Annotated in this window: 38 protein-coding genes (2 of these 38 only partly in view); 12 read left to right on the top strand and 26 right to left on the bottom strand. The window is 43.2% G+C overall.

Annotated features, from left to right (window positions below):
- From G9Q97_RS09405 to G9Q97_RS09395, 3 genes are all read right to left on the bottom strand, one after another.
- A protein-coding gene (locus tag G9Q97_RS09405; protein ID WP_166146074.1) for an efflux RND transporter permease subunit crosses the window boundary here: on the bottom strand, nt 1–2,072 show its 5' portion. The gene continues 991 nt to the left of window position 1, outside the view; only the first 2,072 of its 3,063 coding nucleotides appear in the window; it begins with the start codon at nt 2,070–2,072; its stop codon lies off the left edge, out of view.
- 6 nt (nt 2,073–2,078) lie between these two features.
- Nucleotides 2,079–3,155: an efflux RND transporter periplasmic adaptor subunit gene (locus G9Q97_RS09400; protein WP_166146071.1), complete on the bottom strand. Its 1,077-nt coding sequence runs from the start codon at nt 3,153–3,155 to the stop codon at nt 2,079–2,081.
- A 380-nt stretch (nt 3,156–3,535) separates the two neighbouring features.
- Nucleotides 3,536–6,907: a TonB-dependent receptor gene (locus G9Q97_RS09395; RefSeq protein WP_166146068.1), complete on the bottom strand. Its 3,372-nt coding sequence runs from the start codon at nt 6,905–6,907 to the stop codon at nt 3,536–3,538.
- 421 nt (nt 6,908–7,328) lie between these two features.
- On the opposite strand from G9Q97_RS09395, the gene G9Q97_RS09390 reads away from it, so the two are divergent.
- Entirely contained in the window at nt 7,329–8,018 is a 690-nt protein-coding gene (locus tag G9Q97_RS09390) for a lysoplasmalogenase (protein ID WP_166146065.1), read from the top strand.
- A 203-nt stretch (nt 8,019–8,221) separates the two neighbouring features.
- Here G9Q97_RS09390 and aspS read toward each other — a convergent pair whose 3' ends face one another.
- Complete coding sequence (aspS, locus tag G9Q97_RS09385) at nt 8,222–9,982, bottom strand: aspartate--tRNA ligase (RefSeq protein WP_166146062.1); 1,761 nt, start codon at nt 9,980–9,982, stop codon at nt 8,222–8,224.
- A gap of 234 nt (nt 9,983–10,216) precedes the next feature.
- Between aspS and G9Q97_RS09380 the strand changes: the two genes are divergently transcribed.
- The 4 genes from G9Q97_RS09380 to G9Q97_RS09365 all read left to right on the top strand — a co-directional run bounded on the left by G9Q97_RS09380 (nt 10,217) and on the right by G9Q97_RS09365 (nt 17,586).
- Nucleotides 10,217–11,494 (top strand): M23 family metallopeptidase, encoded by a 1,278-nt coding sequence (locus G9Q97_RS09380; protein WP_166146059.1) that lies wholly within the window; start codon nt 10,217–10,219, stop codon nt 11,492–11,494.
- 565 nt (nt 11,495–12,059) lie between these two features.
- A complete protein-coding gene (locus G9Q97_RS09375; RefSeq protein ID WP_166146056.1) occupies nt 12,060–15,344 on the top strand; it encodes a SusC/RagA family TonB-linked outer membrane protein in 3,285 nt (1,094 codons plus the stop codon).
- Between the two features lie 12 nt (nt 15,345–15,356).
- Nucleotides 15,357–16,985 carry a SusD/RagB family nutrient-binding outer membrane lipoprotein gene (locus G9Q97_RS09370; protein WP_166146054.1) on the top strand — a complete coding sequence of 543 codons (1,629 nt, stop codon included), beginning with the start codon at nt 15,357–15,359 and terminating at the stop codon, nt 16,983–16,985.
- Between the two features lie 28 nt (nt 16,986–17,013).
- A complete protein-coding gene (locus tag G9Q97_RS09365; protein WP_166146051.1) occupies nt 17,014–17,586 on the top strand; it encodes a hypothetical protein in 573 nt (190 codons plus the stop codon).
- A 113-nt stretch (nt 17,587–17,699) separates the two neighbouring features.
- On the opposite strand, the gene G9Q97_RS09360 is transcribed toward G9Q97_RS09365, so the two are convergent.
- From G9Q97_RS09360 to G9Q97_RS09295, 14 genes are all read right to left on the bottom strand, one after another.
- A complete protein-coding gene (locus tag G9Q97_RS09360) occupies nt 17,700–19,268 on the bottom strand; it encodes an amidase family protein (protein ID WP_246255554.1) in 1,569 nt (522 codons plus the stop codon).
- A gap of 7 nt (nt 19,269–19,275) precedes the next feature.
- Complete coding sequence (locus tag G9Q97_RS09355; RefSeq protein ID WP_166146048.1) at nt 19,276–21,030, bottom strand: asparaginase domain-containing protein; 1,755 nt, start codon at nt 21,028–21,030, stop codon at nt 19,276–19,278.
- A gap of 14 nt (nt 21,031–21,044) precedes the next feature.
- Complete coding sequence (locus G9Q97_RS09350) at nt 21,045–22,199, bottom strand: acetamidase/formamidase family protein (protein ID WP_246255553.1); 1,155 nt, start codon at nt 22,197–22,199, stop codon at nt 21,045–21,047.
- A gap of 195 nt (nt 22,200–22,394) precedes the next feature.
- Nucleotides 22,395–23,978: an amidase gene (locus tag G9Q97_RS09345; RefSeq protein ID WP_166146045.1), complete on the bottom strand. Its 1,584-nt coding sequence runs from the start codon at nt 23,976–23,978 to the stop codon at nt 22,395–22,397.
- Nucleotides 23,979–24,218: 240 nt separating this feature from the next.
- On the bottom strand, nt 24,219–25,733 hold the full coding sequence (locus G9Q97_RS09340) for an amidase (protein ID WP_166146042.1): 1,515 nt from the start codon (nt 25,731–25,733) through the stop codon (nt 24,219–24,221).
- Between the two features lie 139 nt (nt 25,734–25,872).
- Nucleotides 25,873–27,465: an amidase gene (locus tag G9Q97_RS09335; protein WP_166146039.1), complete on the bottom strand. Its 1,593-nt coding sequence runs from the start codon at nt 27,463–27,465 to the stop codon at nt 25,873–25,875.
- A 37-nt stretch (nt 27,466–27,502) separates the two neighbouring features.
- Nucleotides 27,503–29,050, bottom strand: coding sequence for an amidase (locus G9Q97_RS09330; protein ID WP_166146036.1), 1,548 nt, complete (start codon nt 29,048–29,050; stop codon nt 27,503–27,505).
- Nucleotides 29,051–29,077: 27 nt separating this feature from the next.
- Nucleotides 29,078–30,559, bottom strand: a complete 1,482-nt coding sequence (locus G9Q97_RS09325) for a SusD/RagB family nutrient-binding outer membrane lipoprotein (RefSeq protein WP_166146033.1) — start codon at nt 30,557–30,559, stop codon at nt 29,078–29,080.
- Between the two features lie 77 nt (nt 30,560–30,636).
- Nucleotides 30,637–33,870: a SusC/RagA family TonB-linked outer membrane protein gene (locus G9Q97_RS09320; protein WP_246255552.1), complete on the bottom strand. Its 3,234-nt coding sequence runs from the start codon at nt 33,868–33,870 to the stop codon at nt 30,637–30,639.
- A gap of 1,308 nt (nt 33,871–35,178) precedes the next feature.
- Entirely contained in the window at nt 35,179–37,554 is a 2,376-nt protein-coding gene (locus G9Q97_RS09315; protein ID WP_166146030.1) for an OmpA family protein, read from the bottom strand.
- A gap of 2 nt (nt 37,555–37,556) precedes the next feature.
- The gene (locus G9Q97_RS09310) at nt 37,557–38,531 is read right to left on the bottom strand and encodes a PorP/SprF family type IX secretion system membrane protein (RefSeq protein ID WP_166146027.1); all 975 of its coding nucleotides are present in this window, start codon (nt 38,529–38,531) and stop codon (nt 37,557–37,559) included.
- Between the two features lie 39 nt (nt 38,532–38,570).
- Nucleotides 38,571–41,486, bottom strand: a complete 2,916-nt coding sequence (locus G9Q97_RS09305) for a T9SS type B sorting domain-containing protein (protein ID WP_166146025.1) — start codon at nt 41,484–41,486, stop codon at nt 38,571–38,573.
- Between the two features lie 216 nt (nt 41,487–41,702).
- On the bottom strand, nt 41,703–43,259 hold the full coding sequence (locus tag G9Q97_RS09300; RefSeq protein WP_166146022.1) for an LruC domain-containing protein: 1,557 nt from the start codon (nt 43,257–43,259) through the stop codon (nt 41,703–41,705).
- 56 nt (nt 43,260–43,315) lie between these two features.
- Entirely contained in the window at nt 43,316–43,750 is a 435-nt protein-coding gene (locus G9Q97_RS09295; RefSeq protein WP_166146019.1) for a hypothetical protein, read from the bottom strand.
- A gap of 494 nt (nt 43,751–44,244) precedes the next feature.
- Here G9Q97_RS09295 and G9Q97_RS09290 point away from each other — a divergent pair, with 494 nt between their 5' ends.
- On the top strand, nt 44,245–45,396 hold the full coding sequence (locus G9Q97_RS09290; protein ID WP_166146016.1) for a PQQ-dependent sugar dehydrogenase: 1,152 nt from the start codon (nt 44,245–44,247) through the stop codon (nt 45,394–45,396).
- A gap of 50 nt (nt 45,397–45,446) precedes the next feature.
- Here the strand turns inward: G9Q97_RS09290 and G9Q97_RS09285 are convergent, their stop codons facing one another.
- From G9Q97_RS09285 to bshC, 3 genes are read right to left on the bottom strand one after another with little or no spacing between them, the layout of a single operon-like run.
- Complete coding sequence (locus G9Q97_RS09285) at nt 45,447–45,938, bottom strand: hypothetical protein (RefSeq protein ID WP_166146013.1); 492 nt, start codon at nt 45,936–45,938, stop codon at nt 45,447–45,449.
- Between the two features lie 19 nt (nt 45,939–45,957).
- Nucleotides 45,958–46,533 carry a 5-formyltetrahydrofolate cyclo-ligase gene (locus G9Q97_RS09280; RefSeq protein WP_166146011.1) on the bottom strand — a complete coding sequence of 192 codons (576 nt, stop codon included), beginning with the start codon at nt 46,531–46,533 and terminating at the stop codon, nt 45,958–45,960.
- On the bottom strand, nt 46,499–48,088 hold the full coding sequence (gene bshC / locus G9Q97_RS09275) for a bacillithiol biosynthesis cysteine-adding enzyme BshC (protein ID WP_166146008.1): 1,590 nt from the start codon (nt 48,086–48,088) through the stop codon (nt 46,499–46,501). The genes G9Q97_RS09280 and bshC overlap by 35 nt, the downstream gene beginning before the upstream one ends.
- A 185-nt stretch (nt 48,089–48,273) precedes the next feature.
- Here bshC and G9Q97_RS09270 point away from each other — a divergent pair, with 185 nt between their 5' ends.
- Genes G9Q97_RS09270 through G9Q97_RS09245 form a run of 6 tightly spaced genes read left to right on the top strand, consistent with a single transcriptional unit; the run spans nt 48,274 to nt 53,742 of the window.
- Nucleotides 48,274–50,481, top strand: coding sequence for a heavy metal translocating P-type ATPase (locus G9Q97_RS09270; protein ID WP_166146005.1), 2,208 nt, complete (start codon nt 48,274–48,276; stop codon nt 50,479–50,481).
- A gap of 7 nt (nt 50,482–50,488) precedes the next feature.
- Complete coding sequence (locus G9Q97_RS09265) at nt 50,489–50,695, top strand: heavy-metal-associated domain-containing protein (protein ID WP_166146002.1); 207 nt, start codon at nt 50,489–50,491, stop codon at nt 50,693–50,695.
- 47 nt (nt 50,696–50,742) lie between these two features.
- Complete coding sequence (locus G9Q97_RS09260; RefSeq protein ID WP_166145999.1) at nt 50,743–51,981, top strand: M16 family metallopeptidase; 1,239 nt, start codon at nt 50,743–50,745, stop codon at nt 51,979–51,981.
- A gap of 48 nt (nt 51,982–52,029) precedes the next feature.
- Entirely contained in the window at nt 52,030–52,509 is a 480-nt protein-coding gene (gene ispF, locus G9Q97_RS09255; RefSeq protein WP_166145996.1) for a 2-C-methyl-D-erythritol 2,4-cyclodiphosphate synthase, read from the top strand.
- 10 nt (nt 52,510–52,519) lie between these two features.
- A complete protein-coding gene (gene mnmD, locus G9Q97_RS09250) occupies nt 52,520–53,209 on the top strand; it encodes a tRNA (5-methylaminomethyl-2-thiouridine)(34)-methyltransferase MnmD (protein WP_166145993.1) in 690 nt (229 codons plus the stop codon).
- Nucleotides 53,194–53,742: a hypothetical protein gene (locus tag G9Q97_RS09245; RefSeq protein ID WP_166145990.1), complete on the top strand. Its 549-nt coding sequence runs from the start codon at nt 53,194–53,196 to the stop codon at nt 53,740–53,742. The genes mnmD and G9Q97_RS09245 overlap by 16 nt, the downstream gene beginning before the upstream one ends.
- Before the next feature lie 55 nt (nt 53,743–53,797).
- On the opposite strand, the gene G9Q97_RS09240 is transcribed toward G9Q97_RS09245, so the two are convergent.
- From G9Q97_RS09240 to eboE, 5 genes are all read right to left on the bottom strand, one after another.
- Nucleotides 53,798–54,199, bottom strand: a complete 402-nt coding sequence (locus G9Q97_RS09240; protein ID WP_166145988.1) for a hypothetical protein — start codon at nt 54,197–54,199, stop codon at nt 53,798–53,800.
- A gap of 132 nt (nt 54,200–54,331) precedes the next feature.
- A complete protein-coding gene (locus tag G9Q97_RS09235; RefSeq protein ID WP_166145985.1) occupies nt 54,332–55,336 on the bottom strand; it encodes an adenosine kinase in 1,005 nt (334 codons plus the stop codon).
- 49 nt (nt 55,337–55,385) lie between these two features.
- Nucleotides 55,386–55,802: a transmembrane 220 family protein gene (locus G9Q97_RS09230; RefSeq protein WP_246255551.1), complete on the bottom strand. Its 417-nt coding sequence runs from the start codon at nt 55,800–55,802 to the stop codon at nt 55,386–55,388.
- 44 nt (nt 55,803–55,846) lie between these two features.
- Nucleotides 55,847–57,223: an alkaline phosphatase family protein gene (locus G9Q97_RS09225; RefSeq protein WP_166145982.1), complete on the bottom strand. Its 1,377-nt coding sequence runs from the start codon at nt 57,221–57,223 to the stop codon at nt 55,847–55,849.
- Nucleotides 57,220–57,671, bottom strand: partial view of a metabolite traffic protein EboE gene (gene eboE, locus G9Q97_RS09220; protein WP_166145979.1) — the 3' portion only. The gene runs 757 nt beyond the window's last position; 452 of the gene's 1,209 nt are visible here — the last part of the coding sequence; its start codon lies off the right edge, out of view — the gene reads right to left on this strand; the stop codon is at nt 57,220–57,222. The genes G9Q97_RS09225 and eboE overlap by 4 nt, the downstream gene beginning before the upstream one ends.

Genomic DNA, 57,671 nt, shown 5'->3' with positions numbered 1-57,671 from the left:
TTTTGACCTACCCTTTCCATAAAGACAGGTATTATTTCCTTCAATTTTTCCAGTGTCTGTGCCTGAATAACATATTGAATGGGTAATCCGGCTCTCCTGTCCCCTATAGAAGGTTCCTGGGCTCCAAATGCCCTGACCGCTGTTTTGGTTTTCAGGTATTCAGAAACATCATCAAAAATCATTTGCTGTGACCTCTCCCTTTCTGAAGCATCTTTGAGAATCACCCTCACGAAACCTGAATTGGTACTGGCACTGCCAAAACCAGGGGAAGTTACAGAAATCAACCCGGCTCTTTCCGCATCGGGTACCAGTTTCATCAGATCCTCGGTCATTTCGTCTATGACCCTATCCATATAACCAAAGGTTGCTCCTTCAGGTCCTGCCAGGTTTATTCTAATTTGTCCCCTGTCCTCAAGAGGTGCCAATTCGGATGGAATGTCATTGAACAGGTAATAGGTGCCCATGCCCATAATGGCCAATAGAACAAATGAAACCCATTTTACTTTCATAAAACTGGATAAGGCCCCAGCATACAGGTCATTCAACCATAAAAAGAAAGGTTCGGTTTTGGTGTAGAGCCAATTTTTCTTTTCCCTTTTTTTCAGCAATTTGGAACTGAGCATGGGAGTCATGGTAAGTGCCACAAATGAGGAAATGATTACAGCCCCGGCTACTACCACGCCAAATTCTCTGAATAACCTACCTGTGGTGCCCGTAAGGAATATTACTGGCAAGAATACCGCTGCCAATGCCACCGTGGTAGCAATCACCGCGAAAAAAATTTCTTCAGCTCCCTTTTCAGCAGCCTTGTCTGGATCTTCTCCCCCTTCTATTTTGGTATAAATGTTTTCCAATACCACAATGGCATCATCCACCACCAATCCAATGGACAAAACTATGCCCAGCAAAGTAAGTACATTGATGGAAAAGCCGGCAAAGTACATGATAAAGAAAACCCCGATCAAACTGATGGGAATGGTAAGCACAGGGATAAAAGTAGTTCTCCAATCCCGCAAAAAGAGGAAGATGATCAAGACCACCAGGACAAACGCAAGCAGAATGGTTTCCTGTACCTCACTGATGGAACTTCTGATATATTTGGTCGTATCAAAACCTATTCCCAACTCAATATCCGGCGGCAAATCCTTTTGAATAAAATCCAACCTCCGGTAAAATTCATCCATAATTTCGATGCTATTGGAGCCTGGCAGCGGAACCAGCGCCACCCCTACCATGGGGACACCATCTCTTTTCAATACCGTTTTCTCGTTTAATGGAGCAAGTTCAGCATTGCCAATGTCCTGAAACCGGACCACATTGTTGGACTCTTCCTTTATGATGAGCCTGTTGAATTCATCCGGAGTACTCATCCTGCTTCTGGTCCTGACAGAAAGTTCTATGGATTGTCCTTCAATGCTCCCTGTAGGCAGTTCTACATTTTCACTTTGCACCCTTGTAAGCACATCGAGGGGAGTAATACCATAAGATGCCATCCTCAAGGGATCCATTCTCAACCTGATGGCATACTCTTTTTCTCCCCAAATCCGGATCTCACTTACACCGTCTATGGTTTGAAGCCGCTCCTTAAAAATATTCGTGGCAATATCGGATAAATCGAGCAGACTGCGCTGTTCACTTTGAACGTTAAGAAAAACTATGGGCTGGGTATCGGCATCTTGTTTGGTAACTATGGGAGGTTCAGCATCTATGGGAAGGTTCCGCTGAGCCCTGGACACCCTGTCCCTGACATCATTGGCTGCAGCCTCCATATCAGCCCCAACTTCAAATTCCACTGTAATACTGCTACCCCCATCGTTAGAGATGGACGTCAGGGATTTGATTCCCGATATGCCGTTGATCCCTTCTTCAAGGGGTTCGGTTATCTGTGCTTCTATTACATCTGCATTCGCACCTACATAAGTGGTTCTGACATTGACCACCGGAGGGTCCACGCTTGGGAATTCCCTTATGCCCAGAAAAGATATCCCGATGATCCCGAAGATCATGATGGTCAGGGACATTACTATGGACAATACCGGCCTTCGGATACTGATGGTGGATAAACTGGACATGAATGATCAATTAATTTGGTTGACGTTTACAGGCATACCTTCCCGGGCTTGCAATACTCCGGTAGTTAAAACCAGCTCTCCCGGAGCCAGACCATCTATGATTTGAACCCTGGTGTCCGAACGTTGACCAATTGTCACCTTTCTGGATTCTATTTTTCCTTCTTTGGCTACATATACCTTGTATCCCTCTAGTTCGGGGATCAGGGATTCCGAAGGGATCAGTATGGCATTGTCTATTTCGTTTAGCACCAACCTTACCCTTACAAACATTCCTGGCAAAAATTTCTTTTCCTTATTCGGACTCATTGCCCTTATTTTAAGGGTTCTGGTGGCCGCATCCACATTGGGCTCAATCGCATAAACCTTTCCTTCTGCCTCCTCAATGCTGTTATTTGCTCTAAAATGAATGATAGAACCTTCTTTGATTTCATTTGCGTACCTTTCCGGAATAGAAAATTCGATCTTAATGGGGTCAACATTAACTATACTGGCAATAACATCAGAAGTACCGATAACACTTCCTTCGGAAACCTGCCTGAATCCCAGTTCCCCATCAAATGGCGCACGAATGACCATTTTGTCAAGTTGTGCCTCTATCAGCCTCAGGTCGGCAAGATTGGTATTGTATTGATTTAGGACTATGTCGTATTCTTCCTGACTGATGGCTTCTCTGGCCAACAATTCCTTTTGTCTGTTCTCCTGGCTCTCGTACAATTTTTTGGTAAAAGTCAGTCTTTCCCGCTGGGCATCCAATTCCTCATCATTGAGGTAGAGCAATGGTGTTCCTTTTCTCACAAACTGACCTTCATCGAAAGCAACTTTTTCCACCAATCCGGCTACTTCGGGCCTTAGGGTAACAATTTCATTTGGAATCAAAGAGCCTGTGATGTTGAGGTTATTTTCTAACTTTTCTTGTTTGAGTTCCACCACATTCACGGGCAAACTGGGTTGGGCTCCCCCATTTTGTGAAGTGGTGGCTTTTTCCTCCCCACCAGTTAAAATATCCATCCTGGGGTAAAAAAATATAACACTTATCACCAACACGATGATAAGTATCAAAATAATTTTGGTCTGTTTTTTCATTCCTGTCTCAATACGTAAATAATTCCCAAAATCCAGCAATTCCGGATCGCTATATTAAATAAGTGGCTTTCACTTGAAATGTTTTTTAATTTAATTTTAAAAAGTTCTTTTTGACTTACAAATAAACAAATACGTCCGGGTTTTAAATCCATTTGTAACAAAATAAATCATGTTTTTTAAAGAAAGGAAACAATAAAATATAAAAGGTGATACCCAGCCACCAATGGCATATTCATGATAAAAAAAAGAGATTTCTGGTTGATTTGAAACCTGATTTTTTAAAATTAAAATAAAAATCATCAATCATATGCATTTTTTTAGCGCAATAAAAAAAAGCCACCCTTCGGGAAAGGATGGCTTTAGTAGTTCGATTTCTATAATTAGAATATGTATCTCAATCCTACCTGCATGCTCCAGGTAGTACTTGTAGTGGTGATGTTTCTGAAGGGAGTGGTGGGCAGGATGGTTTCTCCATTTTCAGTAACCGTATTCATCCTAAAAGTAGAAGGACCATCTTGTTGCACATCAACAGGAACCAACAAATTCTGGGCATTATTGAGCGTCTTGGCCAGCCCCCAATCAGAATTCAATAAATTTCCCACGTTCAACACATCCAAACTGATTTGAAGGGTGTTTTTCCTATTCCCCAAATCTGTAAACAAATCCTGAAGTATACGAACGTCCATCCTGCTGAGCCAGGGAAGTAGGTTGGCATTCCTATCAGCGTAGTCTCCTCTTTTTGAGCTTAAGTGGGAATCATTATCCACGTATTGATTGAAAGCTGCCAACTGCTCTGCCGCAGTAAATTGGACAACTCCGTTATCGTCGACGATATCCGTGAAATTTATTTCGTTATTGTTGGCAGGAACATATAATAAATCAGAATTGATGCCATCGTTATTGATATCATTCAGGTACCTGTAACTAAATCTACCCTGGTGAGAACCACTGTAGAACAAGGACAAGGTAGTGGATGCATGGTTCAAGTAAGTAAACTGGTATGACAAACTACCTACAACCCTGTGTGGCACCGCGAAAAATGAAGGGTACAACAACTGCTGATTCGGATTATTGATATTTGGTCCTGCAAAGGCAGAATTTGCGGAAGACCCTGGATTACTGGACACTTCATCTGCATAGGTATAGGTATATGCAAGGGAACCAAAGAACCCATTTCCCGCATTTACATTCGCACTAAAGGTGGCGTTGAAAATATTTCCCTTTTCTTCCGTATTGGAAAGGATAAATACATTATTGGCACCTACAGCAGGGTTGAACCGGGGAGCACCATCAGGGTAAAATTCCCTGTTGTCGTTACCATTGTTCATGAACTCAGTTGCTTCAGCCCTATTGGCAAGAAACTGGTAAACCGCATTCACGTCTCTGGTATACATCAAATCTGTTGTCAGGGTAATGGGCAAGGTTGGCATTTCATAATCCAGGCCAAGACTGGTTCTCCAAACACTTGGCATTTTGAATTCGTCATCCACCAGGGCAATAGTACCAGGCACTCCGCCTTCAGCACTGGTCAGAAACACATCCTCTGCTCCGGCAGGAGGATTGTTTGGCCAATAATATTGGTCGGGATTAAAGGTGATACCATCGATCCAGCCTTCTACCTGGTCATAGCCATTGGGTTCCACATTGTTTTGGTATCCACCTGCTCCAGAAGGCATATTGGTAAACCAAACAAATGGGATGTTTCCAAAAAATATACCCGTACCACCGCGGAGCTTGAGCATGCCATCTCCTGTAATATCGTAATTGAAGCCCACTCTAGGGCTGAGGTTAAGCCTGGACTTGGGCCACTCCCCGGAAGTATAATTTTTACTCCCTCCATCTATAGACCGGAATTCCAACGCATCTATCTCGGGATTGGTAGTCAGATCGTTTAAAAATAAAGGTAGTTCTCCCCGCAATCCAACCGTCAAATCCAGTTTCTGGTTGACATTTATTTTATCCTGAATGTAAAGCCCTCCAGTTCCCAAGGTAATACCACCATAAGTGTCTGCACCTTCATAAGGGTACGTTATACCGAACATTATGGGAGAAACTTCATTGGGAGTCCCGGTACTCAAAAAATCCTCAACGGATGCATACCTATAATAAGATGCGCCGATCCTCAAAAACTGGTTGCCAAAATTTTGGGATTCAAATGCTGCACCAGCCGTAATTTCGTGTTTTCCAGCGATGTAGGTAAGGTTATTGACAAAATTGAAATTATTGTTAATAACATCATTGCCAAAGGTGAAGGGATCATAACCTGCAGTGATATAATTGCTTCCACCGTCTGGTAAGCCGGTATTCGGATTGGTCCCTACACCAGACCAGATATCAATTGTAGGAAACACCCTGTCACTGAATGAAGATCGGGTGGTCTGAATTTTTGAATAGGATCCGATAAACTGATTGGATAGCCTTGGTGAAAAGTAACTGCTCAATTCGACTGCATAGGAATCTACTATATCGTCAAATCCATACTGAGTGGATTCAAAAGCAATGGACTGGTCACTGACCCTGTTGGTAGCCGACCTGGGTCTGGGGCCAGAGGATCCATTGACCAATGAGGATCTGCTACCACGTACATTACTGAACCTGGCGGATAATTTATGTTTATCGTTGATATTCCAATCCAATCTGGCAAATAAGGAAAGGCTCTCATCTCCGGCATCATTGGCATAACCCTGGTACCTTCCCGGATCGTAACCCCATTGGTCAATCAAATGCTGTCTTACAGCAATCAAATCCGATTCCCTGGTTCTGGAAATATTTTGATCCGGAACAGCTATCCCATCTTGAGAAGGCCTCCACAAATTGACCGCATTGGGGTTGGTTCCTTCATTTCTGGTTTGCTCGGCATTTACAAAAAAGAAAAGCTTGTTTTCAATAATTGGTCCCCCAAGTCGAAAACCAAGAATGCGGGTGGAAGCCTGGTCTTGTTCATCTAATTCGAGATCACCAACTCTCCTGCCATTAAAATCCTGGTTCCTGAAAAACCCGAATGCCGAGCCTTTGAATGTATTGGTACCACTTCGGGTGATCGCATTCACCCCTGCTCCGGTAAATCCACTTTGTCTCACGTCAAACGGAGCAATATTTACCGTAATTTCTTCAATGGCATCCAGGGAAATGGGTTGGGACCTCCCACCGGGAAGCAACCCATCACTAAGACCAAATCCATTATTGAAATTCGCTCCATCTATCTGAACATTGTTATACCTGCCATCTCTACCTGCAAAACTGTTCCCATTGGATTGGGGAGTCAGCCGGGTAAAGTCAGTTAAACTTCTTTGGATGGTCGGAAGCGAGTTAACCTGTTCATTACTTATATTGGTAGCTGCACCAGTCCGGGAAGAACTGAAATCACTGGACCTTATGGCTGTAACCACCACCTCTGACAGATCTGCACTTTCGTCCATAAGGACAACATTCAGGGCATAAGGCTCACCTAATCTCAAGGTGATGTCCGTATAAGACTGAGACCTGAAACCCACAAAACTAATTTGAACGGAATAGGGTCCGCCGGTTCGTAGGTTAGGTAAAGTAAACCTGCCCTCAATATTTGTAACTGTTCCGTAGCGGGTACCTGATGGCTCATGCACCGCTACAACATTTGCTCCGGGAAGCGTTTCGCCCTCTCCGTCAGTGACGATACCCTGAAGGAAACTCGTTGTCACCTGCGATTGGACAGCTCCCACCGCAAATACGAATAACAGGGTAACCAATAGAAATTTTTGTAGTATTTGCCTCATTTTTAACAATTAATTGGTAGAATTAAATAACTTTAATTTAGGTATAAGGTTATCTGGGCAGGTACAAAGGTAAGCCTATATGGAGACTATTTTTTTGACGAATTGTTATGTTTTCAATTTATACCGTAAAAATAGTTAACAAATTCTTAATTTTAGAAATTAGAAGTAAATTTTTTAAAGGGCTACAAATACATCCTTAAAAAGTCTTTTTATACTGAGATTTAAAAAAACACGCTACAAATGTTCTAAATCCGCTTTTTTCATGATCTGTCTTCCCTTATTTGTCAAATTCATTCCCGGAAAGATTTTCTTAAAATTGGCAGGGCAAAAAAAATCATGCAACCAATCATTGATTTGAATTTTTACTGTTAAAGTCTTTATCTTATGGATTCAAAAAAAATCCCCATCGAAAACGAATAAAATGTACAAAAAAGGAATTGTCTGGTTGTATCTATTCTTACTATCTGCTTTGGCAGACATGGCTTTGATCATCCATGCAGTGCCCAATTACAGGATATTTTCCAAACCATTGATAGTGGCGGCCCTGCTGGGCTATTTCCTTTATTCTACGAAACTTATCAAAGGAAGTCTTTTAAGAATAAGTGTGGCTGTGGCCTTATTTTCATCCATTGTAGGCGATATTTTACTTTTATACCCACATTTATTCCTGTATGGTTTAGGAGCTTTTTTTATGACACACATCTGCTATATTGTTGCATTTAAGCTTACCCAAAACCATACTTTCAATCCGTTGAAAGTAAATTTCATCAAAATGTTTTTATACAACTTGCCCATCTACATTCTTGCAGCCTTTGTCTACTTTTTGATACAAAAACAACTTTTTGATTTGAAAATTCCTGTGGTGATTTATCTATTGGCCATAGTCATGATGCTTACCATTGCCAGAGAAAGATATGGCAGAACCAATAATTCCAGTTTTTGGCAAGTGTTTTTGGGGGCTTCCCTCTTTTTTATATCCAACGGCCTTCAGGCCATGGACAAGTTTTTTTTCCCTATACCTGATGGGAAAATATTGATCATGGGATCATATGTCCTCGCCCAACTATTAATTGTCATGGGCATCAGAAGCCATTTGCTACAATTTAAATGACCTTCCAGGTAGGTTAAATGAAATATGCATCGCCTAACTGCGCCACCGCGCACAGGTATTACGAAGTAAAACTGTTTTACAATCAGTCCCTAAGCTTCCCGATCTTGAAATCGGGAAGCCCAGGGACTGATTTTGCTGAAGTTTCAGCTTTTCCTGTAGTCCCGACAGGCAATTAGGATTCCTAATGCTTAATAAGTTTTTATTTACAGTTCTTTCTTCTCCCTGATGGCTATGGACAGCTCTTCCAGTTGGCTTTCGGAAACCGGGCTTGGGGAATTGATCATTACATCTCTTCCTGCATTATTTTTTGGAAAAGCGATGTAATCCCTGATAGAATCACTACCTCCAAATATGGCGCAGAGCCTGTCAAAACCAAAGGCAATACCACCATGAGGCGGTGCTCCATATTCAAAGGCCTCCATCAGAAAACCAAATTGGGACTGAGCTTCAGCTTCGGTAAAGCCCAAATGTCTGAACATTAGTTGTTGGGTTGCCTTATCGTGGATACGAATAGAGCCTCCGCCTATTTCTACTCCGTTGATTACCAGGTCGTATGCATTGGCCCTAACTTTTCCGGGATCGGCATCCAGCAAGGGAATGTCCTCCTTTTTCGGGGAGGTAAAAGGATGGTGCATGGCATGAAACCTGGCAGTTTCTTCATCCCACTCCAGCAGTGGAAAATCCAATACCCAAAGTGGCTTGTAGGTGAATCTGTCTCTCAAACCCAGGTCTTCTCCCATCTTCAGCCGGAGTTCGGAAAGTTGTTTCCTGGTAGCATTCAGCTCTCCGGACAAAACCAAAATCAAGTCCCCTGCTGCGGCCCCTGCTTTATCCGCCCAGGCTTTCAGGTCCTCCTGGGTATAAAATTTATCCACCGAGGATTTAAAAGTACCATCTTCATTGCACTTTACATATACCAAACCCCTGGCACCAATCTGAGGTCTTTTTACCCAATCCGTTAAGGCGTCAATTTGTTTTCTGGTGTATCCAGCAGCACCAGTGGCACAAATGCCCACCACCAATTCGGCATTGTCAAAAACATTGAATCCTTTTCCCTGTGCCAGATCCGTCAATTCAAAAAAGGGCATGCCGAATCTTACATCAGGTTTATCGTTGCCATACAGCCTCATCGCATCCGCATAGGTCATGCGGGGAACTTCTTCCAATTCCACTCCTTTTACTTCCCGAAACAAATGCCTGATCATTCCTTCAAAAATTTCCAAAATATCCTCCTGCTCCACAAAGGACATCTCACAATCTATCTGTGTAAATTCAGGTTGGCGGTCTGCCCTGAGATCTTCATCCCTGAAACATTTGACAATCTGAAAATAACGGTCAAAACCACTGACCATCAACAGTTGCTTGAAAGTTTGTGGTGATTGTGGCAGGGCATAAAATTCACCGGAATGAATCCTGCTGGGCACTACGAAGTCCCGGGCACCTTCAGGCGTAGATTTGATCAATACAGGTGTTTCCACCTCCATGAAGTTCTTTGCATCCATGTATTTCCGGGTTTCCTGCATCATTTTATGCCTCAGGTGCAATTTTTCGCGGATCACATTTCTCCTCAAATCCAAATACCTGTACTTCATCCGCAAATCTTCCCCACCATCTGTATCGTCTTCGATAATAAAAGGAGGCACCTTTGCCTTATTCAATACTTTCAAACCATTAACCCGTATCTCTATATCTCCTGTTGGGATCCTGTCATTCTTGGCTGTACGTTCAATTACAGTACCTTCTGCCTGCACCACAAACTCCCTGCCTAGTGAACCCGCCTCTTTGAGCAAGGGAGCAGCCACTTCCCCCTCTTCAAATATCAATTGGGTGATGCCATACCTATCTCTCAAATCTACCCAAACAAGCCCCCCTTTATTTCTTACCCTTTGGACCCATCCGGCCAGGGTTACTGTTTTATTTAAATCCTCCAGACGCAGCTCTCCACAAGTATGTGTTCTATGCATAAAATTTAATGTTTGTTTGCAATTAATCGCCAAAGATAATCATTCAAAAGAGAGATTGCTATTTTAGCTTGAAGATAAAGCAATAGACAGGACTTTTTATCCGTTGAAACATGCACATGCTTCATGTATGTTTATCCAAAAAGCGTATCTTTAGGAAGAAAAGTAAATTTCAATTGTAATTTATCTGGAAAATTGACTTATTTTGCATAACATTTATTATTTAAACTTGATTTTATGAAAAAATTTTGGACATACAGTGGAATCCTCTTGATTATCGGGATGGTATTTTGGGTAGTTGAAAGGAAAGAAAATTCACCAGTAGAAAAAGAAGAGCCCGAGCTGGCAATTGTTGAAGAGGTTATTCCCGTTGAAGAGAATTTACTTTATGGCATCAACGTGGATGAACTGGATATTACAGAAGGGATAGTCAAAAGAAATCAAACCTTGTCCGCTATATTGGCACCTTTCAATGTGCCTTATCAAATCATCGATGAAATTGCCAAAAAATCATCCGAGATTTTTGATGTGCGAAAGATTGCTTTCAACAAAAAATACACGGTGCTCACTCCTAAAGATTCTTTAAAAGCCCAGTTTTTTATTTATGAGCCCAATCAAACCGAATTCGTAGTTTTCAAACTGGATCAACCAGAAATTTACAAGGAAAGTAAGCCAATGGAGATCAAGGACAGGGAAATCGGTGGCACCATCACTTCTTCACTGTATGTCAACATGGTCGGCCTGGGCCTTACCCCTGATTTAATTGACCAGTTTGCGGATTTGTACGGTTGGGTAGTTGATTTTCAGCGACTCCAAAAAGGGGATAAATTCAAAGTAGTATTCAAGGAACAGTTGGTGGAAAACCAAACAGTAGGCATAGAGGATATTGAGGCTGCTTATTTCGAACATATGGGACAGGGATACCATGCCATACCTTTTGAGCAAAACGGGATTGTTTCATATTTTGATCAGGAAGGCAATAGTTTGAAAAAAGCATTTCTCAGGGATCCGCTGAAGTTTACCAGAATCAGTTCCAGGTATAGTTTAAGCCGTTTTCACCCGGTACAAAAAAGGTACAAGGCTCATCTGGGTACAGATTATGCTGCTCCAAGAGGTACAGAGATCCGATCCGTGGGTGATGGCACCGTGTTGGAAGCTGGCTATAGCGGAGGCAACGGCAATTATGTTAAAATCAAACACAACGGCACCTACTCTACCCAATACCTGCACATGTCAAAAATCGGCAAAGGCATCAAAAGAGGCACCCGGGTGAAACAAGGACAGGTAATCGGATATGTGGGAAGCACCGGACTGGCCACCGGACCTCACCTTTGTTTCAGATTCTGGAAGCACGGCAAACAAGTTGATTGGCTAAGAGAGGACATCCCCCCCGCCGAACCTATTGCGAAGGAAAACCTGACAGCATTTGAAAAGGTGAAAATGGAAAAATTGGCACAGCTGGATAGCGTCTCTTATTCAGAAAACGTGGAATTACTCACAAGCTTGGATGATTAATTAAAAGTGGTCTAATTTAAGACCACTTTTTTATAATAATGCTATCTTCAACCATTTTTGAGTTAATTATTGGAGAAGCCTTATTTTTAACTTTTTCATTATCATGTGACATTATTTTTACGTTTTTTATTGAATTAAATTCCATTATTGCTAATTTTTGAATTCAACCCCATTTTTTATAATTATTTCGTAAATATTGACTTAACATCTATTTTATTCTAACCATAATTTAAGCTGTTGGATGGGTTTTTCTACTTCCTAAAAAACAAAGGTTTCCCAGGCGACAACATGGGGGTGCGTACAGGATTATTCTTTTTTATTTTATTTTTTTATCATTTTCATTCTATTAATCTTCAAAAATTAATAATCATAATTTTTTATTCGGGCAGTAAAGCTGATAATGACATTTAGCATGTATTGAAAGGCTATTTAATGGCTAAATTTGTAAATACCTGTTTATCATATATTTATAACCATTATTCATTCATTTGCTTCAGATTGCATCCTAATATGATTGATATTTTTTAACATTAGGTAAATTTCAATTTCCACTAACAACTAAAACATGAGAAAGAATTTACCAATAATTTTATTATTGGGTCTTTTTGTGCAATTTTCTTTTGCACAGACCCAGGAGATTAGCGGAACGGTGGTTTCCGCAGAAGACAATGCCCCAATCCCCGGGGTTAGCATATTGGTCAAAGGTGCCAATATCGGTACCGTTACTGATTTGGACGGAAAGTACGCTTTAGACGTACCACAGGGAAACGGAACCCTGGTCTTCTCCTTTATCGGAATGGCTACCAGTGAAATCAACATCGGTGGCAGGTCTGTCATTGATTTATCAATGTCCCCAAATGTAAATGCGCTGAATGAAGTGGTCGTAACCGCCATAGGAATAGAGCGGGAAAAGAAAGCTTTAGGTTATGCGGTTTCGGAAGTGGACTCCGACGAAATTACCCAAAGATCAGAACCTGATGTAATCCGTGCACTAAGCGGAAAAGTGGCAGGTGTGTTGATCCAGGGTTCCGGCGGAGTCACCGGGGGAAATACCAATATCACCATAAGGGGTAGTTCCTCCCTGACCGGTAACAACCAACCTCTTTTTGTAGTGGATGGAATTCCTTTTGACAATTCAACTCAGGGCTATACGGACCAGGGTGGAAACAGCGTTGCCAACCGGGCATTTGATATCGACCCCAATAACGTAGCCTCCATGACCGTCTTGAAGGGTGCTGCGGCGGCAGCTTTGTATGGGTCCAGAGCTCAAAACGGAGTTGTCATTATCACTACCAAAAGCGGTAGCGGTGCTTCCAAAAAAGGCATGGAAGTAAATTACAGTACTTCTTTTGGCATAGAAGAGGTTGCCAAACTTCCTGATTACCAAAATGAGTATGGACAAGGGGGTAATGGAAATGTCTATATTGAGAATTATTTTGGTTCTTTCGGAGCACCCTACACGGCCTATGATTCGGTCCCCCACCCTTATACCAACCCTGCACTGGGACCATATTTAAACTCTCCTTCTTACCAAAACGTAGCTACCAGAGGAGACAATGTACTTTACCAGCCATTTACCGACAAATACCGTAATTTTTTCAACAACGGCAAATTACAGGAACATGCCATTTCGGTTCAATCCGGAGGAGAGAAAACAAATCTCTCCGCAGGTTTATCATGGATGGATAACACGGGTATCATTCCCAATTCATCTGTGAACAGGATATCTGCCAATGTAGGCGGAAATGCAACATTGGACAACGGGTTGAAATTGAGTGCAGGACTGAATTACGTCAGCACGGTACAAACTAACCCAGCCCTGGGTAGTGGGAATTTCGGAGGATTCAACCAGTCGGCTTCGCAGTTAGTCTTGTGGGCACCAACCAGTTTTGATTTGGATGGCTATCCTTATCAAAGAGACGAAGATGGAGGAGCCATGTATTACCGAACTGCGAACAACCCCTATTGGGTAGCCGACAATTCAATGAATGAAAGCAATGTGGATCGGTATTTCGGCAATATCAAGCTAGGATACGATATTACCGATTGGATGAATATTGGTTATCAACTGGGATTCAATGCCTACACGGATAGGAGGTTTTTCATGATGGAGCCCGGTGGCTTCGGATCCGCCATAGAACAATCCGGCTTCATGCGCCGCTCCACCTATTACAATGCAGAATTGGATGGAAACTTACTGATCAATATCAATAAGGCCCTGAATGATGGTTTCTATTTGCGCACCATAACCGGCTGGAATATCAACCAAAGAACCAATACCACCAGCCAGTTTGGCGGAAATGGAATCATTGAAAGGGGAATCCAGTCCTTTTCCAATACATCGTCACAATTTATCATTGAAGACCGGTTTGTCAGAAGGCGTTTTGCAGGTTTGTTCACGGATATTTCCCTGGCCTATCAGGAGTGGGCGTTTGTTAATGTGACAGCCAGAAATGACTGGTCTTCCACTCTACCGGAAGACAGCAGGAGCTACTTCTATCCCGGAATCAGCACATCCATCATTTTAAGTGATGCCCTGTCGCTGAATAGCAACTTTCTGGATTATGCCAAAATCCGGGCAGGAGTCGGGCAGGTGGGTAATGATGCAGATCCCTACCTGACCACCAATAATTTTCTTTTGAACCAACCAGTAAACGGGTCCGGAGGAGCCACCCAGTTTCCATTCAACAATCAATTTGGAACCATTAACGGCTCTGCAATCAACAGTAACCGGGGAAATCCCATTTTGAAACCTGAACTTACTACAGAAACAGAAGTGGGTGCCGAACTCCTTTTCCTGAAACAACGCATAGGCCTGGACCTTACGTATTACAACAGAACCACAGAAAACGGTATCACCGCCATCGATGTGCCCCCCTCAAGCGGATCCGCAACACAGGTGGTCAATATCGGTAAAGTAAGGAACAGGGGGATAGAAATCGGCCTTAACCTGAAAGTTCTGGAAAGACCCAATGGGTTAAACTGGAATATTTTTACTGCCTTTACCCGAAACAGAAATGAGGTACTTGAACTACAGGAAGGGGTAGACCAAATCGTGTTGACCAGCAATGCAGGTAGCAGCGAGATTGTCCAGATTGCCCACCGTAATGGTCAACCCTTTGGTGTTTTGATCGGGAGAAAAGCCATCCGGGACGCTGAAGGTAATTTGCTGATCGATGGTCTTCCCGGAACTACATACGGCAAATACTTAGACAACCCGGAACCACAGATCATCGGAGATCCGAATCCCGACTTTGTGGTAGGCATCACCAATGATTTCTCTTACAAAGGTTTGTCCTTAGCTGTGGTACTGGATTGGGTACAGGGAGGAGATCTTTACTCCAAATCCAACCGGGAGATCGTAGGTAGGGGCCTGACCCATGACTCCGGTGACCGTATGGTTTCCAGAATAATGCCTGGTTACATAGCGGCAAGAAACGAGGATGGCAGTCTGGTCAGGGATGAAAATGGCAATTACCAGGCAGCGGTAGATGCCAACGGAAATAAAATCAGAAATAAAATCAACATCACCAATTTCAACTGGTGGTACGACAGGGGAGGCTTTGGATGGAATGCTGCAGAGGAATTTCACACCTTTGATGCCACCGTTCTCCGATTAAGGGAAGTAGCCCTAAATTATAACTTCCCATCCAGATGGCTGGAAAAAACTCCCTTTGGCACAGCCAGGGTGGGCGTATCCGGAAGAAACCTGTGGTTTATCACCCCCAATATGCATGAGGGCTTAAATCTTGACCCTGAGACCAGTTCATTCCCAGGCCTGAGAGGTATTGACTTTATTGGTGTTCCCTCGGCACGGAGATACAGCATGAACTTATCCTTCACCTTTTAAAATTCCCTGAAAATGTTGAAATTAAATTTTAAATACAATATCGTCCTTTCCCTGATAATTGGTAGCAGCCTGCTGCTGAATTCCTGCAGTGAGGATCTGCTGGACATCAATCAGGACCCCAATACATCCACTCAACTGGCCTTGCCAAACACGCTGGCCTTTGCCCAGGTATCACTTGTGTCCAACCTTCTGGATGATCCCAATACCAATGCAGGTTCCTTCAGCAGGATGTGGTATACCACTGCAATCAGGAACTACGAACAAAACCAGGGCACTTACAGCAATTCATGGGTGAACCTGTACTCCAGACCTTTGGCTAACCTGCAGGCCATTTTGGATGGTGCCCAGGAGGATGAGTCCGGGTATAAGGGAATCGCCCGGCTGCTGAAAGCCTATACTTTCAGTTTATTGGTAGATCTATATGGTGACGTGCCCTATTTTGAGGCCTTGAACCCAGAAATTACCTTTCCGGAAATAGATCAGGGAGAGGAAATTTACGCAGATCTTTTCCTGCAGGTAGATCAGGCCATACAGGAACTCAATGCGTCTTCAGAAATGATTCAGGGAGATATGATTTATGGAGGCGACAAAGATAAATGGATCAAAATGGGTAATTCCCTAAAATTGAAAATGTATGCCCAAACCAGAAAAGAAAACTCCATAAATTCAGTGCAAGGATTTACCCAGATGCTGAATAGTGAATTGATTAACGGATTGGCAGATGATTTTCAATTGAAGTATGGATCTGAGCAAACCCCAAACCAAAACCGGCATCCCCTTCATGTAAACCATTACAACCAGGCTACTGCCTATTGGATGGACAACTGGACCATGGCAAACCTGTTGAATGATGGCACCATCAGTGCGGTAACCGGGCAAAGGGTTTCTTACCGGAATGTGCAGGATCCCAGATTGAGGTATTACATTTTCCGTCAGGTACCCGGTGATGGGGGAGGATCCGTGGTTACTTGTGCGGGGGGAGGTTGTCCTATCGGCTTAATTGGAAACGGTTACCTGGGACGAGATGCAGGTGATCCTTCGGCTTTTTCCAATGAAGGAGCCCTTATCGCAACTTTTGGTGTGTATCCCATAGCCGGCCTTGTGGATACAGATCAACCCAAAACTGTATCCGCTTCTGATGGTAGTGGGCGAGGGATTTTCCCCATGCTTACCTCTTTTATGATCAAGTTTTTGCATGCGGAGATGGCCCTGACCACCTCGGTTGAAGGGGATCCCCTGACCCTGTTAAGAGAAGGGATTACGCAGTCCATGGAAAAAGTAAGGAATTTTGGTGCAACAGAAATGCCAGCCATCTCGGGAAGTGACTATGAAATGACAGATGAGGCCATAGCAGCATATATTGCAGATGTATCCGCCCAATACGAGGCAGCAGAAACCGAGTCGGAAAAGCTGAATATCATTATAACGGAATATCAGTTGGCCCTTTGGGGCAACGGAATAGAAGCCTATAACAATTACAGGCGCACAGGCTTTCCGGATTTTGCAGAGACCTCTCCGGTAATGGGAAATCCTCCCTATCCGCAAAGGTTTATTATACCCGTTTCTGAGCTGGAAACCAACCCTGCCCTATCCGATTATTCCCCAGATCCATTTGAGCCGGTATTCTGGAGCCAGCCCTGATTGTCTATCCACTAAAATTCAAAGCAAAATGAATATTAAATCATATACCTTAATACTATCCGCAACCCTTGTCCTATTGTTTACCGGTTGCATCGAAGAAGATTCCATCAAGGAGCCCGATTATGAAGTGGGCATCATTGCCAGGGCCAGCATTGCGCCTGGAAAATACTGGTTTAACATCAATGATCTGGCCAGTTCTGAGGTATCCTTTGACCTCAGCTACGAAGGTTTTGACGTACACACTGCTTCTTCCATCGAATTATTTCTTAGCAGGGGCTCCGGCCAGGTTTCTTTGGGAACCTATACCGACTTTCCTTCCACCATTACCATGACCGGGGAAGAAGCCTATGCCTATTTCGGGGAGACCCCCGCCACCATTATGGCATCAGGTATTTCCAGAGATGAATTTCGGATTACCTATGAAATCACCACAAGTGAGGGAGAAACCTTTTCCGAATATGGACAATATTACAATTATAATCCTTCTCTGGATGGGCGTTTTACCGGACGGTATGCCCAATATTACACCAATTTACCGGGCTTTGGCACCCTGGTCTTGGATGTAAGGCCACCGAATCCACAAAATCCGAATGAGGAGTAGAAAAAGAAAATTCACAACTCTTTAAAATGCTAAAACCACAAAACCAGCCCAAGAAATTTGGGCTGGTTTTTTTGATATATATTATTTTTTAAGCAATCCAGAAGTAAGGTATCTTACTTTGAAGTTAATTCATCGAAACCCTCAGGTGCTCTACGGTGGTTGGTTTGCTGCTCATAACCATACGCGATACCAAAAAGCAATCCTTCGCTATATGGCCTACCCAGAAGTTGAAACCCTGCCGGATATTTATCATAGGAATATCCCATAGGTACTGCAATAGCCGGAAATCCAGTTGGTGGCGAAAGTTTGCCACTGGTATCCCCCCTGGGACCATTGAGATCTCCAATCAACCTGGGAGGATAAGTGAAAGAAGGATATATAAGTGCATCCAGATTTAAACTGTCCATAACTGCCAAAATCCGATCCCGAAGGGTTTGTCTTAGTGCCATATTTTTATCCCAATCGGGATGGTCTTCCGGTACATCCACATCCCCCTGTGCATCAAGTAACCTCTTTTCCAAATAGGGATGGTATTCCTCAGAATCAATGATATCCTGGAGCGTTTTAAACCTGGAACTATCCCCCAGGCTGGCAAGATAGGCATTATAGTCTCGTTTGAGCTGGCGGATACGGGTGCCCGACTCATTTAAAGAGTCTAGATCATCAATCTTCACACTATCGATTAAAATAGCACCTCCCTGGTTTAAATCTTCCAGGGCCTTCAACATAAGCGCATAAACACTGCTATCAGAATCGTTTTCGGGGAAGAGTTGATGCAGCACACCAATTCTTTTTCCCTTTAGGGCATCAGGATCAAGAAAGGAGATATAGGATTCCTCCCTGGATACTATACTGGCCTCTGTGACGGGATCAGCTTCGTCATATCCCGCAATGACGTTGAATACCCTTACTGCATCTTCTACGGTTCTGGCCATTGGACCGCCCACATCATTGGTAAGGGCAAGTGGAACTATTCCATCTCTGCTGGTTAACCCCATAGTGGACCTTATCCCAACCAATGCCTGATGCGCCGAAGGACCTCTAATAGAACTGCCGGTATCCGTCCCCAAACCCACGACTGCCAGACTTGCAGCTATGGAGGCAGCGGTACCACCACTGGATCCTGCAGTTGTTCTACGGGTATCATAGGGATTACGTGAATATCCAGGCAACACTGAACTCACCGAAAACTCCCCACTAGAAGCAAATTCGGCCAAATTTGACTTGGCTATGATGATGGCACCAGCCTCCCTTAATTTTTTGATTTGAAATGCATCATCCGGAGGATAAGAATCCTTGAGAGCCAGTGTACCATTACTGGTAGGCATTCCAAAATAGTCGTAGTTATCTTTGACGATGATGGGAATACCATGTAGAGGACCTACCATTCCACTTTCGGCGTAGATACTGTCCAGGTACCTTGCTGTAGCCATTGCCTCAGGATTGATTATAATGATGGAGTTGATAGAGGGCCCTTGTTTATCGTAAGCTTCAATTCTGTCCAGATATCCCTGGACCAAATATGCTGCGGTAAGACCTCCATTTTCCATAGCTTCATGAATACCGGCTATTGTGGCCTCTACAAGAGGAAAATCAGCAGATTTTTCTTCCTGTGAAGCACAAGCATTCAGAACCAGCATTCCAATCAATGAAATCTGTATTGTCTTTTTTGTAAGTAGCATTATCTTCTTAGTGGGTGTGAAAAACTTCCTGATACAATTTGATCTTGGCTTTGATGGCCTCCAATTCTTTCGCCGTTGGATTTAACGGATCCTTTGCAGGTGGATAAGTTCCATATCGAAGGATACAAGCCATTAAAAGGACTCTGCCTTTGGTGGATGTGGTATTGTGGCCCTCGATAAACAAATTATCGGGATCAGTATTCATAAACCCATCTGCATTACCTCTAGCTGCTTTAAGTACTGGATATCCATGCAGTGCAGCTAATTCTAAGGCTGCATCCATTGGTGCTATCATGGAGCCATAAGGGGCCATTCCCTCTCCAACAAAACCAGCTAGCGGATATTTTTTTAGATTGTCGTTTATTCTGGCAAGAATATCTATTTCACCAGAGGGGTCATCACTGCCATCATCTTCCGTTTTCCAACGGGCACTTTTGAAGATCGAAACCATCGGCATGGACTCAGGAATCAGCTTGCCCCCGGCATCTTTTACCGCAACCTCAACATTTGCAATGGAACCTGCTTCTGAAACCGATATACCTGGAACAGTTTTGGGAATTCTAGTGAAGTTTACTTCCGAAAGGTGAGTATGCTTCCTCAAAGGAAGAAATGTCAATTTAGGTCCATAGCCCATGGATCCTATAATACCGCCATAACCTCCTGTGGTCACATATCCTCCTGGCCTTGCATCTCCCTTTTGTACTTCCCGGGAAGAAAATATTATTTGATCCTGGATCATCACTGAACCGACCCGGGTTATCCCGTTTTCATCCGCCCATACTCCGGAAGAAATGTAATTGATACCGTCGATAATGTTCTGATCTCCATCGGCACTCACCAGTCCACGCATCCGTTGCGCAGCATTAAATACCAGTGGGGCTTTCGAATCGATAAGTAAACCCATCCAATAGGAAGTATTTTCAATACTGGGGCTTCCCTCAAGCCAGATAGAGCCATCGTACTCACCTGAAGCCATTACCTCCTGCACCATGTTGGTAGCTTTTGCCAATTGCATCCGGTTTTGAGAGGCACCGTAGGGGCCATAAGTGAAAAAGTCCTTACCCAACGTTTCAGGTGGAATATCCCCATCACCAGTATCGGTTCGATCTTCAGCTGGCAAACCTTTGGTATATCCCCCTGCCGGAGCCGGTCTGTAGAAGTCATAGTCGGCAACCCCATAAATATTACCGCCGTTTCGCTCAATCTCTTCGAAAATTCTGGAGGCATTGGGGTAGAATGTTTGTCTGGACGCTGAAAACGGTGCTCCTGGATACGCAGCCGTGGCATCCCAGGGTTTGCCGTCGGCCTGAACTGCCATGTACGGCAAGGGGTATAGACCATCTTCTGGCCTTAATTCAACCTTTAAGACGGGTTTGTCCGAGGGAGATTTCCTGGTTTTCCGGAATTTCCCATTTTCATCAACATAGCCGTCAGGCTCCCCATACAATTCCTTGACGTCGCTTTCCAGGGGATGGGCGGTAAACATCTCAATGTATAAGGTTACGGGAGCTGCTATCTTTTGATAGTACAATCGATCAAAAGGCATCGTTTCGCCCTCATCGTTTGTCAATAATGATAGTTCGTTCTGCTCTCTGGCTTTATTACTGGTGATTAGTGGATGACTATTTTGAATCGTTGCAGTAGGGCCTGAAAAAATAGCTATACGAGGCTTTTCCTGGGCATTGCCTACCTTGAAAGAAAACACCAAAAGAAGAAAGAAAACGAATTTAGGTGAAATCGGAAATTGGTTGGTGGTTGTCATATTATAAGTGCGTTTTAAGAGGAGTACCAATAATCAAATTTTTTGTTGGTGAAGATGGACTTAGGTATCATTCCGTGTACTCCCTCAGTGCGATCAACGACTTGCGTAACCTCGAAATCAACTGCGGTACTGGATATTGACATTGCTTCCTCATAGGTGAAGCCGAGTTTTTCATGAATGAAGACTACGGATTGCTGAAGTGCCTGCTTCATTGCCTCGTCCAAATCAGGGTTTAGCCCAAAAACAATGAAATGATCCGGCGTTTCGGCTACAGGCATCTGGATGGACTTTTTGTGAATAATGAACTCGGCCACCAATATCATAGACGTTTCTATGGCCGTACCACTCACCTCTCCATTTCCTTGTGCTCCATGAGCATCTCCGGTAGTGAAAAGTCCGCCTTCTACAGACACCGGCAAGGTGAGTGAGGTGCCTTTGACCAAATGCTTCAAATCCAGGTTGCCTCCAAAAAAATCGGGTGGAATAGAGCTTACGCGTCCCGTTTCAGGTGGAGGCGAAAGCGCCATTACTCCCATAAACGGTTTCAATGGAATTTCTACCCCGGGAAGAAATTCTGCACTGGTTCTTTTTTTATTGTATTTATAAACAAAGCTTTCCTGGTTTTTGATTTCCAAGGGAACATCATCTCTGCTGCCAGGCCTTACGTGATTTACCCCATAGTCACTTCTCAGCCGTACATCATGAATGCGGATCTCAATACTATCACCGGGCATTGCGCCTTCAATATAAACAGGCCCGGTGAGCATATGCCCCCTAATTCCGGAGGGCTCTGGGGGGACATTATTTATGATATCAATAAGCTCTTTTGCATGGTCATCTAAAGGCAGGTTATTTTCTTTGAAAAAAGCTTCCGGGTCTTCCCTCGAAACTCCAGAGGTACTAATCGAATGGATCTCTACGATTTCACCTTCTTTTACGGAGATTTTCGCCGGAACATCAGCCCCAAAATAACCCCAGACCATATTTTCAGGAAATGAACGAAGGACCTTATCCGGTTTGATTTTCTTTAAGGTATTGACACCATTTTTAACTGGTGAGTCTGCAAGGTCTTTGCCCAGTACCATACCTGGTAATCCGGTAAGGGCAAGAGCACCACCGTAGAGCGATTTTTCTAAAAACCCTCTTCTTGAATTCTTTTTAATTTCCATATGATATTATTTTTTATTTGCTTGTCGGGTAAATGAAATTTATCAAAAGGCCTGAAGCCCCTTAGGTCAAACCGGTAATAGCATCATCCTATTCCTAGTGGAATAATTCTTTTCCCCAGGAAAGAACTATGGTCGATTTTTTTTAAGTGGTATTTCAGCCGATTTTTATTTTGATAAGCCTGGACAGAAAAGCTTTTAAATCATTGGTTTTCTCCAGCCTCCGGATCTGCTTTCGAGATATTGGGCAACTGCCAATGAAACATCCTCTCTCCACGGATGAGCCACACATTGTACTCCTACGGGTAAAGCCCCGTTTGAATCTGCCCTTACCACGGTTACAGGCCATCCTGTCGTATTGTAAGGTCCACAGTAGCTTGCCCCAGGTTTGCTACTGGTCCATTCACTGCCAATACCCTGGTCGATCTCTTCTGCTGGAGTGGCAGTAGTAGGACAAAGAATCACATCATATTTTTGAAACCACTGAAGCATCCTTGATCTATTTTTATCCTGAAGCGTTAAAAGTTCCGAATAGCGATCTGCTGAGATTGGATTTCCATTGTCTAGTCTATTTTGAATGGATTCACTAAGGGTTTTGCTTCCATGCAAATCACCAGCCCTTTTAAGAAATGCCCAACCATCTCCGGCAACCAACTCTCTTCTGATTTCACCAAGCTCGGTAAAAATTTCCAATGGCATATCCTCGTTGACTTCTGCTCCAGCTTCTTCCATCCATTTGGCTGCTTGCCTGATGGTATTTTGGGTCTCCTCCGCAGTATCCGCAATAAGGTTGGAGGGATAAAAGGCGACTTTAAGCTTTTTGATATCAATTAGCGCAGGATCGGGCCAGGGCATGGGTACTACAGCTGCGTCCATACCGTCCGGACCACTCATCAGTGGCGTAAGCATAATCAGGTCTTCGACCCTGCGAGCCATAGGGCCAGGCTGTTGCCAGGAATCAAATACTCCTCCATAATCTACAATATGACCGGTGCGGGGACATCTCACGCTTGTAGGTTTGAGTCCGGCTATTCCATTTGTGCTGGAAGGCAACCTAACACTACCTCCCCAGTCTGTTCCAATGTCAAAACCCGAGCCGCCTGCAGCTACAATAGAACCCGCTCCTCCGCTACTTCCAGATGTACCTCTTGTAAGGTCGTACGGGTTTTTACTAAGTCCGTAAATAATATTACCCGTGGTACGTACCCCTCGCATACCACCTCCTGCAAGGGTAAATTCCGGTGTATTGGTTTTTCCTATCAATATGGCCCCATTGTTTCTCATTCTGGCGAGCACAGTAGCATCTTTTTTACCAACGTAATCGATTCTGCCAAGTGTGCCACCTGTACTGATTACACCCTCAGCTTCGAAAGAGTCTTTAAGGGTCATGGGAACACCGTGGAGTGGCCCCATTAATTGTTTTTTCTTTAATGCGGCGTCGGCTGCTTTGGCTTCATCCATGGCCCGGTCAAAACACTGCATCACTACTGCATTGAGGTGATAATTAACATCTTCAATGCGATCGATATAGGCTTGTGTCAGTTCCACTGATGAAACTTTTTTGGTCCTGATCATCTCTGAAAGCTTTACCGCTGACATATAGATTAAATCATCTGTCTTGTCTTTTGAAGCAAGATATTGAGTAGAAGAGGGCTTTAAGCTGGCGGCCGTTAGGTTAGAAGTTGAAAAAGTCATTGCCGTGGCGCTGCCAGCACCAATCAATGACAAAAATTTTCTCCTTGACTGAATACTTCCGGCTTGCTTTAATATATTCTTTTTCATTTGGTGACGTTTTTAATATTTTATAATCTATTGAATTCTAATGAAGTAGATCTTGAAAATTCACCTTTACTTTTTTTTAAGTACAAATGCCGAATTGCGCATAAAATAAGATGTTCCACTCATCCTCTGGTTGATAAACGGAATGATCAAATTCCTGTATTAACCTGTGGATTGATCGGGTTGATTTATAAAATCGAATTGGCAATACGGCTATTCAGACCCATCAGTAAAGTAATGTTATTATATATTTTCTGGCTTGGAGTACCCTCCAAATTTCCGCTCCAAATCAGCAGCTACCGCCAGCACTTTATCTTCCGTCCAGGGCTTTCCGACAATTTGTATTCCAAGCGGTAAACCCTCATTTGAAGTGCCTGCACGTACCACCGCGGCTGGCCATCCGGTGGCATTATATTCTGATGTATACCAGTGGCCCGGTATTCTTTCGGCATCCAATTTCATGGCTGCTGTGGAGGTAACCGGACAAAGCAGTATATCAAAGTCATCCATAAAATGAAGCATTTTACTTTTAAGGGCATCTATCTCCTCCACCAGTTTGGTGTATTGTGAGCCAGAAACTACTTCACCAGAAATATTGAGATTGGGTGAAATTACGGTAGTACCGCAAGCCTTAATAAGTCGCTTGATGTGAGCTTTACCATCTGCGCTGTTTAGCTCACTCCTTTTCTCGGAAAGTTCTTGAAGAACAGGTGGTCTTGCTTCGTCTACGCTGCTAACCGATGGTCTGAGTTGGTTGGCGCAATCAACCACCATTTTTTTGATTTCAGGAATAGGCTCTGCCACATCGTTTGTAGTGTAATAAGCTATTCTCAGTTTTGAAAAATCCACCTCGGCAGGGTCATAAAGTGGCACCGGGCTTATGCTCGCATCCATTTGATCAGGACCTGAAAGTATGGATAACAACAAATACAAATCTTCCACTCTCCTGGCCATTGGACCTGGTTGTTGATAACAACCATAGCGATCACCATAACCAGGTAAATGGCCTGTCTGAGGTATCCTTCCGCTGGTAGGCTTGATACTGGCCAAACCACAGACGTGGGCAGGAGCCCGTACACTACCACCGGAATCTGTTCCTATGTCAAAATAAGAACCGCCAGATGCAAGAATAGCAGCTGCTCCGCCACTGCTCCCTGATGGGTGACGGGTGAGGTCGTAAGGATTTAGTGTTTGACCGTATATAAGATTAGAGGTAAGATATGACATGGTGAATTCGGGGGTATTGGTCTTGCCCAGCAATATGGCCCCCTCCTCCCGCAGTCTGGCAACTACCGTAGCGTCTTTGCCTGGCATATAATCCTTGCGCCCCAAGGTACCGGCAGTTGAAATAATTCCAGCCGTGTCAAACGAATCTTTTATCGTCATAGGCACACCATGGAGCAGACCCAATGTTTTGCCTGCCATAACCGCTTCATCTGCCGCCTTGGCTTCCAAAAGCGCTCGTTCCCGGGCTAGCTGTACGACGGCATTGATTTGGGGATTAACCTCATCTATTCTTGCCAGACAGCTCTCCACAACTTCCTGGCTGCTTATTTCTTTATTCCTGATCATTTCAGCCACTTTTGTAGCTGACATGTATAAAAGTTCATCTGTTTCATCCAAGGAAACAAATTGTTGCTGAGGTAGCACTACTCCCTCCGGAAGCAGCTGACCATAGGCAGGCAACATTGAGCCCAGGGATCCCATTCCCAGCGTTGTAATAAATTTCCTTCGGTTGTTGGTGGTTTGCTTTTTCATTTGGTTTTGGATTAGTATTGGTTGGAATAATTATTTTTACACCTTCCTGTTTCAACTTATTGATGGTGATCCATTAGGTTTGATTAAAATGCTGTGGTAATTTCAATTATCAGTAGAAGTATTTTTGAAATGAAATTATTTAGATGGGAGGCTTTTTCCAACCACCTGACTTTAACTCAAGGTAACTGGCTACTGCCAGGGCCACATCCTCTCTCCAGGGCTGAGCCACTACCTGCACGCCTATAGGCAAGCCATCTTTATTTTGTCCACACCTGACCACTGCTCCAGGCCATCCACAGGTGTTAAAAGGCTTGGTGTAACTCTCCCCGGGATTATCCATATACCTTGATGATTCATTAAATCCACTATTAATGTCTCCGGCTGCAGAATTAGTTGCGGGGCAAATGATCACATCATATTGGGCAAACCATTGGAGCATTTTGCTCCTGTTGGCATCCTGCATTTCCAATAGCTTGGTGTATTCAGCCGTGCTAATTACATTCCCCTGTTCTGCAAGTCTTTCTCTCAGAGAGGCTCCATAAGTCTTAGAGCCTGCCCGCTCGGTAGCTCTTTTAAGCCATTGCCAGCCATCCCCGATTATCAATTCCCGCCTGATGGTTCCCAACTCAACCAGTAGGTCTTTGGGACAATCCTCTTTGACTTCCATAGCTACCTCATCCATCCATTTTGCCGCTATTTTAACTGTTTCAATGGTAGCCAGGTCTGTATTGGCTATTCCGTTTTCTGGAAAAAATGCCACTTTTAGTTTACCTAAATCTACTTCTTTATAGTCCGGCCAGGGCATAGGCACAACTGCCGCATCTCTAAAATCAGGGCTAGCCATGATAGGGGTAAGTAAATCCAGGTCCTTCACATATCTGGCCATGGGTCCGGGCTGCTGCCAGGGATCAAAAAGCCCACCATAATCTACAATATGTCCAGTACGGGGCAACCTAACCGATGTTGGCTTTAAACCAGCTATTCCATTGGTACAGGAAGGCCCTCTCACACTTCCTCCCCAATCAGTACCCACATCAAATGAAGCTCCACCAGATGCCACTATGGCGCCGGCACCTCCGCTACTTCCAGATGTACTTTTGTTAAAATCATAAGGGTTTTTACTGATGCCATAGATGATGTTATTGGTAGAGTTGACTCCCAAAACACCTCCAATGAGCGTGAACTCCGGAGTATTGGTTTTGCCCAATAATATGCCTCCTGCTTCTCTCACCCGGGCTACAACTGTCGCGTCTTCCTCAGGGACATGGTTCATTTTACCAATAGTGCCACCAGTGCTCACCACTCCTTTAGTCATAAAAGAGTCTTTGATCGTCATGGGTACACCATGTAACAAACCAGTGGAACTTCCTTTCGCCATGAATTGATCTGCCCTTTTTGCTTCTTCAAGAGCTCTGTCGAAGCATTCCATTACCACTGCATTCAGCTGGTAATTTATGTCATCGATTCTATCAATATGTGCCTGAACCACTTCCAATGCTGACACTTCTTTTTTGCGAATCATTTCAGCTATGGAGGTCACAGATTTATAATGAATCTCAGCAGGTTCTGCAGCAGGATCAAATTCCCTGATAAGCAAACGTTTATCACTCCCATTGGCAATGTATGGCAAGCATGCCGTCACTAAAGCACCAGCCGAAAACCTGGCAATGAAAGCCCTTCTGGTATTTCCCTTAATATCTTTTTTTAATAATTGTTTTTTCAGGTTGTTCATTTATTTAGTTGTTAAGTGGTCAATTATCATATCAAGATTAAATTGGAGGTGCCTGCCAGCCTCCCAGCTCTTTTTCCAAAAACTGGGCAACGGCCAATACCTTGTGATCCTGAAAAGGCTGTCCCACTATCTGAACGCCTATTGGCAAACCTTCTTTACTCGTTCCTGCTCTTACAACTGCAGCAGGCCAACCCGTGAGATTAAAAATTCCCATGTATCCATAGTCATCCGCAGACCTTGAGGATCTTTCGAACACCGTAGGATTTGGCGCTGCACCATCAAAATGGACAGGACAAATGACAATGTCATAGTTATGCATCCATTGTAATAACTTACTTCTGCAAGCATCTAATTTTTCCACCATCTCGGTAAAATCGACTGAAGGAATAGCAGTCGATGGATCAGGCAACCTCAGAAGGGGATGCGTTTGTTTGGTTCCATATTTTTCTGTGAGCCTACCGACCCAAGCTCTGCCATCAGCACTAGATAGCTGATAACGAACTTCTTCAGCTTCCTGGAAATCCTTAATCGGTGCATCTTCTTTAACTTGAATACCAGCAGTTTCCAAGGATGCCACAGCTCGGGTAATGGCTGCTACAGTTTCCATTGAGCAATCCTTCGTGCTTCCATGCGCCACAAACCAGGCATATTTCAAATCTTTTATTTGGACGGTGTCAGGATCTGTCCAGGGAACCGGGTGAATGGCTGCATCTATTTGATCCGGTCCCATGATGATTGGAAGGATGAGTTTCAAGTCCTCCACATATCTGGCCATAGGCCCAAGTACCTGATAGGCATCAAATAGTCCTCCGTAATCAACAATATGGCCGGTACGCGGTACCAATCCGGTAGTAGGTTTCATTCCGGCAATACCATTGAAATGAGCTGGTCCTCTGATGCTCCCGCCAAAATCTGACCCAATATCAAATGGTGAACCACCAGTGGCAACAATAGCGGCTGCCCCACCACTGCTTCCTCCGGGACTATACCCTTCTTTATATGGATTGCTTGTCATACCATATATCAAATTAGCGGTAGTACCTGACAAGGTAAATTCTGGAGTGTTGGTTTTACCCAAAAGAATGGCTCCCTGAGAACGAAGTCTGGCCACTATGGTGGCATCTTGCGAAGGGATATGATCTTTTCGGCCCAAAGTACCCCCTGTACTGAGTACTCCCGCTGTATCCAGAGAGTCCTTGATGGTCATGGGTACTCCATGTAGAGCGCCCATCAAATCACCTTTCCCCAGCATCTCATCAGCCTTTTGAGCTTCCATAAGGGCCCTTTCTTTACAAGTCAAAACCACTGCGTTGATCTGGGGATTTACCTCCTCTATCCGACTGTACATGATGTTAACCAATTCCACGGAGGAAATTTCTTTATCCCTGATCATTTGCGCCATCTGCACAACAGAGGCAGACTTAACGTCTTGTGAATGGTATTTGGATTGATAGAAATGGGAGGAATTGATGCTGTTGGCTGCGCTAAAAACAGGGGGAGCCATCAGGCCAAGCCCCCCCTTACCAAACAACATGAAAGATGAACTTATGAAATCTCTTCTGCTATTTTTCTTTTTGAAAATCATAACACTATTTTTTAGTTCAAATGTTCTTTATTGTCTGTCCCACCATACCCTGGTTAGCAGATCATCCGAACCTTGTCTGGCCAGGGCCTCCTCATAGTTTGATTTATTCAAATTGATTTCACTTGGCGGATAGCCCCTTCGTCTCGGGATCGCCTCAATGACTGCATCTTTAGCAACATCCAGCTCTGGATATTGTAATCTGCGCCATTCACTCCAGGACTGCACACCCTGCATGTAAAGAGATATCCACTTCTGATTTCCAATTGACTTGAATGGATCTGTACTGTCATACCTTACATCATCCTGAGACAAATAACTTTCTATAGCTGAGGGATCCGAAATACCCCATTGTTCCATAGAAGCCGAAATTGCCGAATTGTAATAATCCGAGGCATTGCCAGAAATCCAACCCCTTTCAGCCGCTTCAGCCAAAATGAAATTTACCTCGGCATAAGACATGATGGTAAAAGTTGAGGTGGGTTGTAGGATATTTTCAGCATTTGGCCAGGATACTGCAAAGTCACTTATAGCACTTCCAGAAGCTACGTCAAGCCCCACAGGCTGCCCGATATATCCTCCTCCCAAATCCTGATTGAAAGCAACATCTGCATACTTTTCAAGCCTTGGATCATTTAATGATTTGAGCATATCCACCAAAGTGCTACCTACACCGTAGTTGGGGACACTTAATTCAAATCGGAAAAACCATGGATTGTTGTTTGGCTGGGATTCTAAAAATTTGTAGTAAGCATTGTCGTCTACCGAAACCATTGGTCCTGCTGTAAACGCTTCGGAAATGTGATTTTCAGCTACTTCCGGGGCGACATTGGACAAGCGAAGGGCAACCCTCATCCTCAGGCTATTCGCAAACCTGTACCATTTGTCCATGTTACCATCAAAAATGATATCTCCGGCTATACCCCCCCCTGCAATATCAATCATTTCAGCTGCTTCAGAAAGTTCCTTGAGCAAATCCATATAAATGAACTCCTGGGTAGTGTAGGCAGGAAGCGGAAAATTATTCCCCTGGAGTGCCTCTTCATAGGGAATATCCCCCCATACATCCGTTATATTTTGATAGGCCCATGCTTTAAGAATTCGGGCTACAGCAATTTGATTTTGATTTGGTCCTGAAAGGGCTGCATTGACCATGGTTTCCGGATTGGTGTTCAGAAGAATGATTTCCTCCAAATCCCTGAGTCCACTGGTGTAAAAAGCGGAAAAATCTGCCTCTACGGTCGCATATGTATCGGTGGCCCCACCCCTCAAACTAGCCATTTGCTGAGCGTAAATCATACCCGGTAGACCAATTCCATCAAGCTGACTATGATTCCCGAATATATTTGCAACCAACTCCCGTTGTGCACCAGTCAATAGACTTGAAGTTGGCACTTCCAAAGGCTGATTTGGATCAATATTTAAATCTTCAAAGCCTTCCGTACAAGCCGACAAGAGAAGCAAAAAGCCTGTTGCCAGCATAATCAAACTTTTATTTATGTTATTTTTCATTTTGATAACTCTTTGATTTTAAACATTAGTTGTAAGAGATTTTAGCCTCAATCACTGTGTAATATTTACTATGGATTTTACAGCTTGAGGTTGATATTAAAACCAACCACCCTTGGCGCAGGCAGAGAAGCACCTTCTAATCCTTGAACATTACTTGACCCATAAGCAATTTCTGAGGGATCAATATGAGGCACATTACTGTGGAGCAATGCCACGTTCCTGGAAAAAACAGAAAGTCTGACTCCTCTAACAAATAAATTGCTTAACATTCTGGCAGGTAGGCTGTAACCCAGCCTGATCTCACGTAACTTGATGTAGGAGGCATCGTAAACATGCAATCCATCCAAATTATAATATTGCTTTAAATAATTCTGTGCTTCTAAATAAACCGTATTAGGTTCTCCATTTTCAAAAACGGCATCTCCTCTGATTCCTCCTCCTTCGGCAACGGGGTTTCTCATGGGAACCCCTCTGTCATTGTCGCCCACAGATTCAATAAACTGCCCATTAGCTATGCCATTTTGTACGGTTTCTGACCAAAAGCTCCCTCCAGACTGAAAATCAATCAAAGCACTTAAACTAATTCCCCGGTAGGTAAAGGTATTGGATAGTCCGCCCGTTAAATCAGGCATAATATTTCCTACTACTTCACCAGGGTTACGCAAATAAAACCCATTACTTCCGACAATTGGTTTACCAGTCTCTTCATGGTAGATTACATTTGGCGTGATAATGGTGCCGTAGGGCTGTCCTACGGTTGCATTGATCGAATTTGTTTCCCTTGATCCAAGTTCAAAATTGTCCTGCCCCTCGGCCAGTTCCAGCACCTTATTCCTATTCCTGGCAATATTAAAATTAACGTCCCAGGAAAAATTACTTGTTTCTACCGGAGTACCGCTAAGCATGACTTCAATGCCTTTATTCTCCATTTCTCCCGCATTGACTATAAGAGATTGAAAACCTGTGGTAGAGGAGACCGGAAGTGCTAAAATTTGATCAAAAGTATTTACTTTATATACGGTAAAATCCAAACCGATTCTGTTTTCCAAAAACCTCAAATCCAGACCAGCCTCCAGATTGGAAACAATCTCGGGTTTCAGGTTACTGTTTTTCAAAACATCATCTACAGTAAATACAGAGGTGTTTCCATAGGGATCTCCATTAGCATAGGTATTGATCAAACGATACGGATCAGTATCATTTCCCACCTGTGCCCAACCAATTCTCATTTTTCCAAATGAGAAGAAATCAGCACCGGTCATCAAATTGGAAAAAACAAAACTGCTGGATACTGCTGGATACAAATAAGAATTGTTATTCACAGGCAAAGTGGAAGACCAGTCATTTCGCAAAGAAGCCTCGAAAAAGAGGTAGTCTTTATACCCAATGTTTCCACTGGCGTAGATACTGTGAACTTCCCTTTCAGAAGTAAAGTCTCTTATCTCAGGACGCTGAAGGGATGCCATCAAATTGTAAAAATTTGGCACACTTAAACCACCCTGGGTTCTTGTATAGTTATTTTTAAAGGTATTTTTCCGAATGTTTCCACCGAAAGTAACCCCCAAACTAAAATCATCCCCAAATTCTGTATTGTACTGACCCAGCAATTCCAGGTTATCTTCTCTAAAATTGTAGAGGTCTTTTTCGTAAGCGTTTTGAAGATAACCCCCTATTGAGGCCCTGTCCTCTCTTACATCATTATAAAAATCTGTCCTGGCATATAGCGTCAAAGATAATTCCGGCAGGATCTGGTAAGAAATATTGATATTACCAAAAACCCTGTCTTTCAAATCATTATTATAACTTTCATACAGGGTGAAGTATGGATTGTTGTTATAACTTTGTTCCAAATGACGTCCCAAACCCTGGGTATTCCAGGTCATGTGGTAATACCTGTCTGATTTATAATCTCTCATTCTTGCAGGATCAATCTGCCGCTGTGTCCAGGCATACCAGTAAGTCAACACATTTACCGGCCGCTCCGGAGACCAATCTCCCGTTGCTGGTCTTCCTATAGCCTCCGTCCGAATGTAGTTGATTTTAGCACCCGCTGAAAACTTATCAGAAAGCTGTGTATTGGCACTTACAGCAATGGTGTTTCGGTTCAGCGAACTATTGGGCATAGTCCCGGTCTGGTCCAAATTGGTGTAAGAAAGCCTGAAAGAGCTCTTATCATCCCCACCGCTAATGGAAACATTGTTTGAAAGGGTCACCCCGGTTTCGAAGAAGTCCCTAACGTTATTGGGTGTTGCCACCCATGGGCGTACTTCCCCATAATTGGGTTCTCCCGGGTACATGCTGTCCCAATGCCTTACCAAAGTACCATCAAACCTGGGTCCCCAGCTGTTATTCGCATTGGTGTTGACCACCTTATACGTCTGGCCATCCAGTGGATCTACCGCCTCATCGAAGGTGAGGGCAAAACCACCCCCATACTCATTCTGCATTTCTGGCAACAAAAATACGTTGCTAAACATGGTGGATGAATTGACACTAACACCTATTCCTTTCGTGTTTTCACCAGATTTTGTAGTGATCAAAATAACACCATTAGAGGCTCTGGATCCATATAGAGCCGATGCACTGGGTCCTTTGAGGACTGAAATAGACGCTATATCATCAGGGTTAATGTCTTGAGCGGCATTGCCATAATCTCTACCCCCATTTCCAGAAACCTGATCGTCAGAATTGTAATTGGAGTTGTCAATAGGAGTACCATCCACCACAAATAATGGTTGGTTATTACCAGAAATAGAGTTAATTCCCCTGATGGTGATACGGGATGAACCCCCTATGTTTCCCGAAGAATTGGAAATTTGGACGCCCGCAATTTTTCCCGTAAGGGAGTTTACGATGTTGGTCTCTTTGGCCTCATCCAGGCCTCTGGTGTCCACTTGCTGAACGGTGTATCCTAACGCCCGTTCATCTCGCTTTACACCCAAGGCGGTAACCACCACCTCGGATAAAGCCGTTTCTTCAGAGGATAAAGATACTGTCAGGTTGCTTTGGTTCCCTACTTTGACTACCTTTTGATCGTAGCCAATAAAGGATACCTCCAATTCATTTTCTGATTCCGATAAATTCAAAGAGAATTCACCATTGATGTCTGTAGCGACACCTTTTGTTGTACCCTTGACCAGCACACTGGCACCCGGAATGGATTCTTCATTTTCGTCAATAACTTTTCCAGTTACAGTCTTGTCCTGCGCATGAAGCGAATGAAATGCGAAACAGGCGATGAGAACGACCATCCCCATAAATGGTCTTATTCCCCAGGAACGTCGTTCCTTTGAGTTAGTAAAATTTTTCATAATTTGTTAGTGGTTAATGTGTGATAAAACTGCACTTTCGGAATATACCGGAAGTACCACAGGAAATCCTGCGTTCAAGCTTGAACAGATTACTCTGGGGGGGCTAAAATTGGGCGATAAGAAGGCGATATAATCAGACTACAAAAACAATAATACTATAATGTCTGAGTCAAATTAAATCTTTAAATTTCGACAGCTGCTAAGTCCTTCTTGATCAAAGATATACGCAGGAAAGAAAACAAAAAAATAAACCATCTATTATTTTTTTAAACTAAAAGGTAATTATTTGTTATAGTATAGCTTTTATATACAATTTTATATTATTTTATTTAATTTTAACCTATTTTTTTTTACTTATTATTTAATTTAAAACTTATTTTATTTAATTTTTATTTTTATAGATTTTTTTTAATATTTACTTTATAGTGGATATTTATTGGGCCTATTTATTCCAAAATGGATCTATTTATAATTTTTTAGGTTATTTTTTTTACCTCTTTTTATTAATTTTCATCTTTAAACTTATTATTAGGGTATTTTTTAAACTACAATAGCCTTTTTTTTATTGTGTTCTTAATTATAAATATAATCCATTTCTTATTTCTAATCTTTTACTTTAACTGTAATTTTATTCCTTATCCAAAACTCATTGTGTTTTTTACTATCAATTCTTTCATCTATCAAATTTTTTATAAAACTATTTAAACTTTATCAGTCGTTCAAAAAGCATTCCCCATTCATTCAAATTCTTTGACAATCACTGAGTCTGTCAAGACTGTCGCTCTTTACTTTTCTGGTTGATGATTTCCAAATCAAATTTGATAATTCGGGATTGGTATTAAGTTCTGCTTTAGCCTGACCCGGAAAACAGGAAGGTTTGGACTAACAAAAAAGACCAGACGTTCTGGAAACGAAACAGCTCGTAGGGGGTAAAAGCTGTGAACCATAATCTGTTAACTGATTTTCTTCAGCACTACCGATACTTACATGAAGAATATAAATGCATCTTTCAGTACAGGTTAAAAGATGTGTAAGTCCTTAAAATGGGGAAAATGGTTAAATTAACGAACTTCGTATTTAATGCAAAGGGCTGCAAAAAAATCAAAAGTAGTTGAGGGCTTTAAAAAAAGTGAAAAACAAACCCAAACAGGTTACAGGTATAAAAGCTTTAGCAGTTGGAAAAAATGGGATTCAGAACTCTTTCAGTGGTATTAACAACAACAAATTTGCCTGGAATTAATGAAAACCTTTTTGGCTAAAAAAACTCAAAAAAAAAGGAGCTTTAAAAGCTCCTTTTTTATGGATCAATTACTGACCTTCTTTCCTGGACCAATTTTTCTTTGGCGTGGGAATGCTGGGCAGGATCAGCTCCGTTCGGCGGTTTAGTTGGTGCATCTCAGGACTGCAGGGCTGTTCATCGCAATCGTTCACCGGTTTTGTTTTTCCAAAAAACTCATACACCAACCGATCGGAAGCAATGCCTTTGCCTTCCAGGTAATTTTTTACTACCAAAGCCCTCTCTTTAGACAAGGCTTCGTTGTACTCGGCTGATCCCCTGTTGTCTGTATGTCCCATTATGGCCAATCTCCTGTTGATCATGTTTTTCAACATCAATGCCACTCTTTCCAGGGCCATCATGTCGGCAACATCAAGCTCCGCCTGATCAAAACCAAAATAAATGGTAGGCAACTCTTCAGGCAATTGAATGTTGCTGATATCGCATAAATCCACACCTTGCAATTCAGGGGGCATGGTATAAGCCCTTCCTTCTTCCGGGAATGCCAGCAGCAGCAATTCGGTCCTCCTGTTTAATTGGTGCAGATCTTCAGGACAGGGATTCCCATCTCCACAATCATTGGCCAATTCAGTTTCTCCCAGCCATTCTGCTTCAATCCTGGATCTGGCCACTCCGAATTTTCCCAAATAATCCCTTACTGCGTCTGCTCTTTTCTCACTGAGTGCTTCATTGTATGCTTCACTTGCCCTGGCATCAGTATGAGACCTAACTACAATATTTAAAAAGGAATAATATTTCAACAACTCTGCCACTTTATCTAAGGATGCCTGAGCATCAGTCCTTATGACAGATTCATCCAGGTTGTAATAGACCAGGTCCACATACACAGCCGTGTTATAAGGGATTCGAACCAATTGATAGGTCTTCTCCAGGCTCCCTGATGCCAGTCCCCTGGTACTCAAATCCTTGTCCTGAATAGCAAAATAACCCTGCTTTTTGATCTGGATTTCATGGTCTTGTTCGGGAGCCATTTCAGCCTCCAGCATGCCATCCCCAATTTGATCAATACCTATGTTGATTTTATCATTGCCCTCCGTTAAGGAAACCTCTAAGGCACCTGATACCTTTTCTCCATCACAAGCTAAAACCAATGCCTGGAAATCCTTATACAAAGATTCCAATTCAAAAATATCATCCCATCCGCTGCTTTCTGGTCGGTTTGAGGAAATCAAAACCCTGTTTTCTGCCGTTTCGAAAAACCCAAAGTCATCCTGCGGTGAATTGTAAGGTAACCCCATGTTTTTTACTCCGGCAAAGGTGTCGTTGTTCCTGTCGGAAGTAAAAATATCCAGTCCCCCAAGCCCGGGATGCCCATCCGAGGCAAAATAAAATTTTCCATCCTGAATAAAGGGATCTATTTCGTTGCCGGCAGAATTAATTACAGGTCCCAGATTAACTGGCTCCTGAAATTCAAAATTTTCTCCATAAGTCATGTAGTACAAATCAAAGCCTCCATGACCACCTGACATATCTGAAGAAAAGTATAATCTTTTATTGCTTTCGTCAACAAAAGGACTTTTTATACTGTATTCCAGGGGAGCATTAATTGGCAGGCCTTTAAAGTCAACGGGCTTGCCTGCCGCATCCAGCCTGCTGAAATACAGCTCCGAGTGGACTTCATAATTTTTGGACCGCCTGATATCCCTGGTGACTGTATAAAAAATAATATCCTGCTCTTGCAAAACGTAGGGATCTGAGGCATGAAATACCCCGGGAACCGGAACCTCAAAGGGAGTTACCGTTCCAGCGGTATCCATGCGGTAAATACTTAAAAAATCCCTTCCTGTCCAATCTGAGGATTTGTTGTAGTATTTATAGCTCTTGTCAATCCGCAAAGCTTTTTTCTCCCGGTCAGATTCACCCCCTCTGTCTGAGGTAAAATATATCCTTCCCTGCTGGTCCTTTACCCAACCAAATTCGGTACTTGAACTGTTGATCCGGTCCAGTCTTTTGAGCCCGGCATTTCCTTCTGAACCATACCAATATTTTAAAGAATCCAATTGAAGGTTTCTGATGGCACCATTCTGCTCCTCGTCCAGGGAGTCCAATGCCATAAAAACAGCATCCTTTTCACCAGCCCTGTTGGCAGCAGCAATATATTGTAACCAATCCTTGTCGTCCGCTTCCGCAAAAGTGACCGCCTTTTCCCACCAGTTGTAAGCTTTGGGATAATCTCTTAATACATCAAAAGCCATTGCAGCACCTTTTGCTGCCTGAAAAGAAGGGTTTTTGGCATAGGCATTGGCATATCCCTGGCCAGCTTCAAAATAGTTTTCCTCTGCAAGCTTCCTGTCAGCATAGCGCAACAATCCACTTTGGGCAGTGGCGCTGCCTGAAAGCAGGCCAAACAAAAACACCGGAATAAAATAAATAAAAATCTTCTTCATATTCAGAACCATCTAGGGTTGTTCATATTCACTTTTCTTGGAGAAATATAGTAGCCAAGGGAAATTTCATGTGAATTGTTCCTTAAGCCACTGAAAGCATTGGTCTGCACATCATAGGCATAACCCAACCTGAGTTTTTCCGTTGCGAACAATTCAAGGATCAGTGCCACGGCATTTCTTGAGGACAAACCATCGGGCAAATCGTTTTGTCCTATTTTAAGGTTGGTACGGTAAGATGCTCCGGCCCAGATCCTGTCCATAAACAAAAACATACCATTTAAATCCAGGTTGCTCGGGCCACTACCACCATTTCTTAGCAGAAAGGAAGGTTTGAACTGCACCTGTTCGGATAAGGGCAGCAATCCCCCTGCTGTGAGGTAATAATGCACATTGTGGTAGGCGAGGGCTACGGCCTCATCCTCGAGTGATTTCCGCCCAATCAGGTTATATGCACTAAAACCAGCGTAAAAATCCGGACTGTGGAAAAATACTCCTGTATTTAAATTTGGGGTAAATAAGTTGATTCTGCCTTCTGGAATTTCTCCGTCGTCAAAATCATTGGGATTAAACATGGAACCATCAATGGCATATTCGGTAACACCCCCACTGATTCCAAATCCCAAAAAAGAAGCGGATCCTGTTTGAATCCTGTAGGCATAGGTGAGTAAACCGGAACTGGTTTTGGCCGGGCCCTGCTCATCAGCAAGAATGGAAGCACCAAAGCCCATCAAACCCTCATTGGCACTCAGGTCAGCGGTTACCGTAAAGGTAGTAGGGGCTCCCGGTAATCCTGCCCACTGACTTCGATAGGTGGATTGAATGTAATGCTCACCCTTGTAGCCTGCATAAGCAGGGTTGATATGCAATCCATTGAACATGTACTGACTGAATTGAGGCAATTGTTGGGCTTCTGTTAAGCCAAATCCCAGGCCATTCAACACCAGCAAAAATCCAAAAACTCTAAAAATATTTTTCATTGATCTCCAATTTAAACGATCCCGATTAACACAAAATAATTACTTTACTACCTGAACCCATCCCTTATAGGTTTGGACATCTCCCATACTGTCTGTAATGATCAATACATAGTAGTAGGAACCTGCATTTAAACCCTGCGCAGCCCAATCATTTTGGTAATTCTCGGAAGCAAATACATGGTCACCATTCCTGTTCAAAATGGTCAGGGAGCTCTGTGCAAACCTTTCAATTCCCCTTATTTCGAATGTATCATTCTTTCCGTCCAGGGTACCTGGCGTAATCACATTGGGAATAAAGAATGTATTAACCTGATTGGTATCGGTAGATTCCTGAATAAGGGAAACATTCTCCTGGTTTTCCGGCACCTGAAGTGTTACCCTATTGGTGATGGTACCAGTGCTTGTGGCCTGAACCCTGATCCGATAAACTTTTTCTTCACCTGCTCCAATACTGGAAATCGTCCAGCTAATGGTGTTACCTGAGACTGCCGGATCTGCATCTCCCGTAAAACCGAGGTATGCCAGATCTGAAGGCAATTCATCCAGAACCGTAATCCCTTCACCCGGACCATCTCCGTTATTGGTTACCCTGATCTCATACTCAAATTCATTCCCCTGGTAAATAGCTATTCCAAAAGAAGTTTTTAGGATACTGATATCCACTGGCCGGGCCAATATGGATACAGGTACGGCTTGAGTCACATCTTCATAATCACCTACGTTGATTTCAGCAATATTCACCACTTCACCCAAGCTAGAACCCATGACTTCCAAATCGATATTGAAAGCCTCTCCCGAAGCTATGCTTTCAATTACCCAAAGGTTATTTTCTGTTGGTTCAGGAACTGCCGATAAAAACATCAAACCTTCAGGAAGTATATCTGTTACCTGAACATTTTCCAGGTCAAAGTCAGAGTTATTGGTCAATTGAATGGTATAGGTCACAATCCCTCCAATGGACGCTTCTGTAACGTCGGGAGTTTTAGAAACTTCCAGTTGAATAGGCCTCACGGTAATGCTAACCATAGCCTGGTCACAAAATTGCCGGTCGGTATTCTCACAAATTTCGTACATGAAACTATCCGAGCCGGAAAAGTTGACATCCGGGGTATAGCTGACCGAACCATCAGCATTCTGAACGATACTGCCATTAACCGGATCTGTTGTAATCACCAGGGTTTCAACCAGCAATTCGCCGGTATTGATAAAATCATTTTCCAGCAAATTGATAGTAACAGGTTGATTTTGGTTAGTCACTGCCGCATCGTCATTGGCTTCCAACTGTATATCAAGCAGGGAAAAAATAATGGTACCCTGGTCTGAATTGCCCGGATTAATGGTCTCCTTCAATTCATACAGCAATTCATAGTTTCCATTGGGCAGGCCTTCAGGAATAGATAACTCTCCTGCAGCAGTCAGACTGAGACCAGTCAACCCGTCCGCATCCAATAATTCAACAACCACTCTTCCCTCCTCTATGGGTTCACCGTTCAAAAGGTCATTGGCGATCACATCACCAATTACCCCTCCACGATTGAGGTTCACGTTTCCAAAATTGTCGTCTACCGCAATCAAAAGGGTTGGGGCCACACTGATACTGACTTCGGCCTGGTCACATTTGCCCGGATCTGCCGCATCACAAATCTGATACACCAGGGTATAGGATCCGGAAGGAATGCCTTCTGAAATATCTATTGACCCATCTTCCGTGAGTATGATAAAACCCGGAGCCTCATTACTCAGGGTACTGAGATTTACATTTTCAATCAATGCCGGAAGGCCATTCAACATATCATTGTCCAGCACATTCAACAAACTGTCCTGCGCAAAACTATTTTCCAGTTCAGCGGCATCGTCAAATGCCTCAGGCTTATATTCTATGACTTCAATCGTCACCTCTGCCTGGTCCGATTCGCTGCCCGTGCTTATTTCATAGATTAGGGTATAAACGCCGGGTGGTGTATTGGGAGGAACATCCACCGTGCCATCGGGATTTAAAACAGCAGTACCCGAGGGAAAGTCTTCCAAAACCTCCATTTGTACATCAATGGGGTTTAGTGCAGCTCCATTCAATTCATCATTGTCATAAATATTCAGAACGGCATCCCCTCCCAGCTCGCTATTTACGCGTTCTGCCAAATCAGGAGTGGCCGAAATGGCATTGACAAAGAATACCAGTTTGCCATCCGGTTCATTAACCGCAATAATACGAATGCCAAAGATAGGCTCATTAGACCCAAATAGCGATGGGGAGAACAAGACCATCTCCTGATTTTGATCCGGGACATTGCTCACATGGTGAATGCCTGTTGTCCATTGATAACCCCTTACCTCAATAGTATTGGCACCTTCAATTGGCTCTCCATCCCTGCCAAGAGCGATGAAATCTGTTGGAGAATTCCCATTCCGCTCTGTGTACAGCAGAAAACCGGATGTCACTACCGGGTCGCTGTAGATCAAATCCACAAATTGATCGCCCCTGGGAATAGAGGGTTGAGAATTGATATCCCAATAGGACCGGATATCAGGGGTCGAAACTACAGCTTCCAGGTTACTAAAAAATTCCGGATCCCTGTGTGAAATAATGGCATTGTCGGATCGAACGATTTGAATGGCATCTGGTCTTATTTCATTGCTTCCAATAGCAGGGTTGGGATTTGCCACTGATGGGTTTCTGGTGGTTGCAAAAATGACCTTATCCCCTTCAATTTGAATCCCACTTATTATAACAGGCACATCTTCCGGACTGGGATTTTGGTTGCCTTCCGGAGAAGTTTGAATCAATTCCTCACCTTCGATCAGGTAGTTTACCTGCTGGATCTCGATATTGTTTTCCTCCCCGGTGACCCTGACAACCTGAGCATGGCTGAAAAAAACAATAAAAATAGCCATTGTCATCATCGGCAGAAACCTGTTAAAAAAAACAGGCTGTCTGCCCAAAGTTAAATATCCCATGAAAATTCTATTAAAAACCTGCTGTTATTCCTAATCTATAAACAAAATAAATAATCGTAGTGCTAAAATAGTTCTTTTATCACTAAACAACAAAAAACGATTTCAATCTCTTCTGAGAAATGGCACCACAATTAGCCAGTATCTCAGATAAATTAGAAATAAAGATCAGGTAATCCTTTGAGATACCTGACCTTTATTCTAAAATAATTTAGCGCATTACCTCGGAACCCTTCCCCGGGGCCTTGTCGGAACAAGAACAATATTTTCCTCTAATTGTGCATTTAGCATGTACTGATCATTCCGGTTCTCCCTTCCATCCTGATACCAATCCGTATGAGACTCTCCTCCGGATACCACCCAATCGAAGAAGCGGGTATATCCTTTGGTAATAGGAACTTTATTGATCATGTAAGGAATGCTTACAGGCACATTCATTGCCCAGGGCAAGCCGTTTTCTTTATTTCGGTAATAGCTGTCAGAACCATTGGTACTGCCGTCCTCTTTGGTGCCAAAAATGGATTCATCCACATGCTTTGTGGGCTTCTTGCCCGGCAAGTGCACTTCAATTCCTCTTTTCTGATTGACTATTAAAAATGGATTGAAATTTTCCATTCCCAAATCTGCAAGGCGGGTAGGGCCTGCTCCTTGGGTCTCACCTTCTTCTTTAAGCGTGATTACGATGGTTTGCAATTTTACTTCCTGAAAACCAAATTTAGGATCTGTGTTGATTCCCAATGCCCCTTGCCCGGGATGTGTCAGTACCAGGTCCACATCATCAAAAGGAATGATGGTCGCAAATTCATTGTCCGCTTCCAAACCATTTTCTGCAAACTTATGGATGGTTTCTGATTTGGTTTTGGTACCAACTACTTTTATGACCTTTTCGGGAGACAAACCGGTAAACTCAATACCAAACCCATTGCTGAACCCGGCTCCGGCTGCCCTGGTCAAAAGCTCCACAACAACCTCTACCACATGTCCTTTTGCATCCGTAATTCTATTGATCCTGTAATCCACTACCAGATCATTAAAATCATAATCTCCCCTTGCCGGCCACAAGTCTTCAAACATCAGGGTTCCAAAATCGGGCCCGGGAAAATAATTATTGAAAGCCTTGTATTTATCTTCAGGATATACTTCCTCCTCATCGGCAACTCCATCTCCATCGGTATCCTTTTTTTGACTTACCGGCAAACAACTTTCAGAAGGGTCTGAAGCGTATTTTCCTGGAATCACCAGCTCATCCAGGCCTATTCTCGCACTACCTCCGGACCCTACAAAACTGATAAAGACCTTGACCGTTTCACCGATATATTTCTCAGGAACTTTTACCGTCACTTCATGAATTTCCGTTTGCTTGTTAATGGGATTAGGAAAATCAAAAGAGTCGAATTTTTCTACATCGCCTTCTCCGGTGCTTTCATTTTCGGCATCGAATGATATTACCTGCATCAAGATACTTCTGTTGCCTCCGGCATTGCCGTCAAGCCTGGTTTTAAAAGTAATATTTCCTGCTTCAAGTGTCAGCCAGGGGGATTTAATCCAGGTAGCGGTATTGGACTCATTGGTTACCTGATTGGTTCTTAAACTGTAATCCCCGGAAATCAGGGTGCCACCGTTATCACTTGTAGTTACAGCTCCCATGCCCCAGCAGGCTGCGAAATACTCATCCCTATCTCCCCACTCTGCATCTATTTCTACTGTATTTTCCTGGGCCAATGAAGGGAGGGCAATCAAACCCATTATATAAATTAATATTGCTGTTTTTTTCATGATCTGAATTTTTAAAAATATTTAAAACAATCTCATAGAGGAATCAAATTCCTGCTTTAGGGTTCAATGTCATCATTACCCCTGTCAATAATGAAGTCAAAAGAAACCTGTTTATTGGTAATCTCTTCCTTTTTTTCAATGGCACCATATATCATGGTGACTTCCTTAACATTAGCAGGCAAATCAAAAGTCATCTCAAAATCTGCTCCCATCTGCTGTACCCCGGCATAAAACTCATTGCCGTTTTCGGTTTCAAAGGTAAGGGTCCGGCTAATATCTATATCCGCTGACAATCCCTTTACCAATACGGTCACCTGTTCTGTCGTCTTCCAATCAAAAAAACTGGAAGCTTGAAGATGCTCAATGTCTTGGGAATTACCTGTTCCTACAGGCCCTTCTATGGGTTGATCAACACAGGACACCAAAATGCCCATTGACAATCCTAAAAAAATAATCAACCTTATCCCGGTAAAATTTTCGCTGTTTTTCATTTTTGTCTTTTTAAATAGCTTATTGCTTAAAATTTTCAATTGCTGCTGTTCTTTGATACCTCTAAATTCAGAAATATTATCAAGTCGAATTAGAATTTTCGATGAACACTACTTTTGAGTAGGTCAATTGAGATTTTGTAAGGTTTAATGTTATGGTATACGTTGGTTTTCAGACATAAAAGTATAAAAAATAACAACTCTCTAAAATATAAAACTAATTATTATTCAAATTTAATAATACAAAATTTTTTTATTTATTTAAACTACAATATTTTATATCATTAAAAATTCATAACAAAAATTTTGATGTTAAAACTACTTTTTGTGTGTTTTGTCTGTCCTGAAAAACAATGGGGAGGGCACTTAGTTTAGAAAAGCCGGGTAAAAGGCAAATCACAATAACTTTTCCCCATCTTTTGGCTTTTAACTTCGACGAAAAAACAGAACAAATTACTGATCATTAAGTATATTCGCCTTTTCAAAAACAAATAATAATGAAAAGAAATCCAATAGGTAAGACACTCTTAATTTTAATTACCGTTTCCATGTTGGCTGCCTGTCAATCAGGGGAAGAAAAAAAGGCAGCTCCCGATCCTTTTGCTATCAGCTCGGAGAAACTCACCTTCAAGGTAGATACCCTTTACGAGGAATTGGAAAACCCATGGGGAATGACCTGGCTTTCTGATGGTACCATGCTGATCACGGAAAGAAAAGGGGAGATCCTTGTATTCAAAGGAGATCAGTATACCGGAGAAAAATTAACAGGAGTGCCGGCAGTACATGAGGTAAACCAGGCTGGTTTGCTAGACATTCAAACTCATCCTGAACATGCAGATAACGGTTGGATTTACATTTCCTATGCCAAGCCGGTGGAAGGTGGGGGCGCCACAGCCATCATGAGAGCCAGGGTTCAGGGCAATTCACTGGTAGACAAAGAGGATCTCATCATTACCGCTCCTGCTGTAGAAGGGGGTAGACACTTTGGGAGCAGAATTATTTTTGATAAGGACAATTACCTTTACTTCAGTAATGGTGAAAGAGGAAGCAATCCTGAAAATGCCCAGACCTTGAAAAATTCACATGGAAAAATTCATCGCATACATGATGATGGCCGGATTCCTGAAGACAATCCATTTGTAAATGAAACGGATGCTGTGGCTTCTATCTGGACCTATGGCAACAGAAACCCTCAGGGACTGGTATATGACAGTGCCAATGACCGGATTTTTGGAATTGAACATGGGCCCAAAGGGGGAGACGAGATCAACATCCTTGAAAAAGGCAACAATTACGGCTGGCCTGAAATCACCTATGGGATAGATTATGACGACAGTATCATTACAGAAGACACCGTGAAAGCAGGTATGGAGCAGCCCATTCATTTCTGGAGGCCTTCCATTGCGCCTTGCGGTTCCATGATCGTCACCTCCGACAGGTATCCAGAGTGGAAAGGAAACTTTTTGGTGGGTGCCTTAAAAAGCCAGCATATTGCCAGGGTTGAACTGAATGGAGATACCTATGCAGGTGAGGAAAAATTGTTGCAGGACATTGGCCGGGTAAGGCATGTGGCACAAAGCCCGGAGGGGTTTATTTATGCTGTCACCGAGGGCACTGGTTTGTTGATCAAATTGGTCCCACAGGAATAAAGAAATCATAAAAAAACCGCTGAATATTCTTCAGCGGTTTTTTTATGATTTTAAAATGTAAACCGTATGGACAAAGCCACCTCATCTCCCCAGAAACCTCCTCCGTTGATAATATTGAATGCGGGCTTCCAATCCAGGGATAAATTGATCGGCGCATCGTCAAACTTATAGTCCAGACCAATGATCCCATCAATTCCTACAATCGTGGAACCTCTGTAACCAGAATCCGCCCATGGCGGAGGGGGGTTGCCACTATTCCAACTGCCAATGTGTGCTCCACCACCATAAAACCAACGCAAACCCCTTACTTCACGGATGTTTTTGTGCACCTCGTATAAGCCGGTAATGACCAGGCCTCTCCAGCGGGTGTGAAGGATGCCTTCCAGGGCAACATCGCTTTGGATAAAATGCTTTACCGTCAACCCATTGCTGACGCCTGCCCTTAGGCCAACACCTGTAGCATAGGTCTGGGCCTTGCCCTCATTCATCAGAGACAATCCGATAAGGAGGGTAAAAACTGCAATCATTGATTTTTTTACCATAAAACTATCATTTAGAGAACTATTGATTAAAAATTTCATAACCATCTGGAAATATGCAAGCATTTAGCGGTATATCGTGCGGATCTTTGGGCAAACTGACTTCGGGCCTGAAATAGGATAATCCGACCTTCAACACTTCCTTCCTTAGATTCAAAAAGAACCGGTCATAAAAACCCAGGCCATATCCAATTCTGTTTCCTTTATCATCCACCCCTAAAAGAGGGACAAATACCAAATCTATCAACTCCTCATTTACATATTCAGGATGCTCAGGGACCGGTATGCCCATTTCATCTTCCCGGAAAAATGTATTGGTGGAAAACCGTACCGTTTCAAGTCTTTGCGCCGACCTGTCCGTTATGGAGCCATACACCTGGTACCCTTTATCAAAAAGCCTATGCAATAATAATACCGTATTGATTTCATACAGCCTTTTGATCGGTAAAAACAAATGCACATGCTGCACTTCCGGAAAATTGCTCAAAAAAGACACGGCCTGAATGGTGATTTTTTGAGAGCGCCATTCCCGCTCCTTTTCTCCCAATGCTTCTCTATTGGCCTTAAAAGCCTTCCTTAGCGCTTTCTTCACTTCCATCCTCCTGCAAAATTATAAAATTAAAATCCAAAGGATCAAATGTTTTGTAAAGCTTGTCAATAAAATGATTGTCCCCCAGGTAAAATTCAAGAAAATTCACCTTCCTTTCCTGAAGGGTGCCCAGTGGAAATAAAGCATCTTTGATTTCAAAAATCTGCCTGATGGCATCCCCTTGCTTTCGTTCGGAAGCTTTTCTGAATTTAACCCCCAACTGATCGATGATTTTTTCACTTCTGATCAGTGCTGCCCGCACTGCATTTACCAGTGTAGGGTCCAAACTGACTGCTTTTTCCTCCATAGACAAAAACAGCTTCTCCAGTTGTTCCTTTTCGGGCAACAAGCTCAAATCGGCTTCTGCATGCCTGTAAACATAGTCAATTCTCAACTTATCCAGGGATAGAAAAAGATCCTCAGCTTTGAGATCCAATTTTTTTATTTTTCGCTGGACTTCCTTCGGAATGATCAAAGCAAAATTCCTGGGAAGAAGAAAGGGGAAATCAACCTTATAGTGATCAAAAACTCCTTTCAATTGAAACCAGTAAGCTACTTCTGCCGGTCCTCCCAGGTAAGCCAGATTTGGCAAAATGACTTCCTGATATAAGGGCCGCATGACGACGTTGGGGCTGAATTTTTCCGGGCTATCTTCCAACAATTGCCTCATTTCTTTTTCAGTCCATTTATTTTTGCCATCATGAGTACTGAAAATGCCATCCTGATAAATCAAGCGCTCCCTTCTGCCCGGTTCCATGTAAAAAAAATTGATCTCCCTGGGAAATATCTGTGTTTTGTAACCTGCGTCTTCCAATTCAGCGTTGCGTTCATTGACCAAATCATTGGCCGTTTGGGAAAACAGATCATCCTTAATAATAGGCAGGAATGATCTTTTGAACGCTGTATCGTTGGCATCCAAAATCACCAAACCCTGGTCGGCAAATAAGTGGTGCACGTATTTTCTGACCGCCTCTTTCAGGAATTGGCTATTGGTATAGGCTTGCTTAAAAAAATCAGGCAAAAAATCCCATTGTTGGATCAAGTCCCTGATAGACTTGTCCAGAATGAACTCACCTACAGGCCCCTGCTGTTCTGATTCCCAGCGATAATCCTTCCCATCAAAATGAAAATGGTTTATTTCCTCAAAATCATGATCTTCACTGGCCATCCAATATACAGGAACAAAATGGAATTCCGGGTAGCTCTCTTGGAGCTTTCTTGCCAGTAAAAGGGTAGAAACGATCTTATAAATAAAAAAGGCCGGGCCGGTCATCAGGTTCAGCTGGTGTCCGGTGGTCACGGTATAGGTATTGGGTTGCTTCAGCTTATCGATATTGCTGCTCACCTGGGATGCTTCAAAGCCAGTGTACTGTTCTTTCAAAACCCTCACCAGGATTTCCCTTCTTTCGGGATCAAAAGTCTTATCTGCTAATGTCTTTTTAAAATGCTTCAGCTCGGGGAACTCCTGATAAAATTGCTTTAACTCTTTTTTATTTTGAATGTAGTCTAAAAATAAAGTTGAAAACAAACCGGTACAGGCCGGGTCTACCGTAGATTTTAACATGGAAAGAGAGATTTAAGCTTTTATTCTAAAAGTTTTCAGTGATCGAAAACCTGAATAATAAGGCTAAAGTTCAACATTTTTATCGATTTATCAGAAACCGACCTGTACATTTTTTTAAAAATTATATAACAGGTACCTGTCAATTCCATGTAATTTTGGGCTTAAATCCAGCTGATAGCACAAAGATGAAAACCATAGAAGTACCCGTATCGGGCATGAGCTGTGCGGCCTGCGCACTAAGTATTGAGTCCACACTAAAGCAAAGTCCTGGAATAAAATCCGCCACAGTCAATTACGCTACCCAGGCAGCTACCCTTGTCCTGGATGAAGACAGTGCCGATCTATCCCAGGCTAGGAAAAACGTTCAGGACATTGGCTATGAATTGTTGATAGAGCTTCAGGAAAAGGAGCATGCGGAAGAACTGCAAAAAATGGCTCACAAGCAACTCCGAAAAAACACCATAGCAGCGGGAATCCTTGCCTTCCCTGTTTTTATCATCGGCATGTTTTGGATGAGCCTGCCCTACGGCAATTGGATCATGTGGGCCCTGACTACGCCGGTACTATTCGTTTTTGGAAAATCGTTTTTCATCAATGCCTATAAGCAAAGTAAGGCCAAAAAGGCCAATATGGACACCCTGGTGGCTCTCAGCACAGGAATAGCCTACATTTACAGCACATTCAACACTTTCTTTCCCCAATGGCTGGAAAACCGCGGGCTGGAACCTCATGTTTATTTTGAGACGGCTGCAGTTATCGTTTTTTTCATCTTATTGGGGCGTCTGCTCGAATCCGGTGCCAAAGCGGGTACCTCCGAAGCTTTAAAAAAATTGATCGGTTTACAACCCAAAGAATTGATCCTGATCAAAGATGGAAAAGAAATATTATCCCCGGTAAGCGATGCAGGAATGGGAGAAATCGTGTTGGTAAAACCCGGGCAGAAAATCCCATTGGATGGCCTGGTAACGGGGGGAGAATCCTTTGTGGATGAAAGCATGCTTACCGGAGAACCCATTCCCGTAGCAAAGCATGATGGAGAAGCTGTTTTTGCCGGCACCATCAATCAAAAGGGGAGTTTGCAGTTTAAAATAACAAAAACTGCCGCCGACACCCTTTTGGCTTCGATCATTTCGAGGGTGAAACAAGCTCAGGGAAGCAAAGCGCCGATACAGAAAATGGTAGATAAAGTTACTGCTGTTTTTGTACCTACGGTTTTGGTAGTGGCGCTCATTACCTTTCTTGTCTGGACTTTTAGTGGCATAGATGATGCCGCACTTCGGGGTATGCTTTCGGCCATTACGGTGCTGGTCATTGCCTGTCCCTGTGCCTTGGGCCTGGCAACACCTACGGCTATCATGGTAGGTATTGGCAAAGCGGCTTCCATGGGCATTCTGATCAAAGATGCCGAAAGCCTGGAAACCGGCAAAAAGACAGATGTACTGATACTAGACAAAACAGGAACCATTACCAGGGGTACACCCAAAGTAAATAAAGTAATTTGGGGCAATGGAGGGGAGGAAAATAAGCATCAACCGATTTTTCAAGCCCTGGAATCCAAAAGTGAGCACCCCCTGGCAGCTGCCATCGCCCAACACTTCCAATCCCCAAAAACCCAATTGCCTTTAACGAATTTTCAATCCGCCACAGGAAAGGGAGTCCAGGCAGTTCATGAAGGTAAAATTTACCGGATCGGAACCTTAAAATGGCTGACATCAGCCGGTATAGCCAAGGACAAGTCCTTGATTCAGAACGGAGAACAAATGTTGGAGATGGGGGATATTGTGGTTTATATGGCGGTAGACAATAACCTGGTAGGAATTGTTGCAATAGCTGATCAGATCAAGGAAGAATCTCAAAAGGCCATTGCCGCCATTCAGAAGATGGGAATTACGGTACATATGCTAACCGGAGACCAGGAAAAAACTGCTGCAGCTGTCGCAAGTGCTGTGGGCATTAAAAAGTTTAAAAGTGGCATGCTCCCTGAGGATAAAGGTAAATACATACAGGAACTTAAAAGTCAGGGCCATGTCGTTGCAATGGCGGGGGATGGTATTAATGACAGTGAGGCACTGGTTTTGGCAGACCTGGGCATTGCCATGGGTACAGGTACAGATATTGCCATGGAAACCGCAAAAGCCACACTCATGCATTCCAGCTTGATGGACATCCCAAAACTCCTACATTTAAGCAAGGATACCGTAAATACTATCAGGCAAAACCTTTTCTGGGCTTTTGTTTACAATATTATCGGCATTCCCCTGGCAGCTGGCCTGTTGTATCCCTTTTCAGGATTTCTCCTCAATCCGATGATCGCTGGTGCGGCCATGGCTTTGAGTTCGGTATCGGTAGTAAGCAACAGCCTGAGATTAAAATTTAAACACCAAACACAATAAATAGATTATGGAAAATTCAATCAAACTAAAAACCAACGTCAAATGTGCCGCTTGTGTGGCTACCATCAAACCAGCCATGGACAGCCTACCGGCTGAACACTGGGAAGTGGACTTAAAGTCCCCGGATCGAATCCTCACCGTTCAGGGTAACGTGGATACTGAAACCATAAAAAAGGCCCTTGAAAAATCCGGTTATAAGGGAGAATCTATCTAATTGTATAGGAAAAGGGGAGGGGAATTGATTACTTTTGACCCCATATTATGATCGACTATAAGGAATTTGTTTTAGACAATGGCCTGCAGGTACTGGTTCATGAAGACCCCTCCTCTGAAATGGCGGTTGTCAACCTGCTGTACAAGGTAGGTTCCAGAAATGAAAAGATGGGCAAAACCGGACTTGCCCATTATTTTGAGCACCTTATGTTTGCAGGGTCTCAAAATATTCCGGCATTTGACAGTGCGCTGGAAAGGGTAGGTGGTTCAAGTAATGCCTTCACCAATACGGACATCACCAACTATTACATCACGTTACCCGCAGTCAATCTGGAAACTGCTTTGTGGCTGGAATCCGACCGCATGCTGCACCTGAGTCTGAAAGACAAGCATATCAATACCCAAAAACAGGTGGTCATTGAAGAGTTTAAGCAAAGGTACCTGAACCAACCCTACGGAAATGCCATGCACCACCTGCGCAGCCTGGCCTATGAACAACATGCCTACCGCTGGCCGACCATTGGAGAAAAAATTGAAGATATTGAGCAATTTGAAAAAAATGACCTGCTTGCATTTTATCAAAATCACTATACCCCAGACAATGCTGTTCTTTGCATCGCTGGAAAGGTGAAATTTGAAGCGGTGCGTGAGCGGGTGGAACATTGGTTTGGGGAGATCCCCACAGGAAAACAGTCTGTGGTTGCCCCGATCTCAGAGCCCCTGCAGCAGAGAAAAAAGAGCAAGGAAGTCTTTGGAAAGGTACCCACTGAGGCCTTGTATAAAGTGTACCGCATTCCGGGAAGGTTACAGGATGGCTACTTGTCATGCGACCTCATAACAGATGCTTTGAGTTTCGGCAGGTCAGCAGTACTGGAGCAAAAACTGGTAAAGGGTGGTTCTGTTTTTGCCAGTTGTCAGGCCTATGTCCTGGGAAACATTGATCCGGGATTGTTGGTTGTTACCGGAAAACTGGAAAATGGGGTATCGGCGGAGCAGGGTGAAATGGCGCTGGAAAAAGTTTTGGATGATTTCAAACGTAAAGGCATCCCGGATCAGGTATTGCAAAAAATCAAAAACCAGACTGAGGCCATGAAAACCTATGAATCTGTATCTTTATTGGGAAGGGCTATGCGGCTGGCGTATTATGCCTATTTGGGAAATCCTTTCCTGATCAATGAGGAGTATGACAAAAAAATGGGGATTTCAGGAGAAAAAATTCAAGAGGCCGCCAAGACCTACCTCAATGATAATTCCGCCGCTGTGGTTTATTACAAATGCCAGGAGTAGCTTTGACCTGACACTATGAATAAATGTGAAATTATAATAACTTGAGCTATGAGTGCTTTCCGTGTAGGATTCGGATATGATGTCCATCAGCTAAAAGATGGAGCTGCTTTTTGGTTGGGGGGTATACAAGTATCGCATGAAAAAGGGGCTACAGGGCATTCTGATGCTGATGTGGTGATTCATGTGATATGTGATGCCCTCCTTGGTGCCGCCAATCTAAGAGATATTGGATATCACTTTTCTGACCAGGACCCCCAATACAAGGGTATAGACAGCAAATTGTTATTGAAACAGGTCATGGACTTGCTGAAAAAAAACGGGTATCAACTGGGAAACCTGGATGTTACACTTTGTCTCCAATTACCCAAAATCAATCCTTATATCCCGGAAATGAAAGCCTGTTTGGCCGAAGTCATGAATGTTTCAGAAAGCCAGATATCCATCAAAGCCACCACGACTGAAAGGCTTGGGTTTGTAGGCAGGGAAGAAGGGGTCTCCGCCTATTGTGTGGCATTGATCCATCCTTAATTAAAGAACAATGACTGACAAAGCACCCAAAATCATTACCACAGAAGACGGCTCGCATTCTGTATATCTACCCGAAATTAATGAAAGCTACCACTCCTCTCATGGAGCCTACAGGGAGTCCATCCATGTGTTCCTACTTTACGGGCTGGAAGCATGGTATGCAAGAAACCGCGGAAAATTTCCCATCCGTATTTTTGAAGTAGGCTTTGGGACAGGACTAAACGCCTGGCTGACCCTTATTTGGGCAGAACAAAATCAGGTACCCGTTCTCTACCATACCATAGAGCCTTTTCCCCTACCAGCTGAGATTTACAATGCACTCAATTTTACCCGGATGGATGAAACCCTGACGCATTACAATGGATATTTTAAGCGGTTACATCAAATGGAATGGGATTCCGGCAAGCCGATATCCGATTATTTCAATATCAAGAAAGAAAAAGTCAGCTTACAGGATGTAAAGCTGTATCCCTCCGATATCGTCTATTTTGATGCTTTTTCTCCCAGAAAACAACCTGAATTGTGGGAGGATATCCAGCTGAAAAAAATACATGAAAGCATGAATCCAAAAGGCGTATTTGTCACTTACTGTGCCGCAGGACATCTCAAAAAAAATCTGTTAAAAATGGAAATGGAGCTGGATGAGGTTCCCGGCCCTCCCGGAAAAAAAGAAATGACCCGGGCATGGAAAAAAGAATGATTAGTTTTCTTATTAAAATAGCATCTATTTTTTTATTGCCTGCTTTTATTGCCTGCTCCACAGGCCATAAAAATGAAAAGGAGGAGAAGGTATCAACCGGGTCTGAAAAAACCGATGTAAGTTCTACAAAAAACGTCCCAACAATTGAAGATGGCTGGCAGGAAACCAACAGTGGGGACAGTACCAGACAAAAACACCTAAAAGACAAAATAACCTTATTTGAAGGCCTATTGGTTAACAGGAAAAGGATTTACAATAAATTTTATCCACAGATACAGGATGCATTCCTTTTTGAGGACAAATTCTACTTAAAAGCCCTGTTTCCATTGGACTATAGTGGAAAAATCGAATTTGCTTTTCCCGAATACCCTGATTTTGTCCTCACCAAAATCGGTGAACAAGCCTATCAGGTAGTTATCAATGATGCGTTGGACCTAAACCGCGTGGTCTTTCATTTACAATACCTACCGTCGAAAAAGGACAGTCTGGTACGCACCGATTATACCTTTACACATGTGGTGTACGGGGAATAAAAGAGGGGCGGAAATATTCCCGCCCCTGAACTCTCATACAATTGTTTTTGCCAAATCAGCTCTTTTCAGATACCTTCTTAATCACGATACCAGGCATGCCGTTTCTGACAAAATAATTACCTGTTACTTCCACATTTGCAGCAGCGAGTTCCTTTAATGATTGATACGGGTTGGCATTCTTGTGGTCTTCTACCAGGAGGTAGACTTTGCCATCGGACCCAAGCAAACCTATAGGCATGCCATTGGCCATGCATTTTTCTGCGCAGCCTTTATGTCCTTCACCTTTGGCACCACTTGCCATAAAGCAGGAAAGATCCAAAACCTCTCCGCTAACACTTATTTCTTCTCCATCCCCTTCTTTTTCAAAAGCATCGACCTGAAAGAAAACGAAACAGCCTATGGCCAGCAATAGCAGGCCATATCTAAATGAACTTTTTGAATTTACTTGATTTGTCATGATAAAATGGTTTGGGTTTACGAATATGCCAATCAATTTATCTATTAATGACTACAATAACAACTTTTTTGAGAACATAACAGAAACAAGACTACCAGTAAATACCTGTTGGCTCATACATCTTACTAATTCCTATGTCTGATTCGGACTTAGCCGATCCAGAATTTCGCCGGCCTCGTCCCAGGCAAGGCGGGGACCGAATTGGCTGACAATTTTGGAGGAAGCCATGCTGGCCAATTTACCGCTGGAAGCATAGGAGTGGCCATTGGTGATACCGTAAAGAAAGGCTCCTGCAAACATGTCTCCTGCACCATTGCTGTCCACTGCTACAGTGGGATAAGGTTCGATGTCTATAAAGGTATCTCCGTCATAAATCATGGCACCGTTTTTTCCCTGTGTGATGACAAAATGTTTTGCCAGCTTTTTCATGGCCTCCCTTGCTTCGGACAAGTTATCCTTGCCTGTATAGATCATGGCCTCTTCTTCATTGGCAAAAAGCAAATCAACTCCTTTGCCAATCACTTCCTTGAAACCTTCTCCAAAATATTTTACCATAGCAGGGTCTGAAAAGGTAAGGGCCACTTTGACTCCATTTTCCTGCGCTGTTTTTTTGGCTTGCATCATGGCAGCCCTGGCATCGGGAGAGGTAATCAAATATCCCTCGATATACAGGTATTTGGAATCTTTAATGGCTTCCAGATTCAATTGAGCATTGGAAAAAGTTTGGGTGATCCCTAAAAAAGTGTTCATGGTCCGTTCTGCATCCGCAGTTACCATCACCAAACACTTTCCCGTAATTCCCTTTTCGAGCTCAAAGGGGTCCAGGTTATGACTGACACCCGACTCACGTAGATCGTCCATAAAAAACCTGCCCAGTTCATCCTGGGCTACCTTGCAGCAGTAGTAAGCCCTGCCTCCAAATTGGCTCAGTGCAATGATGGTGTTGGCAGCTGATCCACCACATTGTAGTTTTGAGGTCCTGGTGTTGATCGTGGCCATCAGGGCACTTTGCCGCTCCTCATCTACAAGCGTCATCACTCCCTTTTCAATGCCGTTTTGTTCTAAAAAAGTATCACTCACTTCAAATTCAATATCTACAAGCGCATTTCCTATGCCTGTTACATCATATTTTTTCATCCTAAATTAAGTTGACAGGTGTACAAGGTTTTGGTTAAAACCTTTAAAATTATTCAATGGTTGAGTTACCGTTAGGTTTATTCTGACTTTCTACTATGCGCTTATTTCTGCCAACAATGGCCACTAAAGCAAATACCACTGCCGCCACTACAAGCCCAAAAAATTCCCTGTTGATTTCCATGCCCTGGGTTTTCATGGAAAGGTCTTTTTGTTCCCATTCCTGACCTATCCAGGAAAAGATGTTTTCCGGCCAAAAGAAAACTGCAGCGATGAGGTAGGCAAAGGTGAAAATTACCGAAATATTTACATTGAATTTACCAAAAAAAGCAAAACCGGCTGTAATAGACGCAATCAAATAAACCGGAACCCAGCATTCCGGATCAGGATCGTTTATCTGCCAATAGGCAAACAACAAAAAAAGCACCGAACAGATACCGAAAAACCTTTTCCAAGCTTTGCTCATCATTTTATTAAGTTAAGAATTTTAAGCATAAAAACAGTTGTGAAAACTCATTTTTCCATTACCTGATCATAAATCATCGAGAAAACAGCTGTTGGGTCAACCTCTTCCAAACGCTCCCCTGACTTACCGGAAGTAACCAATACGGGCCAGTCCAGCTCACTTTCGCTGATCCTGCCATGGGAACCTTTTACCAAGGATGCATCCAGGGGAATCACATCCATCAAATACCTGAATCCCAGTTTTTTCTTCAACAGGGTCCATCCCAATTTGGCCTTTAAAAACCTGATCTCAGGATTGGCAAACATTTCAACCGGATCATATCCCGGCTTTCTGTGGATATCCACTGTACGGGCGTAGTCGGGTGCCTTTTGGTCGTCCAACCAATAATAATAAGTAAACCAGGAATCCTTATCTGCAACAGCCACCAAATCCCCGGCCCTGTCATGGTTCAAATGATAGGCCTGCTTACCTTCATTATCCAGGACCTTTTCTACTCCCGGAAGCCCTTCCACCAATTTCTTTACTGCTTCCTTTTCTGCCGGGTCATTGAGGTAAACATGTGCTATCTGGTGATCTGACACGGCAAATGCTTTGCTGGTACCGGCATCAAGGGTTTCCAGTCCCAGTTCATTTTTCACTTGTATATAACCGGCCTTTCTCAAGGCCCTGTTGATATGAACGGGTTGGTTTACTGAGGTAATGGCATATTCGGAAAGCAAAATGATCTCGGCTCCCTGGTCTTCATAATAATTGATCAGCCGCTGGCACAAAGCATCAATTTCTTCCAATTCCTTGCCAATATGGTCAAAGTCTATCCCAAATTTCTGCAAGCCATAATCCAGGTGAGGCAGGTAAATAAAGGTTAGGGTAGGGTCATGCCATTCATCCACTTTCATGGAGGCCTCAGCTATCCATTTGGAGGAGGCAATATTGGCATTAGGTCCCCAAAAGGAAAAAAGAGGAAATTGGCCCAGTTCATTTTGTAACCTGTCCCTCAAATCCATAGGCTGACTGTGTATATCGGGTAGCTTTCTCCCATCTGAAGGATACAAAGGCCTTGGGGTAACGGCATAATCCACCGAAGAATACATGTTGTACCACCAGAACATATTTGCACAGGTGAAGTTGGGATCGGCTGTTTTTAAAGCGTCCCATATCTTCGGCGCTTGCACCAAATGATTGGATTGCCTCCAGAACTTAATTTCACATTCATCCTTAAAATACCAACCATTCCCCACGATCCCGTTCTCCTCAGGCCATCTACCCGTCAAATAAACGGACTGAGAGGAACAAGTGACAGCAGGCAGAACCGGTTTGATGGCAGATTGCTTCCGCTTTCCTATCCATTCGTTCAAGAAGGGAGTGTGTTCCCCAAGAACTCTGGCTGAAAGAGCGACGATATTAAGTACAACTGTTTTTTTCATTTGATGTGAATTTTCGCCCAATCCAGCTCTCTGACAATAGACTGGTCCAGGGATAAATGGATGTCCTCGGGCAGTACTTCCCAGGTATAGGTCTCCACCTCCAATTGGCTTGAATAATGATTTTGGCTGTTCAAATCCAGGACTGATAAAATATCCTCCTGGGTAGATTGCAAGGTGCCATAACTGGCCAAAAATACGGGTACATGGAAATGGATGCGCCACTCCCGGTCATGTGTCTCGGCCAAAGCCAATAAGGCATCTGGAAGGTCGGGATAGGCCTTTAGCCCATCTCCTTCTGATCTACCGATTACCTGATGCAGGTAAGTGGATTCAACAAAAGGCAATAATGCCTTTTCAACCAGCCTTCTTTGACTGATTTTCTCTGGTATGTCCATTTTCAGCGCAGCACTAAGTTGGAATTTGCCTATTTTGATCCCTTCCTTTTTAA

The organism is Cyclobacterium plantarum (assembly GCF_011290685.1).
Classification (GTDB): Bacteria; Bacteroidota; Bacteroidia; order Cytophagales; family Cyclobacteriaceae; genus Cyclobacterium; species Cyclobacterium plantarum.
This window is presented reverse-complemented; position numbering and strand designations above follow the sequence as displayed.

Coding starts and splice junctions, on each gene's coding strand:
- G9Q97_RS09400 (WP_166146071.1), bottom strand. CDS start 3,155: ATGAAAAAACAGACCAAAATTATTTTGATACTTATCATCGTGTTGGTG.
- G9Q97_RS09395 (WP_166146068.1), bottom strand. CDS start 6,907: ATGAGGCAAATACTACAAAAATTTCTATTGGTTACCCTGTTATTCGTA.
- G9Q97_RS09390 (WP_166146065.1), top strand. CDS start 7,329: ATGTACAAAAAAGGAATTGTCTGGTTGTATCTATTCTTACTATCTGCT.
- aspS (WP_166146062.1), bottom strand. CDS start 9,982: ATGCATAGAACACATACTTGTGGAGAGCTGCGTCTGGAGGATTTAAAT.
- G9Q97_RS09380 (WP_166146059.1), top strand. CDS start 10,217: ATGAAAAAATTTTGGACATACAGTGGAATCCTCTTGATTATCGGGATG.
- G9Q97_RS09375 (WP_166146056.1), top strand. CDS start 12,060: ATGAGAAAGAATTTACCAATAATTTTATTATTGGGTCTTTTTGTGCAA.
- G9Q97_RS09370 (WP_166146054.1), top strand. CDS start 15,357: ATGTTGAAATTAAATTTTAAATACAATATCGTCCTTTCCCTGATAATT.
- G9Q97_RS09365 (WP_166146051.1), top strand. CDS start 17,014: ATGAATATTAAATCATATACCTTAATACTATCCGCAACCCTTGTCCTA.
- G9Q97_RS09360 (WP_246255554.1), bottom strand. CDS start 19,268: ATGCTACTTACAAAAAAGACAATACAGATTTCATTGATTGGAATGCTG.
- G9Q97_RS09355 (WP_166146048.1), bottom strand. CDS start 21,030: ATGACAACCACCAACCAATTTCCGATTTCACCTAAATTCGTTTTCTTT.
- G9Q97_RS09350 (WP_246255553.1), bottom strand. CDS start 22,199: ATGGAAATTAAAAAGAATTCAAGAAGAGGGTTTTTAGAAAAATCGCTC.
- G9Q97_RS09345 (WP_166146045.1), bottom strand. CDS start 23,978: ATGAAAAAGAATATATTAAAGCAAGCCGGAAGTATTCAGTCAAGGAGA.
- G9Q97_RS09340 (WP_166146042.1), bottom strand. CDS start 25,733: ATGAAAAAGCAAACCACCAACAACCGAAGGAAATTTATTACAACGCTG.
- G9Q97_RS09335 (WP_166146039.1), bottom strand. CDS start 27,465: ATGAACAACCTGAAAAAACAATTATTAAAAAAAGATATTAAGGGAAAT.
- G9Q97_RS09330 (WP_166146036.1), bottom strand. CDS start 29,050: ATGATTTTCAAAAAGAAAAATAGCAGAAGAGATTTCATAAGTTCATCT.
- G9Q97_RS09325 (WP_166146033.1), bottom strand. CDS start 30,559: ATGAAAAATAACATAAATAAAAGTTTGATTATGCTGGCAACAGGCTTT.
- G9Q97_RS09320 (WP_246255552.1), bottom strand. CDS start 33,870: ATGAAAAATTTTACTAACTCAAAGGAACGACGTTCCTGGGGAATAAGA.
- G9Q97_RS09315 (WP_166146030.1), bottom strand. CDS start 37,554: ATGAAGAAGATTTTTATTTATTTTATTCCGGTGTTTTTGTTTGGCCTG.
- G9Q97_RS09310 (WP_166146027.1), bottom strand. CDS start 38,531: ATGAAAAATATTTTTAGAGTTTTTGGATTTTTGCTGGTGTTGAATGGC.
- G9Q97_RS09305 (WP_166146025.1), bottom strand. CDS start 41,486: ATGGGATATTTAACTTTGGGCAGACAGCCTGTTTTTTTTAACAGGTTT.
- G9Q97_RS09300 (WP_166146022.1), bottom strand. CDS start 43,259: ATGAAAAAAACAGCAATATTAATTTATATAATGGGTTTGATTGCCCTC.
- G9Q97_RS09295 (WP_166146019.1), bottom strand. CDS start 43,750: ATGAAAAACAGCGAAAATTTTACCGGGATAAGGTTGATTATTTTTTTA.
- G9Q97_RS09290 (WP_166146016.1), top strand. CDS start 44,245: ATGAAAAGAAATCCAATAGGTAAGACACTCTTAATTTTAATTACCGTT.
- G9Q97_RS09285 (WP_166146013.1), bottom strand. CDS start 45,938: ATGGTAAAAAAATCAATGATTGCAGTTTTTACCCTCCTTATCGGATTG.
- G9Q97_RS09280 (WP_166146011.1), bottom strand. CDS start 46,533: ATGGAAGTGAAGAAAGCGCTAAGGAAGGCTTTTAAGGCCAATAGAGAA.
- bshC (WP_166146008.1), bottom strand. CDS start 48,088: ATGTTAAAATCTACGGTAGACCCGGCCTGTACCGGTTTGTTTTCAACT.
- G9Q97_RS09270 (WP_166146005.1), top strand. CDS start 48,274: ATGAAAACCATAGAAGTACCCGTATCGGGCATGAGCTGTGCGGCCTGC.
- G9Q97_RS09265 (WP_166146002.1), top strand. CDS start 50,489: ATGGAAAATTCAATCAAACTAAAAACCAACGTCAAATGTGCCGCTTGT.
- G9Q97_RS09260 (WP_166145999.1), top strand. CDS start 50,743: ATGATCGACTATAAGGAATTTGTTTTAGACAATGGCCTGCAGGTACTG.
- ispF (WP_166145996.1), top strand. CDS start 52,030: ATGAGTGCTTTCCGTGTAGGATTCGGATATGATGTCCATCAGCTAAAA.
- mnmD (WP_166145993.1), top strand. CDS start 52,520: ATGACTGACAAAGCACCCAAAATCATTACCACAGAAGACGGCTCGCAT.
- G9Q97_RS09245 (WP_166145990.1), top strand. CDS start 53,194: ATGGAAAAAAGAATGATTAGTTTTCTTATTAAAATAGCATCTATTTTT.
- G9Q97_RS09240 (WP_166145988.1), bottom strand. CDS start 54,199: ATGACAAATCAAGTAAATTCAAAAAGTTCATTTAGATATGGCCTGCTA.
- G9Q97_RS09235 (WP_166145985.1), bottom strand. CDS start 55,336: ATGAAAAAATATGATGTAACAGGCATAGGAAATGCGCTTGTAGATATT.
- G9Q97_RS09230 (WP_246255551.1), bottom strand. CDS start 55,802: ATGATGAGCAAAGCTTGGAAAAGGTTTTTCGGTATCTGTTCGGTGCTT.
- G9Q97_RS09225 (WP_166145982.1), bottom strand. CDS start 57,223: ATGAAAAAAACAGTTGTACTTAATATCGTCGCTCTTTCAGCCAGAGTT.